Source organism: Pseudarthrobacter sp. lyk4-40-TYG-27 (genome assembly GCF_030209295.1).
GTDB lineage: Bacteria > Actinomycetota > Actinomycetes > Actinomycetales > Micrococcaceae > Arthrobacter.
In genome coordinates this window covers 632,108-689,778 of sequence record NZ_JARVSH010000001.1, presented here as the reverse complement: position 1 = coordinate 689,778, position 57,671 = coordinate 632,108, and the positions used below count along the sequence as shown (strand labels likewise).

Below are 57,671 nucleotides of genomic sequence, written 5' to 3'. Positions count from 1 at the left end.
CCCGGCCCAACCCTCGCGCCAGGTGGTTTCGGGAAGCACCGCGCAGCAGGTCAAGGACATCCTGGAGAGCGCCGTCACAGAAGGCGAGATCAAGGACGCCGGTATCGACGGCTACCGGGTGGGCGCCAAGACCGGCACGTCGGAATCCCCGTGTGACGACGGCAAATCAGGCTACTGCGGCTACACGGCCTCCATCGTTGGAATGGCGCCGATGGATGATCCGCGGTTTATTGTGGAGGTGGTGCTCCAGCGGCCGAAGGGCAGCATCTACGGCATCACCAACGGGCCGGTCTTCCGGTCCGTCATGAGCCAGACGCTGCGGACCTACAACGTACAGCCTTCAACCGGAGCGCCGGCCAGGTTGCCCCAGTACGCGAAGTAGCCGCTGCGCCACGCTGGAAACACCAGCAGCATCCAGCGCATCACAGTGCCCGGCGCGAACCATGGCGGGCACGCACTAGCACCATCGGAGATCCCCTTGTCAGAGTTCACGACGCCCGGCGGCGACGCTGCCCGGGATGAAAACCCGGCCCGCTTCCGGCCTTCTGCCGTAGCGCCCGTTCCGCTGGCCGCCGTCGGCAATGCCCTGGGAGTAACGGTTCCCGCTCCGGCCGCCGAGGTGCAGGTCAGCGGCATCTCCATCAACTCCCGCACCGTGGAGCCCGGCGACCTGTATGTGGCACTGCCCGGGGCAAGCCGGCACGGCGCGGACTTCGCCACGGACGCCATCGAAGCCGGTGCGGCCGCAGTGCTGACAGACGACGCCGGCGCCCGGCTCCTTGCCCTTGCCGCGGACACGCCCGTCCCGGTGCTGGTGGTGGACAGCCCGCGGAACGAGGTGGGGCCCCTCTCCGCGTTGATCTACCGGAGCCAGTCCGCGGCTGGCCGTCCGCTGCAGCTTTTTGGGGTTACCGGAACCAACGGGAAGACCACCACCACCTACTTCATCACCTCGCTCCTGCGGGCCCTTGGACGGCAGGCGGGCCTGATCGGCACCATCGAAATCCAGGCCGGGGGAGAACCTGTTCCCAGCCTCCTCACCACTCCTGAATCACCCGAGGTCCACGGATTGCTGGCGCTCATGCATGAGCGCGGGCTCGACGCCGCAGCCATGGAAGTGTCCTCCCACGCCATCTCCTACCAGCGGGTGGACGGGCTGCTCTTCGACGTCGCCGGATTCACGAACCTCACCCAGGACCACCTGGACCTGCACGGAACCATGGACGGCTACTTCGCCACGAAGGCGGAACTGTTCACCCCCGCGCGCGCCAGGAAGGCCGTGGTGACGGTCGACGACGAGTGGGGCCGCCGGCTTGCCGGCGATGCCCAGATGCCGGTCACCACGCTCAGCACCAGCGGCAACACGCCCGCCGACTGGCGCGTGACATCGACGTCCCCGCGCGGGCTCGGAACCGACGTCACCCTCACGGGGCCGGCAGGGGCCGTCCTGAACCTCCACACCGGGCTGCCGGGCAGCTTCAACGTTGCCAACGCGGCCCTTGCCGCACTGATGGTCCTTGCCTCCGGCGTAGACGCCGCAGACCTCCAAGCCGCACTGGACAGTGCCGACCCCTTTACCGTTGAAGTCCCGGGCCGCATGCAGCTGGTCTCCGACCGGCCCGCCGCCGTCGTCGACTTTGCCCACAACACCGACGCACTGGCGCGGGCACTGGAAGCGGTCCGCTCACCCGAGCCCGGCTCACGGCTGATCGTGGTGTTCGGCGCCACAGGGCAGCGGGACCAAGGCAAGCGTCCGGCGATGGGCGCCATTGCCGCGCGGCTCGCTGACACCGTGATCATCACCGATGACGACCCGCACGACGAAGATGCCGCGGCCATCCGCGCGGACGTGCTGGCGGGGGCCCGGGAGGCCGTGCAGAATGAAGCGCTTGGAACAGAGCTGCTGGAAGTCTTCCCGAGGGCGGAAGCCATCCGCCGAGCCGCAGAACTCGCACGCCCGCAGGACACCCTTCTTGTCGCAGGCCGCGGCCACGAGGTCTGGCAGGAGGTAAAAGGCGTCAACCTCGCCCTGGATGACCGGGTGGAACTGCGCAGCGCCTTGACAGCCAGGGGATTCAACGTTCTCCATGACGACCGGATAGAGTCCTAGACCGAGATGATTGCATTTACTGCGGCGGAAATCGCCGAAATCACCAACGGGCGCCTGGACGCCGATCCCGGAATTACGCCCCTTTCGGTGGTGACGGATTCACGCGAAGCCACGCAGGGTTCGCTTTACGTCGCGAAGCCGGGCGAACAGGCCGACGGCCACGATTTCGTGGACGCCGCCTTTGCTGCCGGGGCCATTTTGGCCCTCGTTGAACGCCCGGTCGCTGCGCCGGACGGCCGGGTCTACCCGACAGTCCTGGTTGCTGACGCCGTCCTCGCCATGGGCGCCCTCGCCGCCGAAGCAGTCCGACGGATCCGCGCCGCTCGCTCGGCAGCAGGTGACCAGCTGACGGTCGTTGGCATCACCGGTTCAGCGGGTAAGACCACCACCAAGGACCTCCTGGCAGGCATACTCTCCACCCAGGGGGCAACCGTAGCGCCACAGGGTTCCTACAACGGTGAGGTTGGCGTCCCGCTGACAGTGTTCCGGGCCGGAACCGACACCCGCTACCTGGTCATTGAAATGGGTGCCACGGGGATTGGCCACATCCGCTACCTGGCGGAGATGGTCAAACCCGACATCGGAGTTGTGCTCGCCGTAGGAACGGCCCACGCAGGCGAATTCGGGGGAGTGGAGAACATCGCCCGGGCCAAGGGCGAGATGGTTGAAGGACTCACCAGTGCGGGCACCGCGATCATCAACCTCGACGACGAACGCGTGGCTGCGATGCGCAGCCGGACCTCCGCGACGGTCCTCGGGTTCTCCGCGGAAGGCCGCCCGGATGCCGTGGTGCAGGCGCTGAATGCCGACACGAACGCTGAGGGCTGCCCGGAATTCGATCTCCAGTTGCCGGACGGCGAAGCGCCACGGCACGTCCGCAGCCGGCTCATCGGCGCCCACCACATGGGTAACCTGCTGGCGGCAGCCTCAGCTGCGTGTGCCGCAGGGGTGCCGGGGGACCGCATCGCTGAATCACTGAGCCAGCAGGCCGCCGCGAGCCGCTGGCGGATGGAACGCACCGAACGCCCGGACGGCGTCACGATCATCAACGACGCTTACAACGCCAACCCTGAATCAATGCGTGCCGCCTTGCGCACCCTGGCCGACCTTGGCCGGGGCCGCCGGACCTGGGCGGTCCTGGGCGCCATGCTGGAACTTGGCGAAGATTCCATTCGCGAGCACACCGCTGTGGGCACCCAGGTGGTACGGCTCAACATCTCCAGGTTGCTGGTGGTTGGTCGCGAAGCCCGTGCACTCTACGTTTCCGCCGTCCAGGAAGGATCCTGGGGCGACGAATGCCTGTTCGCCGAAACCGCCGAAGAGGCCTACCAGATCCTTGACGCCGAACTGCAGCCAGGGGACCTGGTGCTGTTCAAGTCGTCCAACAGCGTTGGGCTTCGCCATTTGGGCGATCGGATAGCATTACCCCCATCCCCGACACCTGCCGATGAAAGGAGCACTCTGCTGTGATTGCTCTCCTGATCGGTGCGGGCCTCGCCCTGCTGTGCGCCCTCGTCGGCACCCCCTTGTTCATCCGGCTGCTGGTCCGCCGCGGCTATGGCCAATTCATTCGGGACGACGGCCCCACCTCGCACCACACCAAACGCGGCACGCCCACCATGGGTGGCACCGTCGTCGTTGCCGCGGTCCTGCTCAGCTACGGGCTCACCCACCTCATCATGCTGATGATGAACCCCGACTCGCCCGGTCCCTCCGCCTCTGCCCTGATCCTGCTGTTCCTGATGGTGGGTATGGGCCTGGTGGGATTCCTGGACGACTTCATCAAGATCTCCCGGCAGCGGAGCCTTGGTTTGAACGCGAAGGCCAAGCTGATCCTCCAGGCGGCCGTAGGCATCATCTTCGCCATCCTGGCGCTGAACTTTCCCAACGACGCCGGGCTCACTCCGGCGTCCACCAAGATTTCCCTGGTCCGGGACCTGCCATGGCTGGACCTTGCCTTCGGCGGGACTGTCCTGGGGGCGATCCTGTTCGTCATTTGGTCCAACCTGATCGTCACGGCGGCCACCAACGGCGTCAACCTCACCGACGGCCTGGATGGCCTGGCCGCCGGCGCCTCCATCATGGTGTTCGGTGCATATACGCTTATGGGCATATGGCAGAGCAACCAGGCCTGCGGCTCGCCCCGGGAAGCCGGAAGCGGCTGCTACCTGGTCCGGGATCCTCTGGATCTGGCACTGCTTGCCGCCATCCTGAGTGCAGCACTGGTGGGATTCCTCTGGTGGAACACCTCGCCGGCCAAGATCTTCATGGGCGACACCGGCTCGCTGGCCATCGGTGGAGCGGTAGCCGGATTCGCCATCCTGTCCAGGACGGAACTGCTCCTGGGGATCGTTGGCGGCCTCTTCGTCCTGATCACCCTGTCCGTCATCATCCAGGTGGGCTACTTCAAAGCCACGGGCGGAAAGCGAGTGTTCAAAATGGCGCCGCTGCAGCACCACTTCGAACTGAAGGGGTGGGCCGAGGTCACCGTTGTGGTCCGGTTCTGGATCCTGGGCGGCCTCTTCGTCGCCGTGGGCCTGGGCATCTTCTACGCTGAATGGGTTGTACTGCTGTGACCGTTTCCCCCCGCCTGGCCAACCTCGTCTCCTGGGACTCCGACTGGGCCGGCCTGCGTGTTGCCGTCACCGGCATCGGCGTCTCCGGGTTCGCAGCGGCAGACACCCTGATCGAACTTGGCGCACGCGTCGTGGTGGTGGATGCCGCCACCAGCGATACAGCGCGGGCCCACGCCGACACCCTGAAAATCGTGGGTGCGGCCGACGTCCTGCTCGGTGCGGAAGCCGTCAACCATGTTCCGCTGATCGACGGCGAACTCCCTGAACTTATCGTCACCTCACCAGGCTGGCGCCCGGACCAGGCCCTCCTCGCCGCTGCGGCCCGTGCGCACATCCCCGTGTGGGGGGACGTCGAGCTCGCCTGGCGGGTCCGGATCAGGGAAGGCCGCAAGACTGCCGACTGGCTGGCGATTACGGGAACAAACGGCAAGACCACCACGGTCGGCCTGACGGAATCGATGCTCCGGGCTGCCGGGCTCAAGGCCATCGCCGTGGGCAATGTCGGGACACCCATCCTCGATGCCCTTCGCGATCCGGTTGACTACGACGTTTTCGCCGTCGAGCTCTCCAGCTTCCAGCTGCATTGGGCCGAATCGCTCTCCCCGGTGGCCAGCGTGTGCCTCAACGTGGCCGAGGACCACGTTGACTGGCACGGCTCCTATGACTCGTACCTGGCGGACAAGGCCAAGGTTTACGAACGCACCCAGAAGGCCTGCATCTATAACGCCGAGCAGATTGAAACCGAACGCATGGTGGAAAACGCCGACGTCGTTGAGGGCTGCCGTGCAGTGGGCTTCACCACGGTCACGCCCGCCGTCAGCATGCTCGGAGTGGTGGAAGGGCTGCTCGTGGACCGGGCGTTCATTGAAGAACGCCGCGACAGTGCAGCGGAACTTGCCTCCATGGCCGATCTCGGTCCGCTGGCACCGCGCCACATGGTGGCCAATGCCCTCGCCGCCGCGGGCCTGGTCCGTGCCTACGGGGTTGAGGCCGAGGCTGTCCGCCAAGGCATCCTCGACTATGTGCCGGGGGACCACCGCATCCAGCCGGTGGCTCGCATGAACGGCGTCCTCTGGGTCAACGACTCGAAAGCCACCAACCCGCATGCCGCGTCGGCATCCCTCTCCGCCTTCACCAAGGTGGTGTGGATAGCCGGTGGGCTCTCAAAGGGCGTCAGCTACGACGACCTTGTCAGGCAGCACGCCGCCCGGCTCAAAGCGGTGGTCCTGATCGGAACGGACACGGGCCCGCTGCGTGAGGCCCTCCAGCGACACGCGCCGGATGTCCCGGTCATCGAGCCGGACGCGGGCGACACTGAAGAGGTGGAGACTGCTTCGGCGCCCGGTGCCACACCGGCCGGTTCCCCGGCCAACGGACAACTGGTGATGACCCGGGCCGTCGCGTCAGCAGCCCGGCTCGCCGAATCAGGCGACACCGTGCTGATGGCTCCGGCAGCGGCCTCCATGGATCAGTTCTCTTCCTACGCTCACCGTGGTGGTACATTCATCGACGCTGTCCGCGAGCTGGTGGAAGGGCAGGCCCAGACCGGCGAGGAGTAACAATGGTCAGCACGCCCACCCGGCCGCCGGGCAGCAAGTCGCGCTCCGGTTCCACAGCCAAGGACGCGCGGCCGCCGGCTTCAGCCCGGATGAGACTGCAGGCACTGCACCACAAGTTCTGGTCCGCCCTAGAGGGTACCGGAACCTCCAGGAACGGCTCCACCTACTACCTGATCCTCGGAGCCACCCTTGCGCTGACCGCCATCGGCATCATGATGGTCCTCTCCGCTTCCAGCGTCGAATCGATCGCAGCCGGCAAATCCCCCTATGGGGACGCCATGAAGCAGGGCGTTTTCGCGGCGATCGGTATCTTCACCATGTTCGTCCTTTCGCGCATCAACGTCGTGTGGCTCAAGCGGCTGGCATGGCCCGCCGTCGGTGCCGCCGTGCTGCTGCTGGGGCTGGTCCAGGTAGTGGGCTCGGAGATCAACGGCAACAGGAACTGGATCGACGTCGGCGGCATCACCTTCCAGCCCTCGGAAGCGGCAAAGCTGGCCCTTGCCCTCTGGATGGCCACCGTCCTGGCCATGAAGGGCAGGCTGCTCAGCCGGTGGCAGCACGTGTTGGTTCCGGCGGTCCCCATGGCCGCGGTCGTCATCGTCCTGATCCTGGTGGGCAACGACCTCGGCACGGCCATGATCATCATGATGATCGTGGCCGCGGCCCTCTTCTTCGCGGGCGTACCGCTCTATCTGTTCGGGATCGCGGGCATCATCGCCGCCGCCGGTACCGCCTTCATGGCCGTCACCAGTTCCAACCGGATGTGCCGGATTACCTCCTGGTGGACCGGGCAGTCCTGCGCCGACGGCATCGACGCCAACTACCAGGCAACCAACGGCCTCTACGGCCTCGCCTCCGGAGGCTGGCTCGGGGTGGGCCTGGGCCAGAGCCGGCAAAAGTACAGCTGGATCCCTGAGGCCCACAACGACTTCATCTTCGCCATCATCGGCGAGGAACTCGGCTTGGTGGGGACCGTCGTCGTACTGGTCCTGTTCGCCATCCTGGGCGCCGCGATCTACCGCGTCGTGGTGGCACAGGAGGACATGTTCCACCGCGTCCTGGCCGGCACCATCATGGTCTGGCTGCTGGGGCAGGCCACCGTCAATATGTCCGTGGTCACCGGGCTGATGCCCGTCATCGGCGTGCCGCTGCCGTTCATTTCCTACGGCGGCTCGGCCCTGCTGATGTCACTGTGCGCCATCGGCGTGGTTCTTTCACTTGCCCGGGAACAAATGGCCCCAGCCATCCGGCCCAAACGGATGCTCAAGCTCAAGGCCCGGAAAGACCGCCACAAGAGCCAACCCAAGAATTCCAGAAAGCGTGCTTAACCTCAGATGACACCTGCCACACCCTCTATCGTCCTGGCCGGCGGCGGAACCGCCGGCCATATCAGCCCGCTGCTCGCCATCGCCGCGGCGCTCCGGAGCGAAGCGCCGGGGGCGGACATCCTTGCCGTCGGAACACCCTCGGGGATGGAAACGCGGCTGGTGCCGGCGGCCGGCGTCCAACTGGCCACCATCGACCGCGTGCCCTTCCCGCGGAAACCGTCAGCGGACCTGTTGCGCCTGCCCGGCAGGCTGGCCGGCGCCGTCCGCCAGGCCGGGGCCATCCTGGACCGGGCGCACGCTGATGTTCTGGTGGGAGTGGGAGGGTATGTCTGCACCCCCATGTACCTGGCCGCCCGAAAGCGCCGCATTCCCGTGGTGATCCACGAGGCCAACGCGCGCCCGGGACTGGCCAACCGGGTCGGGGCATTCCTCAACGGCAGGGTGGCCGTGGCATTCGAAGGCACCCCGCTCCGGAACGCCGTCCACGTGGGAATGCCCATGCGGAAGGAAATCTCCGGGCTGGACCGCAAAGCTGCCAGGACTGCGGCCAGGGCAGCCCTGGGGCTTGATCCCCAGCAGCCCACGTTGATTGTGACGGGCGGTTCCTCCGGGGCGCAAAGCATCAACCGGACCATCGCCGCCGCCGTGGGCCGGCTTGCCGACGCGGGCATCCAGACGCTGCACGTCACCGGCCGCGGCAAGACCGTGCTGGACGGGGCCGGCCAACCCCTCACCGCAGCCGGGTACCGGCAGGTGGAATACATTGACGGCATGGAGCTCGCCTACGCCGCGGCGGACCTCCTGCTGGCACGCTCGGGCGCCGCGACCGTCTGCGAGGTAGCCGCCGTGGGCGTTCCCGCCGTCCTGGTACCGCTGCCCATCGGCAACGGTGAACAGGCCCTCAACGCCGCCGGCCTGGTGGCCGCAGGCGGCGCCGTGCTGGTGGCCGACCGTGATTTCACGCCCGACTGGGTGGAACGCGAACTGATCCCCCTGGTCACCGACAAGGCCCGGCTCGCGGCCATGGAAGCCAAGTCCTACCGGCTCGGTATCCGAAACGCCGACCAGCGGATGGCTGGTCTTGTCCTGGAAGCGGTATCCGCATGAACCCCCACACCAACGCAGTCACGGACATCCTCGGCAAGGTGCACTTCATCGGCATCGGGGGAGTGGGCATGTCCGCCGTGGCACGGATCATGGTGGCCCGCGGCGTCCCGGTCAGCGGGTCCGATGCCAAGGACCTTCCCGTCATGTCGGACCTCGCGGCGGCCGGTGCCCGCATCGCGGTCGGGTACGACGCGGAGAACCTGGGAGACGCGGAGACGGTGGTGGCCGGATCGGCCATCAGGGACGATAATCCGGAACTGGCTGCAGCGAGGCAGGCAGGGCTGCCAGTCCTGCACCGCTCCGAGGCCCTCGCCGCCACCATGGGGGATGACGCCGTGGTGACGGTGGCGGGAACGCATGGAAAATCCACCACGACCTCCATGATCACCGTATTGCTGCGGGCCGCCGGGCTGGACCCCTCCTTCGCCGTGGGGGCCAACATTCCGGCGCTTGGCGTCAATGCCGCCCACGGGACATCGGGCATCTTCGTGGCGGAGGCCGACGAATCCGATGGCTCCTTCCTCAATTACCGGCCACGGATCGCCGTCGTCACCAACGTCGAGCCCGACCACCTCGACTACTACGGCACAGCCGAAGCCGTCTACGAGTCCTTCGACCGGTTCACCGCCCTGCTGCCCCCTGACGGGCTCCTCATTGCCTGTGCTGACGACGCCGGGGCGCTGGCCCTCGCGGAAAGGACCAGGGCCCGCGGCGCCACGCGGGTGGTCCTGTACGGCACGAACGAAGCCGCGGACGTTCGGTTGCTCGACGACGGTCCTGGCCGCGTCGCCGTGGCAAACCCCGCCGGGCAGTTTCCGCTGGCCTTGCAGGTTCCCGGCCGGCACAACGCACTCAACGCCGCGGCGGCGTTTGCCGTGGCCCTGGAGCTGGGCGTGGAGCCGGCGGCCGCCGCAGCCGGCCTTGCCAGCTTCTCGGGAGCGTCCCGCCGCTTCGAACTGAAGGGCACGGCGAGGGGGGTTCGCGTCTTCGACGACTACGCCCACCATCCCACGGAAGTCCGCGCTGCCCTTGCCGCGGCCCGCTCCGTCGCCGGAGACCACAAGGTGCACGTCCTGTTCCAGCCGCACCTGTTCTCCCGGACCCGGGAGTTCGCCGCCGAATTCGCCGATGCCCTGAACCTGGCAGACACCGCCCTGGTCCTGGACATCTACCCTGCCAGGGAGGACCCCATTCCGGGCGTCACCAGCCAGCTCATCGCCGACCACCTCACCGGGGGAGGACGGCTGGTAGCCGCCGATGACGCCGTCGCCACCCTGGCGGCAGCTGCTGGCGACGGCGACGTCGTCCTCACTGTCGGTGCCGGCGACGTCACGGCCTACGGTCCCCGGATCGTGGAGGCGCTCCATGCCTAGCTCGCGCCGGCCCACCTACGCACCTCCGAAGGGCAGCAATCGTGCCGACACCACGGCGGGCACCGCTTCCCGGAAAGACCCGGCGAACGGGGCGCCCCGTGCCACCGGTGGGGACGTCATCACCGCCTCCCGCGGCATCCAGGACCCGGCCCCGGAACAATCGGCGACAGCGCAGGAACCCGCCGGCGCGACGGTCCTGGCGTTCCCGGAGCCCAAAGCCAAACGACGCCGGAAGAGATTCCTCATTGCCCTCGGAACCGTGTTGGTGCTGGTGGCAGGCATCCTGGCCGGTGCCATCTATTCACCCGTCCTCGCCCTGCAGACGATCTCGGTCAGCGGCACCCGGCTCCTGACGCCCGCCCAGGTCCAGGCGGCCCTGGAGCCGCTCCGCGGCAAGCCGCTGCCACAGATCAGTGAAGACGACGTACGCGGCCTTCTCGGGCCCCTGGTCCAGGTCAAGTCCGTCTCGGTCGAGGCACGGCCGCCTTCCACGCTCGCCATTTCCGTGCATGAGCGGGTTCCGGTAGCCCTGGTCAAGCAGGGGGAGCAGTACCAGCTGGTGGACGTCGACGGCGTCCAGCTCGGTACCACGGCCGACCCGGCATCGGCCTCGCTGCCGGTGATTGACGGCGGTGCCGGAGCGATCGGCCAGGACCTGTTCCGTGCCACGGCGGCAGTCCTGGGTGCATTGCCCGCGGACGTGCTGGCCAAGCTGTCCAACGCCTCAGCCCAGTCCGTGGATGCCGTGGAGCTGAAGCTTGTGGACGGCCAGACGATCGTGTGGGGCAACGCGTCGGAGAAGGAACTCAAGGCCAAGGTGCTGGCCGCGCTCCTGAAGGTTCCGGCGGATCCGAAGAACCCCGTCAGGGTCTACGATGTCAGTGTGCCCCGGCACCCCGTGACGCGCTGAGCGCTTTCTTTCCCCGTATTAATCCGACACGCGGACCCGGTCATTGAATGTCGGAACCAGAGGAAATACCGTCACAGACATGAGTTACTTGACATAACTATAACCTTCAAGTCGAAGGTTAAGGTTGCAGGCTTCAAGCTCACCATCAGTTTTCGCAATACAGACACGAACAAGGGACACGTAACGTGGCAGCTCCGCAGAATTACTTGGCCGTCATCAAAGTCGTCGGCATCGGCGGCGGTGGCGTGAACGCAGTCAACCGCATGATCGAGGTCGGCCTCAGGGGTGTTGAGTTCATCGCCATCAACACCGACGCCCAGGCCCTGCTGATGAGCGACGCCGACGTCAAGCTCGACGTCGGACGCGAGCTGACCCGAGGCCTGGGTGCCGGCGCCAACCCGGAGGTGGGCAAGCAGGCTGCCGAGGACCACGCTGACGAGATCGAAGAAGTCCTCCGCGGCGCCGACATGGTCTTCGTGACCGCCGGCGAAGGCGGCGGAACGGGCACCGGCGGCGCTCCCGTCGTCGCCCGGATCGCACGCTCCCTGGGGGCCCTGACCATTGGCGTGGTCACCCGACCGTTCACCTTCGAGGGCCGGCGCCGCGCCGGCTCCGCCGAGGCCGGCATCGACGCCTTGCGCGATGAAGTGGACACCCTGATCGTGATCCCCAATGACCGCCTGCTCTCCATCAGCGACCGCAACGTTTCGGTGCTGGACGCCTTCCGCTCCGCCGACCAGGTCCTGCTGTCCGGTGTCCAGGGCATCACCGACCTCATTACCACCCCCGGCCTGATCAACCTTGACTTCGCGGACGTCAAGTCCGTGATGCAGGGTGCCGGTTCCGCGCTCATGGGCATCGGGTCGGCCCGCGGCGAAGACCGCGCCGTCAAGGCTGCCGAACTGGCCATTGCCTCCCCGTTGCTGGAAGCCTCCATCGACGGCGCCCACGGCGTGCTGCTCTCCATCCAGGGCGGCTCCGACCTGGGCCTGTTCGAGATCAACGAAGCCGCACGGTTGGTCCAGGAGGTGGCCCACCCCGAGGCCAACATCATTTTCGGTGCCGTCATTGACGACGCCCTGGGCGACGAAGCACGCGTCACCGTCATCGCCGCCGGCTTCGACGACGTCAAGGCCACCTCACCGTCCATGGACCAGTCACAGCCGCAGACCGCCCCCCAGCGGCCCGCTGCCCCCGCTGCCGCCCCCGCCTCGGCCCACTCCCAGGGCGGAAACCACCAGGGCAACGGAAGCCACCAGCAGAACGTGCAGCCCATCCACGCCGGCGTTGGTGCGGCGGGCCTGAGCAACTGGGGCCAGCAGCGTCCGTCTGCCGTCCCGGCCGACTCCGGCTTCGACGTCGACCTCCCGTCCGTAGTGGAGCCGGACCTGACCGGCAACCACCCGGACGACCTGGATGTCCCCGACTTCCTGAAGTAGGCACCGGCTTGTTCCATTGGCGCGCCGACATCCTGCCCGGGGTGTCGGCCGCATTCACCGACGCGAGTGCCGGAAACCTGGCCCTCCACGTGGGAGACGACCCCGCCCGGGTCATGGAGCGCCGGAGCCGCCTGGAGGAATCCATCGGTGCCGCTCCGCGGTCACTGCGCTTCATGAACCAGGTCCACGGCACCACCGTCGCTTTAATGGACGCGGACTCTCCCGTTCCAGAAGCAGACGCCATGGTGTCCCAGGGCATTCCCCTGGCCGTCATGGTGGCGGACTGCATCCCGGTCCTGCTCGCGGGGGAGTCGGCCAACGGGCCGGTTCTCGCCGCCGTCCACGCCGGCCGTCCAGGGACCGCCAACGGTGTGCTCCCGGCGGCCGTGGAGGCCATGGAATCCCTGGGGGCGTCCCGCGTCCGTGCCTGGCTGGGGCCCTCCATCTGCGGTGCCTGCTACGAAGTACCCGCCGCATTGCGCGAGGAGGTAGCCGCCAAGGTGCCCGCGACGTGGAGTACCACCTCCTGGGGGACCCCCGGGCTGGACCTCCCGGCCGGTGCCCGGAGCCAGCTCGAGGCCGCCGGCGTGGAAGTGGCCTACTCCGGTCCCTGCACCCTCGAGACCGACACGCTGTTCTCCTACCGCCGCAACCGGAACACCGGCCGTTTCGCCGGACTGGTGTGGTGCCATGACTGAGTATCCGCAGGACCCCCGGGACCCGGCGTCCGATCCCCGCGCCGCGGAACTCGCCATCAGGCTGGCCGCGGTACGCCACCGGATCGCGGCCGCCGCCGAGGCGAGCGGCCGCAGCGGCCGGCCGCCGTCGCTCATCGTGGTCACCAAGTTCCACCCGGCCGCGGACATCCGCCGGCTCGCGGCCCTCGGGGTCACCGATGTGGGTGAGAACAGGGACCAGGAGGCGGCCGCGAAGGCCGCCGAACTGGCCGGACTGGCCCTCAACTGGCATTTCGTGGGCCAACTGCAGAGCAAGAAGGCAAAATCGGTGGTCCGGTACGCCGCCGCCGTCCACTCAGTGGACCGCCTCCAGCTCGTGGACGCCCTCGCCAAGGCAGTGCGGAACGAGATGGATTCCGGCGGGCGGGACCCTTTGGCGTGCTTCATCCAGGTCAGCCTGGAGGACGACGGCGGCACGCACCGCGGCGGGGCGGCCCCGGCCGATGTGCCACTCCTGGCGGAGAGGATCGCGGCGTCAGCCGGCCTCCACCTTGCAGGCGTCATGGCCGTTGCGCCGCTGGGCGCGCCACCGGAGCCGGCCTTCGAGAAGCTCGCCGCGGTCTCGGCCCGCCTGGTGGCCGACCACCCGGGGGCTGCGGCCATCTCGGCCGGCATGAGCCAGGACCTGGAGGCGGCCATCAAGTTCGGGGCGACACACCTGCGGATCGGTTCCGATATTCTCGGTTCGCGTCCCGCGGTGGGGTAGCGTCGGACCTGTTGGAAGTGATGGGCGGGGGACTCCAGTGCTGTCAAGTCATTGGGCGGCCCGCTTACGGGACACGATTAGGAGTCGACCATGGCCGGCGCTCTGCGCAAGACAATGATCTATCTTGGGCTCGCCGACGGCGATGAGCATTACGAGTCCGAGCAACAGACCACACGTAAGGATGAGGACGAACCCATGGAAGTCGACCGCGAGGAACGCCGTGCCCCGGCACCGGTCCGCGAAGTCAGCCGTGAGGCGTCTTACACCCCTGAAGAGGAATACCGCGCCCCAGTGACCCCGATTAAGCGTGCGGCCTCGAGCCGTGAAGAAAACACCGGACTTCGGCAGATCACCACCATCCATCCCCGCTCCTACAACGATGCCAAGCTCATCGGTGAGAGCTTCCGGGACGGTATCCCGGTGATCATGAACGTCACGGACATGGGCGAGGCGGACGCAAAGCGCCTGGTGGACTTCTCGGCCGGACTCGTCTTCGGCCTCCGCGGCAGCATCGAACGGGTGACCAACAAGGTGTTCCTGCTCTCACCGTCCTACGTCGAAGTGATCGGTGACGACAAGAAAGTCAGCGACACCCAGGCCAGTTTCTTCAACCAGAGCTGACGGCCAAGGCCGACGACAGATGCCAGGCAGGGACACCTGTCTGGCATCTGTGCTGAAATAGACAAGACAACTGCAGCACACCGCGGCATCCGAACCGGATGGTCCGCACGAAATATGGAGATATGAAATAAGTCATGGGAATTGTTTTCGGACTTCTCTATCTCGTGTTGCTGCTGTTCTTCGTGGCCCTCATCATCCGCCTGGTCTACGACTGGGTGCAGATGTTCGCGAGGGAATGGCGGCCACGCGGTGCGGCCCTCGTGGTGGCGCACGCTGTGTATTCCATCACTGATCCGCCGCTCAAGGGGCTGCGGCGGTTGATCCCGCCCCTTCGGCTTGGCGGCATCTCCCTGGACCTGGGCTTCCTGATCCTGTTCATCGGCGTCAGCATTGCGATGAGCATCACCAGGAATCTGGCCTGATCCACCAACAAAGACTTGGCAATGCAGGATGATCCTCCCGGGAACAGCTACTGTAAAGCGAAGAAACCTCCCGTTTGACACCGCGGTGTTGAATTAGAGTAAGCAGACCAAATTTAGGTACCGTAGTTTTGACGGCCGGAAGGCCTACTGACTAACCAGACCAGTGAGGTGACCAGATGGCTTTGACGCCAGAAGACGTTGTCAACAAGCGCTTTCAGCCCACCAAGTTCCGCGAGGGCTATGACCAGGACGAGGTTGACGACTTCCTGGACGAAATCGTCGTCGAACTCCGCCGCCTGAACCAGGAAAACGACGAGCTCCGCAAGAAGCTCGCCGACGCCGGCTCCAGCGTCCCGGCAAGCACCACCGCCGCACCTGTGGTTGAGAAGGTCCCCGCCCCGGTCAAGTCCGACAAGGATGAGGCCCGCGAGAAGGCTGAAGCCGAAGCGAAGGCCGCCGAAGCCAGCAAGAAGAAGGACGTCGAGCCGGCCGCTCCGGTTGCAGCCGCCCCCGCAGCGCCCGCCGCCTCCACTCCTTCCGCCGAGTCCGCTGCCGGCCTGCTGGCCATGGCGCAGCAGATGCACGACCGCCACGTCGCCGAAGGCCAGGCCCAGAAGGACAAGATCATCGCCGAGGCGCAGATCGAAGCCAGCAGCCTCGTCAACGACGCACAGGAAAAGTCCCGCAAGATCCTGGGCGCACTGGAGCAGCAGCGTTCGGTCCTCGAGCGCAAGGTGGAGCAGCTCCGCGGCTTCGAACGCGACTACCGTTCACGCCTGAAGGCCTACATCGAAGGCCAGCTCCGCGACCTGGACGCACGTGGTTCCGTTGCGACGCCGGAAGTCAGCGAAGCAAACTAACCCTGGCAACACGTATTCTGAAAGCCGGTGGCTGAGGATTCCTCGGCCACCGGCTTTTGGCATTGACACCTAAGTTTTTCGAAGTGAAAGCACCATGACTGACGAACTCGCAGCCGACGCCGCACGGCCGGCCCCCTCCTCTCCGCGCCCCCGACGGGCTGTGCTGCTGTCCCTCTTCGGCGGGTTCGCGGTCTTTGCCTACGTCCTGGACCAGCTCACCAAACTCTGGGTGACGTCCACCATGGTGGAAGGCGAAAGGATCCCGGTCCTGCCGCCCCTGCTGCACTGGTACTTCATCCGGAACTCAGGTGCCGCGTTTTCGATCGGGGAGAACGTCACCTGGGTGTTCTCGATCATCATGGCCGGCGTCGCAATCGCCATTCTCTTCCAGGTCCGGAAGCTGGGCTCGGCCTGGTGGTCCCTGGCTCTCGGGCTGCTGCTGGGCGGCGCCCTGGGCAACCTCACCGACCGGCTCTTCCGCGAGCCCTCCTTCGGCATGGGCCATGTGGTGGACTTCATTCAGCTTCCCAACTTCGCGATCTTCAATATCGCGGACTCCGCCGTCGTGTCTGCCGTCGCCATCATCTGCATCCTGACCATTCGCGGAATCGCGCTGGACGGAACGCGCCTCGGGACTGCACACAAGGACAAGCCCGGCCATGAGTGAGCGAATCGTCGTGGCCGAGGAATTCGGCGGGACCCGGGCCGACGCCGGCCTGGCAGGCCTCCTGGGCGTGTCCCGGTCCGTGGCCGCATCCTTGCTGGCCGAGGGCCATGTCCTCACCCGGGGGAAGGCGCTCGGGAAATCGGCAAAACTTGTGGCGGGGGATGTCCTTGACGTCACCGTCCCGGAGCGGCGGGACCCGCTGGAAGTCGTGGAGGAAGTTGTGGAAGGCCTGAAGATCCTGCTGGACGACGAGGACTTTGTCGTCGTCGACAAACCCGTGGGTGTCGCGGCGCATCCCTCGCCCGGCTGGGTTGGCCCCACTGTGGTGGGCGGACTGGCCGGTGCAGGCTACCGCATCTCCACCTCCGGCGCACCGGAGCGGGCGGGGATCGTGCACCGGCTCGATGTCGGCACCTCCGGGGTAATGGTGGTGGCGAAGTCCGAGCGGGCCTACACAGCCCTCAAGCGGGCCTTCAAGGAGCGCACTGTGGACAAGGTGTACCACGCGGTGGTCCAGGGCCTCCCGGACCCGCTGACAGGCACCATCGACGCGCCCATCGGACGGCATCCCGGCCACGACTGGCGCTTTGCCGTCATCGAGGACGGCCGGCCCTCGGTAACCCATTACGAAGTCCTGGAGGCTTTCGGGAAGGCAAGCCTGGTGGAAGTGCACCTGGAGACGGGCCGGACGCACCAGATCCGGGTCCACTTCTCAGCCCTCCGCCATCCCTGCGCCGGTGACCTCACCTATGGCGCCGACCCGCGCCTCGCGGCCACCCTCGGGCTCACCCGGCAGTGGCTCCACGCCCGCCAGCTGGGATTCGACCACCCGGTGACAGGGGAACGCGTCACTGTCACCAGCGACTATCCGCAGGACCTGGCCTACGCCCTGGAACTGCTGGAGTCGGGACAGGCCTGACACGGCGGCCTGGCCGGGCCGCCAACTGCCAGCGCTTAGAATGGTGCGGTGAGTTCCAGCAAAGATTCGTTTGTCCACCTGCACACCCACACCGAATATTCCATGCTGGATGGAGCTGCCCGCCTGGGCGAACTGTTCGATGAAACCGAGCGCCTGGGGATGCCGGCCCTTGCCACCACAGACCACGGCTACTTGTTCGGGGCGTTCGATTTCTGGCGCAAGGCCACGGACAAGGGCATCAAGCCGATCATCGGCGTCGAAGCCTACGTAACCCCCGGCACGGCCCGCACGGACAAGGAACGCGTCCGCTGGGGCGACGAATCCCAGCGCAAGGACGACGTCTCCGGTGGTGGCTCGTACACCCATATGACGCTCCTGAGCTACAACAACGTGGGCATGCGGAACCTCTTCCGGGCCTCCTCCATCGCCTCCCTCGATTCGGTGTTCGGCAAGTGGCCGCGGCTTGACCGCGAACTGCTCAACACCTACTCCGAGGGGCTGATTGCCACCACCGGATGTCCCTCCGGCGAAGTGCAGACCAGGCTCCGGCTCGGCCAGTACCGCGAAGCGCTGGAGGCGGCCGCCGAGTTCCGGGACATCTTCGGCGCGGAAAACTACTTCTGCGAGCTGATGGACCACGGGCTGGACATTGAGCGTCGGGTCACCGGCGACCTCCTGAGGCTCGCCAAGGACCTCAACCTGCCGCTGGTGGCCACCAACGACCTCCACTACACCCACGAGCACGATGCAAAGGCCCATGAGGCCCTGCTGGCCATCCAGTCGGGCTCCACGCTGCTCGAACCCACGTACGACAACGGCGGTTCGCGGTTCGCCTTCTCCGGCAGCGGCTACTACCTCAAATCCCCGCAGGAGATGCGCGAGCTTTTCCGCGACCACCCGGAAGCCTGCGACAACACCCTGCTGATCGCTGAGCGCTGCGAGGTGTCCTTCAATACGGACGCCAACTTCATGCCCAGGTTCCCCTGCCCGCCCGGCGAGGACGAGACCTCGTGGCTGGTCAAGGAAGTGGACAAGGGCCTGCAGTACCGCTACCCGGGAGGCATCCCGGACGAGGTCCGCAAGCAGGCGGACTACGAGCTCGGCGTCATCACGTCCATGGGGTTTCCGGGCTACTTCCTGGTGGTTGCCGACTTCATCAACTGGGCCAAGAACAACGGCATCCGCGTTGGCCCCGGCCGTGGTTCGGGTGCCGGTTCCATGGTGGCCTACGCCATGCGCATCACCGACCTCGACCCCCTGCGCCACGGCCTGATCTTCGAACGGTTCCTGAACCCGGACCGCGTCTCCATGCCCGACTTCGACGTCGACTTCGATGACCGGCGCCGTTCCGAAGTCATCGACTACGTGACCCGCAAGTACGGTGACGAACGCGTCGCCATGATCGTCACCTACGGCACCATCAAGACCAAGCAGGCCCTCAAGGACTCCTCCCGCGTCCTGGGCTACCCGTTCAGCATGGGTGAACAGCTGACCAAGGCCCTGCCTCCGGCCGTGATGGCCAAGGACATTCCGCTCGCGGACATCCAGAACCCCGAAGCCAAGCGCTACAGCGAGGCCGGCGATTTCCGGCAGCTGATCGCCACCGACCCGGAAGCCGCCAAGGTCTTCGAAACGGCCCTGGGCATTGAAGGGCTGAAGCGCCAGTGGGGCGTGCACGCAGCCGGCGTCATCATGTCCTCGGACCCCATCATCGACGTCATCCCGATCATGCGCCGCTTCCAGGACGGCCAGGTGATCACCCAGTTCGACTACCCGACGTCCGAGGGCCTTGGCCTGATCAAGATGGACTTCCTGGGCCTGCGGAACCTGACGATCATTTCCGATGCCCTCGAGAACATCAAAATGAACCGTGGCATCGACCTCGACCTGGAAAACCTGGAGCTCGACGACGCCCCGTCCTACGAACTCCTGGCCCGCGGCGACACCCTGGGCGTGTTCCAGCTCGACGGCGGCCCCATGCGTTCCCTGCTCAAGCTCATGAAGCCTGACAACTTCGAAGACATCTCCGCCGTGCTGGCGTTGTACCGGCCGGGCCCCATGGGCGCCAATGCCCACACTGACTACGCGCTGCGCAAGAACGGGATCCAGGAAGTCATTCCCATCCACCCCGAGCTGGAGGAACCGCTCAAGGAGATCCTCGGCGGCACGTACGGCCTGATCGTGTACCAGGAGCAGGTGATGGCCGTGGCGCAAAAGCTGGCCGGCTACTCGCTGGGCCAGGCAGATATCCTCCGGCGGGCCATGGGCAAGAAGAAGAAGTCGGAACTGGACAAGCAGTTCGCCGGCTTCTCCCAGGGCATGCAGGACAACGGTTACTCCATGGAGGCCGTCAAGACCCTGTGGGACATCCTCCTGCCCTTCTCCGACTACGCCTTCAACAAGGCCCACTCCGCCGCATACGGGGTGATCTCCTACTGGACGGCCTACCTGAAGGCGCACTATGCGCCGGAGTACATGGCTGCACTGCTGACCTCCGTCGGTGACGATAAGGACAAGTCGGCAATCTACCTGAACGAATGCCGCCGCATGGGCATCACGGTGCTTCCGCCGGATGTCAATGAGTCGGCCCTGAACTTCACCCCGGTGGGCAATGACATCCGCTTCGGCATGGGCGCTATCCGCAACGTGGGTGCGAACGCCGTCGATGCCATGGTCACCGCGCGCGAGAGCGAAGGTGCCTACACGTCCTTCAAGGACTTCCTGATGAAGGTTCCGGCGGTGGTGTGCAACAAGAGGACCATCGAATCCCTGATCAAGTCCGGGGCCTTCGACTCCCTGGGCCATCACCGGCGTGCGCTGGCCATGATCCACGAAGAGGCCATCGATTCCGTCATCACCTTGAAGCGGAACGAGGCGATCGGCCAGTTCGACCTCTTTGCGGGCTTTGAGGAAGCCGAATCGGAAGCGTCGCTCAGCATCGAAATCCCGGACCTGCCCGAATGGGAGAAGAAGGACAAACTGTCCTTCGAACGGGACATGCTGGGCCTGTACGTCTCGGACCACCCGCTGCAGGGCCTCGAGGGGCTGTTGAGCCAGCACGCGGAGATGAGCATAACGACCATCATCGGCGAAGACGGGCCGCAGGACGGCGCCATCATCACCATCGCCGGCATGATCACCTCGTTGAGCCGCCGCATCGCCAAAGCCAGCGGCAATGCCTACGCCCGGGCCGAGATCGAGGACCTCGGCGGTTCCATCGAAGTGATGTTCTTCGGCCAGGTCTACGGGCCTATCGCCTCCGTGCTCGCCGAGGACCTGATCGTGGTGGTCAAGGGCCGCCTGCAAAAGCGCGACGACGGCGCCATCACCCTCAACTGCATGGAGTTGTCCGTGCCGGACCTGAGCGAAGGCCTGCACGGGCCGCTGGTCATCACCATGCCCACTTACAAGGCAACCGAGGCAGTGGTGACGGAGCTGGGGGACGTGCTGCGCACGCACCGGGGCAACTCGGAGGTGCGGCTGCACCTCCAGGGCGACACCCGCACGGAAATCATGGGGCTGCCCGTCCACCTGCGGGTGAACCCCAGCCCGTCGCTGTTCGGCGACCTGAAAGTGCTGCTGGGGCCGGCTTGCCTGGACGCCTGACGCAGGGGAGCACGACGCCGGAAGCCGGCTTCCGGCGTCGTCCGCGCCTTTGGCGTCTGGTCGCTTCAGCCCGGACCCGGGACGATGGAGTGCGCTAGATTTCGTAGTCCAGCGGGACAGGCTGTCCGTAGGCGCCCCCATGGTAGAGCAGCGGCGCACCATCGCCGCCCACCTGGCCGTCCACCACCTGGACCACCACCACGGCATTGTTTTCGAACGACAGCCGCATCTGCACCTCGCCGATGAGCCAGCCGGCCACATCCTTCAGGATGGGCACCCCGTGCGGTCCGATTTCCCAGTGGTTCCCCTCGAACCGGTTGCCGGGCCGGGCGAACCGGGCTGCCAGTTCCTGGTTTTCGAGGCCCAGCATGTGCACGCCCAGGAACTGGGTGTTGGCAACGGCGGGCCAGGACCTGGAACTGCGGGCCATGTTGAACGTGAATCGCGGCGGTTTGGCCGACAGGGAGGCCACCGATGTTGCGGTGAATCCGTAGGGCTCGTCCTGGTAGTTCACGGTGATGATGGCGACGCCCGCGGCATGCCGCCGGAACATCTCCCTGAACGTCTGCTCAAAGGGCTCGCTGTTGTCGGTCACCGGAACTCCTGCACTAAGTGGCATATCTCTTTCCCCAAGCGTATTGGCCCGCGGGCCAGGCGGGAAAACACAGAGCCCTTGAACCGCTGACGGGCTCCGCAGGAACCTTTGTTAAGGTGTCTGTCATGACGAACTTTGGCCGCCCCGCGCGGCGGCTGCCCTGGTCCCTGCTGCTGGTCCCGGCGGCGGCAGGCGTTCCGGCCGGGCTCCTCTGGTGGCTGCTTGCCCCGGGCGGCCTGAACCTGATCACCCGGAACCCCGCCCTGGCATCGGGAACGGCACCGTTGGTGTGGCTGCCACGCGACCTGACACTTGCCGGGATTATGGTGCTGGCCGGTTGCCTGCTGGCCGTGTTCCTGGCCGACGGCAAGCGTCCGGACCCCCGGACGGCTCTGCTGGCGGGCCTGGTCGGCGCGGTGGCCGGCAGCCTGGCCGCCTGGGGAACCGGTCTCCTCGCGGCCCGGCTCTGGGGGCCGGCGGTGGACACCTCGGCCAATGCCAGCATCGCCTTCTCGCTCCGGGCGTTGCCGGTGCTGCTGCTGTGGCCGGCTGCCACGGCGGTTTCGGTCTTCGTTTTGGAGTTGGTGGGGATGGCAGGCCGGAAACCCGCCAGCATCCCCGGCGGAACGGCGGGCGGGAACAGCGCCGTAAAATAGTCAGGTGACCACTTCCCCTCAGCCTCCTGCCCCCGCGACTACCGCCGTCGACTTCCGCACCATCGACCTTCGCGGCCGCACCCTGACCCTGGCGGCCCTGCGCGCCGCCGTTCCGCGCGCCAAGGGCCAGACCGTGGCGGACGCCGAGGAAAAGGTCCTGGACATTATCGCCGCCGTCCGGCAGCGCGGCTTCGCGGCGTTGTCTGACCTTGCGTCAAGGTTCGACGGCGTGGATCAGCGCCATCCGCTGGTTCCCCGGGAGGCGATCGCCGCAGCCCTGGACGGTCTTGACCCGAAGGTGCGGGCAGCACTGGAGGAATCCATCAGCCGGGCACGGAAATTCGCCGACCGGCAGCGGCCCCGCAACGTTGACGTCGAACTGGGCGACGGCGCCGTCGTCAGCCAGAACTGGGTCCCCGTAGCGCGCGTTGGGCTGTACGTTCCGGGCGGCCTGGCAGTGTATCCGTCATCGGTGATCATGAACGTGGTGCCGGCGCTGGCGGCAGGGGTGGAATCCATTGCCCTTGCTTCGCCGCCCCAGAAAGAATTCGGCGGCCTGCCGCACCCCACCATCCTCGCCGCTGCGGCGCTGCTGGGTATCACCGAGGTCTACGGCATCGGCGGCGCACAGGCCATCGCCGCGTTTGCCTATGGGGTGGACGCCGGCGACGCGGGCCCCGCACTGGAACCGGTGGACGTGGTGACCGGGCCCGGCAACATCTTCGTCGCCACCGCCAAGCGCCTGGTCAAGGGAGTGGTGGGCATCGATTCGGAGGCAGGAACCACGGAGATCGCCATCCTTGCCGACGACTCCGCCCAACCGGCGCTGGTGGCCGCCGACCTGCTCAGCCAAGCCGAGCACGACCCCAAGGCAGCATCGGTGCTGGTCACCGATTCGGAGCCGTTGGCCATGGCGGTACGGGACGAGCTCGATCGGCAGGCCGCCGCAACCAAGCACTCCGCCCGCGTCCGGGAGGCCTTGTCCGGCCCCCAGTCCGGCGTCGTCCTGGTGGACAACCTGGACCAGGGAATCGCCGCGTGCGATGCCTACGCCGCCGAACACCTGGAGATCATGACGCGGGACGCCGCCGCCGTGGCCGCGCGGATCCGGAATGCCGGCGCGATCTTTGTGGGCGACTACAGCCCCGTCAGCCTGGGGGACTACTGCGCAGGCTCGAACCACGTGCTGCCTACCAGCGGGACCGCTGCGTTCTCGTCCGGGCTCAACGTCACCACGTTCCTGCGCGCCATCCAGGTGGTCAATTACAGCCGGGAGGCCTTGGCGGAGGTCAGCGGCCACATTGTGAGCCTGTCCCGTGCCGAGGACCTGCCGGCCCACGGGGACGCCGTCAGCGCGCGGTTCCCTGCACAGGACTAGCCACTACATATAGGTTGCCGGGCACTACATGTAGTAATTACAGGCTTGTTATTACCCGGGATGCAGCCGTAAACTGGGACGGTAACACTGCGGTCCGGCGGCACTGCCGGTTTCGTTGCCGTTAGACGCCGGAAGGGAAGGGGAAACGCCATGTATTGTCCGTTCTGCCGCAACCCCGATTCCCGCGTCGTTGACAGCCGGATGGCCGATGACGGCTCGGCTATCCGACGCCGGCGCCAGTGCCCCGAATGCGGGCGCCGGTTCACCACCGTCGAAACCACCAGCCTCTCCGTCATCAAGCGCTCCGGCGTGGGCGAGCCGTTCAGCCGCAGCAAAGTGATCAACGGCGTGCGCAAAGCATGCCAGGGCCGGCCGGTCAGCGAAGACGACCTCGCCATGCTGGCCCAGGAGGTGGAAGAGCAGATCCGTTCCTCCGGCGCCGCCGAAATCGACGCGCACGAGGTAGGCCTGGTCATCCTCGGACCGCTCCAGAAGCTGGATGAGGTAGCGTACCTGCGCTTCGCCAGCGTGTACCAGGCATTCGAGTCCCTGGAGGACTTCGAATCGGCTATTGCACTGCTCCGCCACGAAGCCGTGGAAGGCGCCAAGGGCGCCTCCGGCCCGAAGAGCTCCGAGAAGAGCCCGCTCTAAGCTCCGGTGGCGGCAGCGGAGGGGAAGCCGCAGCCGCCACCGGCACCACCTTTACTTGGTGAGCTTGTGCTGCAATGCGATTTCCAGGGCCGCGCCAACGATCCCGGCCTCGTTCCGCAGGACGGCCGGAACAATCGGCGTCCTTAACTTGAGGTTGGGAAGGTACTCGTCCGCGCGCTTGGAGATTCCGCCGCCGACGATGAACAGCTCCGGGGAGAACAGGAACTCCACATGCGAGAAGTACCGCTGCAGCAGCACGCTGTACTCGTCCCATGAGAGCCCGTCCCGTTCGCGGGCCACGGCGGAGGCCTTCGATTCGGCATCGAAGCCGTCGATCTCCAAGTGCCCCAGTTCCGCGTTCGGCACCAGCTTCCCATCGAAAATGAAGGCGGAGCCGATGCCCGTGCCCAGGGTGATGACCAGGACGGTGCCGGCGACACCCTCGCCGGCACCGTACCGGGCTTCGGCCAGGCCGGCGGCATCGGCGTCGTTGATGACCTCCACGGGGCGGCCCAGCCGCTCGGTGAGGAGGGCGTCAATGTCCGTATCCAGCCAGCTCTTGTCCACGTTGGCGGCGGAGTGGACCACGCCGTGCTGGATGATGCCGGGGAAGGTCACGCCCACGGGGGAGCCGGCCTCCGGGGCCTCGGGGCGCGCAGAGAGCTCGGCGACTACCAGGGCCACTGCTTCGGCAACGGCCTCGGGCGTGGCGGGCTGCGGGGTGGGCACCCGGAAACGCTCACCCAGGAGCTTGCCCTTCTTCAGGTCGACAATGCCGCCCTTGATGCCCGTACCGCCGATGTCGATGCCGATCAGTGGTGCGTTCTTGTGCGACTTCTCGTCCTTCTTGGCCAATGGGATTCCGTTCTAGGCTGGGGCGGGCAGGGAAGGGGCGGCCGGGGGCAGCCCCACAACAGGGTGGGTCCTGCACCGGCATCGGATGCCGTGTGCGGGCAGGGGACAGACTACGGCAGGGTGAGGATTTCCGCGCCGGTCTCGGTAACCAGCAGGGTGTGCTCGAATTGGGCGGTGCGCTTGTGGTCGCGGGTCACCACGGTCCAGTCATCGCTCCACATGTCCCATTCGACGGTGCCGAGGGTGAGCATCGGTTCGATCGTGAACACCATCCCCGTTTCGATCACGGTGTTGTAGGCGGGGGCGGCGTCGTAGTGCGGGATGATCAGTCCGGTGTGGAAAGCCTCGCCGACACCGTGGCCGGTGAAGTCCCGCACCACACCGTAGCCGAAACGCTTGGCGTACGACTGGATGGCGCGGCCGATCACGTTGATTTCCCGGCCCGGTGACACCGCCTTGATGGCCCGGTTGAGCGACTCCTGGGTGCGCTCCACCAGGAGCCGTGATTCCTCGTCCACGTCACCCACCAGGAACGTGTAGTTCGTGTCGCCGTGGACCCCGTTGATGAAGGCGGTGATGTCGATGTTCAGGATGTCGCCGTCCTGGACCACGGTGCTGTCCGGGATGCCGTGGCAAATGACCTCGTTCAGCGACGAGCACAGGGACTTGGGGAATCCGCGGTAGCCGAGCGTGGAGGGGTACGCGTGGTGGTCCAGCAGGAATTCGTGGCCCACCCTGTCCAGCTCATCGGTGGTGACACCGGGCTGGATGTGCTTGCCGACCTCCACGATGGCCTGGGCCGCGATCCGCCCGGCGACGCGGATCTTCTCGATCGTTTCGGCGGACTTGACCTCCGAACCCGTGAATTTGGCCGGGGCAGGCTTGCCGACGTACTCCGGACGGGGGATGGACGCCGGGACGGAACGCTGCGGGCCTACGGTACCCGGGGTGAGGGTTCCGGTGGGTGCAGTAGAGGCAAGGGAAGGCATAGATTGATCATATAAGGCACCGCAGAACGCCTAACAACCGACAAGCGGCGGAGGGCACACGTAAGTGTTTGTGTTACGTGGATCACCCCGCGGCTTTCCTGTCGCCGGAACGAGGAGCAACGATGACTGAGTACTGGTTCAACGTCAACACCCACGAAGTGGAAGAAGACCGGCTCTCCGACTGGAGCCAGCTCATTGGGCCCTACAAGACCCGGGAAGAAGCCGAACACGCCATCGAGAAGGTCAAGGCGCGCAACGAGGCCTGGGAAAAGGGCGACGACGACTGACCGGTTGGGTGGGCAGGCCGGCCGGGTGCCGGCCCGCCTGTTCCGCCCGCGTCGGCGGGGTGACGTTGAAAGCTAGAAGGAGTGTTCCGGGCCGGGGAACTGGCCGGAGCGGACGTCGTCGCCGTAGGCGGTGGCGGCGTCGAGCAGGGTGGTGCGCAGGTCCGCGTACTGTTTGACGAACTTGGCCATCCGGCCGCCCCGCAGGCCGGCCATGTCCTGCCAGACAAGGACCTGGCCCGTGGTCGCGTTCCCGGCGCCAATGCCGATGGTGGGGACGTCCACGGCAGCGTCCACCGCGGCCGCGGTGTCGGCCGGGACCATTTCCATGAGCACGCAGAATGCGCCTGCGTCGGAGAGGGCGCGGGCATCGTCGATCAGGCGTTGGGCGTCGTCGCCCCGGCCCTGCACGCGGTATCCGCCCAGTGCGTGTTCGCTTTGCGGGGTGAAACCGATGTGGGCCATGACCGGGATGCCCGCCTGCACCATTGCTCGCACCGTTGGGGCGTAGTACGCGCTGCCCTCGATTTTCACAGCATGCGCCAGGCCTTCCTTCAAAAAGCGGACACCGGTGGCGACGGCCTGTTCGGCACTGACTTCGTAGCTGCCGAAGGGCAGGTCCGCGACCACCATGGCGCGCTTCGCGGTCCTGGCCACGGCGCGGCACAGCGGCAGCAGTTCGTCCACGGTGACCGGAAGGCTGGTTTCGTTGCCGTAGACGTTGTTCGAGGCCGAATCACCGACCAGCAGCACTTCAATGCCGGCAGCGTCAAAGATCTCCGCCGTATATTGCTCGTAGGCGGTGAGCATGGCGAACCTGGTGCCGTCCCGCTTGGCCTGCTGCAGGTGGTGGATCCGGACCTTGGCCGGTTTTCGTCCGGCGGCAGGAGCCTCGTGCTGGCCGGGTCCGCTGCCGTACGGGGCGGGTACTTCGGCGGACGCGCTGGAGTCGGAGCTGTTGCTGGTGGCCATGGGATGAGCGTAGTGCGGGACCTGCCGTGCTTTCTACCGCAGCCGGTTCCGGGCAAAGGTGATTAGCGTCATAGCGGCCGTGCCGGAACGCCGTTGACGTCCGGCACGGAAGCCGCCAGGGCACCTCCCGGACCGCTCCGGAGGTTAATGCTGTGTTACGCACGGCTCAGGCTCAAGCATCGGCGCCGAATGATTAGTACAGTGTTGATGAACTGCTGCCGGCTTTCCCCTTTGCGCGGGCCCCGGAGCATGAACGTTGACCGGAGAAGAGGCCATCATGGACCGCCAGCAAGAATTTGTCCTGCGCACGATCGAAGAGCGCGACGTACGTTTCGTGCGCCTGTGGTTCACCGACGTCGTGGGATCGCTGAAGTCCGTAGCCCTGGCGCCCGCCGAGGTCGAGGGCGCCTTCGAGGAAGGCCTTGGCTTCGACGGCTCCGCCATCGAAGGGCTGGCCCGGGTCTTCGAATCCGACATGCTGGCCCAGCCCGATCCGTCCACCTTCCAGATCCTGCCCTGGCGTGGCGAGACGGAACAGACCTCGCGCATGTTCTGCGACATCCTCACTCCCGACGGCGAACCCTCGGCAGCGGACCCCCGCAACGTCCTTAAGCGCACGCTGGCCAAGGCCGCGGACATGGGCTTCACGTGCTACACCCACCCCGAAATCGAGTTCTACCTCCTGAAGTCCCAGGAACCGGGCCCGAACGGTGCACCGGTGCCGGTTGACGAGGGCGGCTACTTCGACCATGTCCCGGGTGGCGTGGCCCAGGACTTCCGCCGCACCGCCGTAACCATGCTGGAATCGGTGGGCATCTCGGTGGAATTCAGCCACCACGAGGCCGGACCCGGACAGAACGAGATCGACCTCCGCTACGCCGACGCCCTGCAGACGGCGGACAACATCATGACCTTCCGTACCGTGATCAAGGAAGTGGCCCTGCAGCAGGGCACGTACGCCACCTTCATGCCCAAGCCGTTCACCGACCACCCGGGCTCCGGCATGCACACGCACTTCTCCCTGTTCGAAGGCGATACCAACGCGTTCTTCGAAGCCGGCGCCGAGTTCCAGCTGTCCAAGACGGCCCGGCAGTTTATTGCCGGCATCCTCAAGCACGCCCCGGAATTCACCGCCGTCACCAACCAGTTCGTCAACTCCTACAAGCGCCTTTGGGGCGGGGGCGAGGCTCCGAGCTACCTGAGCTGGGGTCACAACAACCGGTCCGCGCTGGTCCGCGTGCCGCTGTACAAGCCGGGCAAGGGCCAGTCCGCACGGATCGAATACCGTGGAATCGACTCAGCGGCCAACCCCTACCTGGCCTACGCCGTCCTGCTTGGTGCAGGCCTGAAGGGCATCGAGGAAGGCTACGACCTGCCTGCGGCGGCCGAGGACGACGTCTGGTCGCTGAGCTCGGCCGAACGGCGCGCCATGGGCCACGATCCGCTCCCGGCCAGCCTGCACGATGCCATCCGTTCCATGGAAGATTCCGAACTGATGCCGCAGATCCTGGGCGAACAGGTCTACGAGCACTTCCTGCGCAACAAGCGAGCCGAATGGCAGGACTACCGCCTGCAGGTGACGCCCTACGAGCTGCAGCGCAACCTCGGCATTCTCTAGGTGCCCGGCGTGAGCCTGGCACGCCGCCTCATCGCGGCCGGATTCAGCGACCTGGAGAAGGGCGAACGGTTCCTGGCCGCGCGCGAACTCGAGGGGCTGGACCAGGACAGGCTCTTCGCCGGACTGCAGCTTGCTGCCAGCCCGGACACTGCACTGCAGTCCTTGGTCCGGCTGATCGAAAGGCACCCGCAGCTCCGGGACCTGGCGGGCGCCGAACTGGAGGCCAGCGAACCGCTGTACCGCGTCCTGGGAGCCTCCGAAGCGCTGGGGGAGTTCCTCATCCGGCACCCCGAACACCTGGCCGCATTCCGGGTCCGGGCCGGCCCCGAACCGCTGCCCGCCGATCCTGACAGGCTGCGGGCAACACTCCTGCAGTCAGTGGGTGCCGACCCGCGCGCCGCCCGCCCCGTCGCCGCAGTGACCGGCGCCGACGCCTATGCCGCCCTGCGCACGGCGTACCGGCGCGGCCTGGTGGACCTGGCCGTCAAGGACCTCTGCGCCGCCGATCCGCTGGACTTCCTGCCGTCCGTGGGCCGTGAACTGGCGGACCTCGCGGCCGCTGCCATCGAAGCCGCCCTCGCGGTGTCACGCGCCGAAGCGGCCGGCCAGTTCGGCGCCGCCGACGTCGCGGACGTGGGCCTCGCCGTCATCGGCATGGGCAAATGCGGAGCCCGCGAGCTTAACTACATCTCCGACGTCGACGTCATCTACGTGGTGGACGCCGGAAGCCTGGAAGACGCGCACGCCAACACTATCGGCACCGCCCTGGCCAGCGGCATTTCGCGGGCCATCTCGTCGGTGGCACGGGAGCCCGGGCTGTGGGAGGTGGACGCGAACCTCCGTCCGGAAGGGAAATCCGGTCCGCTGGTCCGCACCCTCGCCTCGCACGAAACGTACTACGCCAGGTGGGCTGAAAGCTGGGAATTCCAGGCGCTGCTGAAAGCACGGGCCATGGCCGGCGACGCCGCGTTGGGCCGGCGGTACGAGGAAGCCGTGGCACCGCTGATCTGGAACTCGGCGGGGCGCGAAGGCTTCGTTGAATCCGTCCAGGCCATGCGGCGAAGGGTGACCGAGCACATCCCGCCCGCGGAGGAACAGCGGCAGATCAAGCTGGGCCGCGGCGGGCTTCGTGACGTCGAATTCACCGTCCAGCTCCTTCAGCTGGTGCACGGCAAGGCTGATGAGTCATTACGACGACGGGACACCACCTCCGCGATCGCCGCGTTGTCCGCCGGGGGGTACATCGGCCGGTCTGACGCCGCCGCGTTCGACAATGCCTACAGGTACCTGCGCCTGCTGGAACACCGGATCCAGTTGTTCCAGCTGCGCCGTACCCACCTCATGCCAGTGGCGGAGCCGGCCCTGCGCTCCCTGGCCAAGGCCGTGCTGGGACCATTCTCCAATGAGCGGCCCGGACCCGACGCACTGCTGTCCGCGTGGCAGCGGACCAAACGCTCGGTCCGGGAACTGCACGAACGCATTTTCTACCGGCCGCTGCTGAACACGGCAGCCAAGCTCAGCACCGAGGACGCAAAGCTGACGCCGGAAGCCGCCCAGGGGCGCCTTGCCGCCCTCGGCTACCGCGACCCGCAGGGGGCGATGCGCCACATCGAGGCGCTGACGGCCGGAGTCAGCCGCCGCGCGGCGCTCCAGCGGCAGCTGCTGCCCATCCTGCTGGACTGGCTCGCCGAGGGGGTCGACCCCGACGCCGGCCTCCTCGCGTTCCGGCGCGTCAGCGAGGCGCTCGGCACCACGCACTGGTACCTGGGCATGCTCCGGGACTCCAACGCCGCCGCTGAACGACTGTGCCATATGCTCTCCAACTCCCGGCTGATCGCCGACCTGCTGGAAGTATCGCCGGAGTCCGTGGCATGGCTGGGGCAGGACAAGGACCTGGTGCCGGTGGGCTTCGAAGCCCAGTGGCATGAAATCACCGCCAAAATGTCCCGGCACGCGGACCCGGAGAGCGCTATGCGCCTGATCCGCCTGATCCGGCGCCGGGAGATCCTGCGCATTGCCATCGCCGACTCGGCGGGCCTCCTTGACCAGGACCAGGTGGGCCGGGCGCTGGCGGATACGGACCGTGCGGCGGTCCTGGGCGCACTCAGGGTGGCAGAGGGGATCGTTTCCGCCGGCGGGCCACTGAAGACCACCGTCCTGGTGGTCGCCATGGGACGCCAGGGCGGCCGGGAGATCGGCTACGGCTCCGATGCCGATGTCATGTACGTGCACCGGGCCCTCCCGGGCTTCACGGAGGCCGAGGCACAGGAACAGGCCACCCGCCTCGTCGCAAAGGTCTCCAGCCTGCTCACCCAGCCATTGAAACCGGCCATCATGGCCGAACGCGTGCTCCAGATGGATGCCGACCTCCGGCCGGAGGGCAAGAACGGGGCCATGGTGCGCTCCTTGGACTCCTTCGCCGAGTACTACCGCAGGTGGTCCCTGGTGTGGGAGGCGCAAGCACTGCTGCGGGCACGTCCGATGGCCGGCGACGATGCACTCGCCGCCGATTTCCTGGACCTGATCGATCCCATCCGGTATCCGGCGTCGCTGTCCGACCAGGACGTGCGTGAGATCCGGCGCATCAAGGCCAGGGTTGAATCGGAGCGGCTGCCGCGCGGCGCCGACCCCGCACGGCACCTGAAGCTGGGCCGCGGCGGCCTAAGCGACGTTGAGTGGCTGGTGCAGCTGCTGCAGCTCCAGCACGCCGGGAAGCATCCGGAACTGCGAACCACGTCCACACTGGAAGCCCTGTCCGCAGCGGCCGGCCTGGGGCTGCTGGACGATTCCGACGCGGTTCTCCTGGCAGATGCCTGGCGACTGGCAAGCCGGATCCGGTCCGCCAACGTCATCTGGAGCGGCAAGGCCTCTGACCTCCTGCCATCCTCCCGCCGGGACCTGGAAGCCGTAGCGCGCTGGTGCGGCTACGAGCCGGGCCGGGCCGCAGCGCTGGAAGAGGACTACCTGAGGGTGAGCCGGCGGGCCCGGGCGGTCTTTGAACGCGTCTTCTATGGGCAATGAGGATCCGGGCTGGGTCTGGCTCATCCCGCTCCGCGACCTCGACCCGGACGCCCGCGCCATCCAGCTCGGTGCCGTTGCCGGCCTGGGGCTGCTGCCAGGCCAAGAGCGCTTCGTCGGCGACCCCCTGCGCATGGCACTGGCAGGGCTGGAAGAAGAATCCCGGCGCCCGTACGTCGTGGAGTCCTCCGGGTCCGCCGTTGGGGTGTTGACGCTACAGATGGGCGCCGCTCGGCTGGCCGGTTGGCGCGACGACGATTCAGCCTGGCTGCTTCGCGGTTTCCTCATTGACCGCAGGTTCCAGGGAAAAGGGCTGGGGACGCTCGCCGCCGTTGCCGCCGTGGACGCCGCCCGGCGGCTCACCGACCGGCACCACAGCGGTGAGGCCGGCGTCGTCCTGTCCGTCAACGAGGCAAACCTGGCAGGACTGTCCGCCTACCGGCGGGCCGGTTTCGCCGATGCCGGACAGTACCTGGGTGGCTCCGCGGGGCCGCAACGGACCATGTTCCACCGTTTCGGCTGCGCGGCGCGGCCGTAACTCGCCGGACCGGCATTGCGCTCAGCAAGCGTTTGCCCGATCATGTGGATTGGCGGTGTTCTTCAACCTTGTTGGGGGGAAGGCTGTACTGAGTCTTCGTCTCGGGGGGCATTCGTCAGGGGGTCCGGCTCCCGGTCTCAGCACGTCTGGAGCCGGGCCCCCACCTTTCCGCCCACCGTTCCCGCGGGCTTGCGCCAGGGGACGGAAAAAGGCGGCAACCGGATGGTTCCGGTGGCCGCCTTTTTCGTTAGGTCAGCAGGCCTGGCAGGCAGGCTGCCGGCTAGACGCCGTAGTAGAGCTCGAACTCGTAGGGGTTCGGGCGCAGCGACAGCGGGCGGATCTCGTTCTCGTACTTGTACTCGATCCAGGTGTCGATCAGGTCCTGGGTGAAGACGCCGCCGGCCTGCAGGAACTCGTTGTCCTCGCGCAGCGCCTCCAGGGCTTCCTCCAGCGTGCCCGGAGCCTTCGGGATGTCCTTGGCTTCCTCGGCCGGGAGCTCGTAGAGGTCCTTGTCGATCGGAGCCGGCGGCTCAATGCGGTTGCGGATGCCGTCGATGCCGGCCATCAGCTGGGCCGCGAACGCCAGGTACGGGTTGGAGGAGGGGTCCGGAGCGCGGAATTCGATGCGCTTGGCCTTGGGGTTGGAGCCCGTGATCGGGATACGGATACCAGCGGAGCGGTTGCCCTGCGAGTAGACCATGTTGACCGGTGCTTCGAAGCCCTTGACCAGGCGGCGGTAGGAGTTCACCGTGGGGTTGGTGAAGGCCAGGACGGCGGAGGCGTGCTTGAGCAGGCCGCCGATGTACCAGCGGGCGGTGTCGGACAGGCCGGCGTAGCCCTTCTCGTCGTAGAACAGCGGCTCGCCGCCGTTCCACAGCGACTGGTGGCAGTGCATGCCCGAGCCGTTGTCACCGAAGACGGGCTTGGGCATGAAGGTGACGGACTTGCCCCAGGCGTCCGCGGTGTTCTTGATGACGTACTTGAACTTCTGCAGGTCATCGGCCGCGTGGGTCAGGGTGGTGAACTTGTAGTTGATCTCGGCCTGGCCGGCGGAGCCGACTTCGTGGTGGCTGCGCTCGACCTCGAGGCCGGCTTCGTCCAGGGCAACGCACATGGCATCGCGCAGGTCGGCCTGCTTGTCGGTGGGGGAGACCGGGAAGTAACCACCCTTGACCGGGGTCTTGTAGCCCAGGTTGCCGCCCTCTTCCTCGCGGCCGGTGTTCCAGTGGGCTTCCTCGGAGTCGATCTTGTAGAAGCTGCCCTGCGGGGAGGACTGGTACTGGACGTTGTCGAACACGAAGAACTCGGCTTCGGGAGCGAAGAACGCGGTGTCGGCGATGCCGGTGGAGGCCAGGTAGGCTTCTGCCTTCTCGGCCACGCCGCGGGGGTCGCGGTGGTACGGGTCGCCGGTGCGCGGGTTCACGATCGAGAAGTTCAGCGCGAGGGTCTTCTCCATGCGGAAGGTGTCCAGGAACGCGGTGGTCACGTCCGGGATCAGCTGCATGTCAGATTCGGCAATGCCCTGGAATCCGCGGATGGAGGAACCGTCGAAGAGCTGGCCGTTGACGAAGAAATCGGCGTCAACACTCTTGGCGGGGACGTTGAAGTGCTGCTGGACGCCCGGAAGATCGGTGAAGCGGATATCGACGAACTTTACATCTTCGTCCTTGATGAACTTGAGGACTTCGTCCGCAGTCTTGAACATCTATGCTCCTAACGCATATGTAAATATCTGGCATGCAAGCCATGTGGTCCAGCGCAATCCAAAGGCAGGGAGAACGCAAGGTTTTCCCTGCTGGTACACCTGCCGTGGGGATTTGCTTGAAACTTCTCACAGCCTATGGATCAGGCATTTCCCGTCCGTGTCCGCATTGTTTCGGGCAGGTTACAGAATGCCCTGCTATGGAAACGCTATCGCCCGTCCACAGTGTGGTCCAACCCCATCCACACTGTGGGCGCCCCTGCCGGCCGCAGGGCCGGTAGGCTTGGACGGTGGTAGATCGCAAAGACATTGGCTCCTGGCTCAGCGGACCGGACACCTCCGGCGTCTCGAAATATCCGGGCGAGCGGCTGGGCCTGCCGGAGTCCGGTCCCGGCTCCATCGCACGGGCAGGGCGGCGGATCGTCGCGATCATGATCGACTGGGGCATTGCGCTGCTGATCAGCAATTTCGCCTTCGGTGGCGACTCCTGGGCGACGCTCGGGGTCTTCGCGATCGAGCAGATCCTGCTGGTGGGAACCCTCGGCTACAGCATCGGCCACCGGGTGATGGGCATCGCCGTGGTGAGGCCCGGCGGCGGTACCCCGGGACCGCTCGCGGCCCTGGTGAGGACGGTGCTGCTCTGCCTGGTCATCCCCGCCGTCATATTCGACCCCGACCAGCGCGGCCTTCATGACAAGGCCATGAATACGCTGCTGGTCCGCCGGTAGCCGCTGCCCTTGCTAGGTGCGGCTGGATGTGAGGCGGGCCGGGGTGCCCTCCGGCGCGGGGGCGCCAAGGTAGCCGCGGCGTCCGGCCCAGCGCTCGAACAGGATGGTCGCGAACGGGAAGATCGCGGAGAAGCCCGCCAGCGCCGCCACCCGGAAAGGCCACCGCTGCACACGCCATAGCGTGAGCGCTGCCAGGCCGTAGCCGATGAACAGCGCGCCATGGACCGGGCCCGCCACCTGGACGCCAACTTCGGTGGTTCCGGCGATCCATTTGAAGTACATCCCGGCCAGCAGTGCTGCCCAGCTGCAGGCTTCGGCGATGGCGAGGATCCGGAAAGCCCGGATCACGGTGGTCCTCAGCGGCATGGTGGTGTTCCTGTCGTTGGTAGGTGCACGGTCCGTCATACGGTGGCCGCCGCGTGGGCGGCAAGAAAAACGCCCCGGCAGCCGGCTGTGCCGGTTCCGGGGCGTTCGGCCAGCTAGCGTCCGCGGTTGGGACGGGCCTTGTACGGGTCGATGCCCTTGGGGATCGGCAGCCGGGTGCCCATGGAGGCAATGCGCTTGGACACGGTGCTGACCTCCAGCTTGGTCAGTTCGTTCTTCATCTTGCCCATCTTCTTGGCCACCTGGCTCAGCGGGACCTGGCCTTCGCCGTGCCCGGTCTGGATCGTATGGACCGGAACGTTGGGCAGGATCCGTGCGAGGCGCTTGCGCTCGGCATCCAACAGGGGCTTCACGCGGTGGGTGGGGCCTTCACTGACAAGGACGACGCCGGGACGGCCTACCGCACGGAACACGGCATCCTGCGTCCGGGGGTTGACAGCCACAGGCTGTTCCTCGGTGATCCAGCCACGCCGCAACGTGCCCAGCGCGGCACCGGAGGCGCCGGGCTGGTTTTCGATTTGCGCGAACGCTGCGCGTTCGGCACGGCGGGAGAGAATGAAGGTGGCCGCCAGCAGGCCCAGCGGAATACCGATGATCAGGCCGGTGATCCAGTTATCCAGCCAGAAGCCCACCAGGAAGCTCACGGCTACAACGCCCAGGAACACCAGGAGCATCAGCCACGGAACCATGGGGTCGTGGCGGCGGGTCATGGTGAAGACCTCGCCGATCTGCTTGAGCCTGCTGGGCTTCTTGGCCTTCGCTTCCTTCGGCTTGCGCGAGAACAGGCCGCGCTTCACCGCGCTTGGGCCCGCCGGGGTGGAGTTGCTGGAGTCAGGGGATTTAGCCATAGTGCCTCAATTCTACGTGACTTAAACGCCAAGGCCGGACGCCGGAATCGTCCGGTGTCCGGCCTGGGGCCAGCCAGTGCGGGGGCGCGTCAGGAATGCGCTCCGAGGAGGGTGCTGGCTTCTTGGCGGGTGGTGCCGGAGTCTTGGATGCCGTCGGCGATGTGGGCGAGTTCGGCGGGGATGTCGCGGCCTTTTTTGCGCATGGCGGTGGCCCAGAGGCGGCCGGCGCGGTAGGAGGAGCGGACCAGGGGGCCGGACATGACGCCGAGGAAGCCGATGTCCTGGGCTTCGTGCTGGAGGTCGACGAATTCCTGGGGTTTGACCCAGCGGTCCACGGGGAGGTGGCGTTCGGAGGGGCGGAGGTATTGGGTGATGGTGATCAGGTCGCAGCCGGCCTCGTGCAGGTCGCGGAGGGCTTCGGAGATTTCCTCGCGGGTTTCTCCCATGCCCAGGATGAGGTTGGATTTGGTGACCATGCCCAGGTTGCGGCCCTGGGTGATGACGTCCAGGGAGCGGTCGTAGCGGAACGCGGGGCGGATGCGTTTGAAGATCCGGGGCACGGTTTCGACGTTGTGGGCGAAGACTTCGGGGGCGGAGTCGCAGATCGCTTTGATGTGGTCGGGGTTGCCGGAGAAGTCGGGGATGAGCAGTTCCACGCCGGTGCCGGGGTTCAGTTCGTGGATCTTGCGGACGGTTTCGGCGTAGAGCCAGACGCCTTCGTCTTGGAGGTCGTCGCGGGCCACACCGGTGACGGTGGCGTAGCGCAGTTGCATGGACTGGACGGAGCGGGCCACCTTGGTGGGTTCGAACATGTCCACAGGGGAGGGTTTGCCGGTGTCGATCTGGCAGAAGTCGCAGCGGCGGGTGCATTCGGACCCGCCGATCAGGAAGGTCGCTTCCTTGTCTTCCCAGCATTCGAAGATGTTCGGGCAGCCGGCCTCTTCACAGACGGTGTGCAGGCCTTCCTTTTTGACCAAGTTCTTCAGCCCGACGAACTCCGGGCCCATCTGGACCTTGGCCTTGATCCATTCCGGCTTCCGCTCCACCGGAACGGCAGCATTGCGCTGCTCGATCCGCAGCATCTTCCGGCCTTCAGGTGCCAATGTCACAGTAGAGCTCCTTCAGGGCTCGAAACCAATGCTTCTTCGTGCTTGTGGAATTCCTCCACGAACCGGTCCACAATATGGGCCGGACGGATGTCCTGTCCTGTTTCCAAGGACATGGTGGTCACGCCTGCATCGGTGATGCCGCAGGCAATGATCTGGCCGTAGGGGGCGAGATCGTTGCTGCAGTTGATGGCGATGCCGTGCATGGTGACGCCGTTCAAGACCCGGATGCCGATGGCGGCGATCTTGCGGTCGGGACCGTTGGCGTCCGCCTTGATCCAGACGCCCGCGCGACCCTTGATGCGTTCCGCCTTGATGCCGTAGTCCGCCATGACCGTGATCATGATGTCTTCGAGGCGTTCCACGTAGTCGCGGATGCCGGCACGGTTCTTCAGCTTCAGGATGGGGTAGGCCACCAGTTGCCCGGGGCCGTGCCAGGTGAGTTTGCCGCCGCGGTCCACCGCGACGACCGGCGTGCCGTCAAACGGCCGTTCGTGGTCCTCGGTGAGCTTGCCGGCTGTATAAACGGCTGCGTGCTCCAGGAGCAGGACTGTGCTGGGGGCAACTCCGGCGACAACCTTGTCATGGAGCTCGCGCTGGGCTTCCCAGCCTTCCATGTAGTCAACGAAGTCGGGGGCAAGACCCAGCTGTGAAAACTCAAGAGTCATGGAATCCAGCTTAGACCCCGAAGCCGTCCCGGCCCGGTTTAGTGTCCAAGCTCACCGGCGGGCACCCAATGTGACTGCAGCGGCCACGGCCTGTGGATAACTTCTGCAGCCCGCCCCGGATTCCGATAGACATGGAGCATGGATGGTGCACAAGCTCCCGAAGTCCCGGGCTACGACGTCGGCCGGCTGCTTGGCCGCGGCGGCAGCGCGGATGTCTGGCTGGCCACGGAACAGCGCACGGGCAGGGACTTTGCGCTGAAGTGCTTCCGTGCCCCGGACGGCAGAGCCCGGGACGAGGCCATGCGGGAGGAGGAAGTGCGAAGGGAAATCCTCATCCTCAGTGTCTTGGACCACCCGCACCTCATCAGGGCCCACGATGCCGTGCGCGTCGCCGGGCCTGCGCCGGGGACGGCCCTGACCATGGACTTCGCCGCTGGCGGTTCGCTGGCGCAGTTGGTGGCATCCCGGGGCAGGCTCAGCGTGGGAGAAAGCGTCACCGTCCTGACTCCCGTTGCGCAGGCCCTGGGATACCTGCACGCCCAAGGCTTCACGCACTCGGACGTGGCGCCCGGGAATATCCTGTTCACCGGGCAGGGGAAACCGATGTTGTCCGACGTCGGTGTGGCCCGGATGCTCGGCGATCCTGGCCGGGCAGAGACGGCTGGAACCGGCGGCTTCGTTGACCCGTCGCCGGTTGATGCCGCCGGCGCAGGGCTTCAGCCAGGGCGCGATGTGTTCTCGCTGGCTGCGATTGGCTGGTTTTGCCTGACCGGTGCAGTGCCCGGCCGCACGCTGGACCGCCCGCCGCTGTCCTTGCTGGTTCCCGGTGTCCCGAAGGAGCTTGCCGCAGCCCTCGAACAAGGGTTGAACGAGGACCGCCGGCTGCGGCCTACTGCCATGGCGCTGGGTACTGCCGTCTTCCGCAGCGCGGAGGCGCTGCCTCTTGACCTCTCGGGTGCCGTCCATCCCACGGTCCTTCCGGAGCTGCTCACCCGCCGCAGTATCCCGGCCGAAGCGAAGGGTTCCGCGCTGGGCACGAGACTCCGGAAAGTGCGGCGGCGGCTCTCGACCTTGCGGTGGCCGGGCCCGGCAGCGGGGGCCCGGATCCGGCCCTTTCCTTCGCCCCAGGCCGAAGCAACGTCACATGGGAAGCATGCGGGCGCCCCTGCCGGGGTCCGGGCACTGCATATCCCGCGGCTGCCGGCCCGGCTCGCCTTGCCGGCAGTGGGCGTGGCGGCGGCTGGGATGTGGTGGCTGGCCGCTTCCGCCGGCGCCGGACCGTGGCTCGGCGACTCCGCTCCGGGCATGCCGTCCGCTGCCGGCGTTCCGCAAGGACCGGCCGCGCCAGGCCATGACGCCGGGCGTAGCCCCGTCGACGTGCTGGCCGAGGCCCGGCAGCAAGCTGCGGCTGCCGATCCTGCGGTGGCTGTTCGGGGGCTGGCCGCGCTGCGGGATCATGCCTTCAATACCGGGAGTGTGGATCTGCTGTCCGCCGTCAACGCGCCCGGATCGCCCGCCGCGGCCGCTGACCAGGACATTGCCGGGCCATTGGGTGCTTCCCGCCAGCGCCTCGACGGTTTCGCCACGATGGTCTCGGAGGTCACGCCCGAATCCGGGTCGACGCAGGACCACGCCGTCGTGCGCTTGACCTCCGCCTCCTCGGGTTACCAGGCCGTGGGCCCGGAGAACGAGGTGCTGGCGACAGGGCCGGCCAGCCCGGCGCAGCGGCTCAGGCTGGTCCTGGTGTCCGTGGACGGCCGGTGGAAGATCAGCAACATCCTTCCGGGCGGCTGATGACGCGCCCGCGGGCAGGGCTGCCGCACCAGTGCCCCTGGTCAGCCGGCGTTGTCCTTCCCGACCACCCAGCGGGCTGCGGCGTCAAGGTTCCCGTGCTGCCACTGGAAGCCGGCAGCCGACAAAACTGCAGGCTCAATCCGCTGGCTGAACAACAGAAGCTCTTCAGCGAGCCCGGGCATCACGGTCCGCAGCACGGGCGCCGGAACCCGCAGCACGGCAGGCCGGTGCAGTGCGCGCGCCAGCGCCGCAACGATCGCATTGACGTCCGCCTGCCCGGGGGCCGCGACATTTACCGGCCCCGCCACCTGGGATTCGAGGAGGAACAGGAAGGCGGCCGAGACATCCGGAAGCGTCACCCACGGCCAGAACTGGCGGCCGTTTCCGAACGGGCCGCCCACGCCCAGCCGCAACAGCGGGAGCAGCTTGCCCAGTGCTCCGCCGGAACGGCTGAACACCACCCCGGTGCGGGGCGTCACGACGCGAACACCCTCGGGCGCCAGGTTGGCTTCGCGTTCCCACTCGATGCAGATCTGTGCCAACGTGCCTGAACCGGCAGGTGCGTCCTCGCGCAGGACCGTGTTGCCGGCGTCGCCGTAATAGCCTGACGCTGATTGGCTGATGAAGGTGGCAGGCGGGGTTTCAAGCTGCGCCATGGCCTGCACCAGGGTCCTGGTGGGTGCCAGCCGCGAACTGAACAGTTCCTCGACCCTGCGCCGCGTCCAGGGCTTGTCGCCGATGCCGGCGCCGGCCAGGTTGACGACGGCGTCGGCGCCGGCAAGGGCGCCGGGGTCCAGGACGCCGGCCGCCGGATCCCACCTGATCTCTGATGCTCCCGCAGGTTGTCGGCGGACCAGTGTCACCACCGAGTGGCCGGCGTCGCGGAAGGCTGCGGACATGGAGGTGCCGATGAGCCCGGAGGCGCCGGCCATGACGATGTGCATGGTCCATCTCACCACGCCAGCGCGGCTCCGGCACCTCCCGCGGGGGCAGGCGGTGGTTGACTATGATCGAACGATGACTTCCTCGAGCTACTTCCGTTTCCCGCATCTGCACGGCGACCTGGTCACATTCGTGGCCGAGGACGACGTCTGGATCGCGCCCCTGGACGGCGGCCGGGCCTGGCGCGTCTCGTCCCTCCAATTACCCGCCCGCAACCCGCGGTTCACCCCGGACGGCAAGCGGCTGGTGTGGACGGTGGTGCAGGGCACGGCGCCGGAGGTTGTCTCGGCACAGGTCGACGGCGGCGGATACCGGCAGCTCACCTACTTCGGGCACAGCAGCACCAGGGTCAAGGGGTTCACCGCCGGCGGTTCCGTGGTGGTCACCAGCGCATTCCGGCAGGCCGAAAGCCGGCACACCTACGCCTACAGTGTCCCGATGGACGGCGGGTGGGCGCAGGAACTGCCGTACGGCCCGGTTGAATCGGTTGCGTTCGGCCCCGAGGTGGGCGACGAACGTCCGGTGGTGCTGGGGACCGTGCTGTCCCGCGAACCGGCATGGTGGAAGCGGTACCGCGGCGGTACCGCCGGAAAGCTGTGGATCGACAACGACGGCAACGGCGAATTCGAACGGCTGCTGCCCGACCTGGACGGCAATCTCGCCGACCCCCTGTGGGTGGATGGCCGGATCGCCTTCCTCTCCGACCATGAGGGCTACGGCAACCTCTACTCGGTGCTGCCCAACGGACAGGACCTGCGCCGGCACACCGACCACCAGGACTTCTACGTCCGGCACGCCGCCACCGACGGCAAACGGGTCATCTTCGAATCCGCCGGTGAACTTTGGGTCTTGAGTGACCTCGAATCGGAGGCGGTCAAGCTGGAGATCTCCCTGGGCTCTGCCTCGCAGACCAGGCGTCCGGCCCTCCTCGACCCGGCAAAACACCTCGGCGCCGTGGCACCCGATACCACCGGAGCCGCCAGCGCCGTCGAATCGCACGGAACCATCCACTGGGTGCGCCACAAGGACGGGCCCTCCCGCATCATCGAGGCAACCCCTGGTGTCCGCGGGCGCCTGCCCCGGCCCCTGGGCGACGGCCGCATCGCCTACATCGCCGACCACGACGGCGTCGAGGCGCTGCACATCAAGGACATCGCCGCACCTGTTCCGCACAGTGCCCAGCAGGCGACGGCACCGGGCCAGGAACCTACGGCGGACCACTCCGCCGACGCCGGACAAACGGGCACGGAGGGCCCCGAAACGCCCAACCTGCCGCAACCGGTCCCGGCCTCCGGCGCCGCAGTCCTTGCGGGCGGAAACCAACATGTTCCCGCCGACGACGACCAGCAGGCAGACGTCGCCCCGCAGGACTCGACGGCCGCCGCGGAAAACAGGGAGGACACCGCGCCCACCGGCATCACCGTCCCCACGCCGTCGCGGGCCAGTTCGCTCGAAGCCAGCCCGGACGGTCGGTGGATAGCACTGGGCACCTCGTTCGGCGACGTCCACGTGGCCGACACCCGAACCGGTAACCTCACGCGCGTTGCCAGCATCGGCGAAGGCAGCATCTCCGAGCTGGCCTGGTCCGCCGACTCGCGCTGGCTGGCGTGGTCGGAACCGGTCACGTCCTTCGGCTCACGCAGCCGCCTGCGCCTGGCCACCGTGGACCGCCTCGACGCCGATCCCGTGGAGGTCACTGACGGCCGTTTCCGCGACGCCTCGCCGTCGTTCACCCCTGACGGCAAGTTCCTGGCGTTCCTGTCCAACCGCAGCTTCGATCCGGTCTACGACGGGCACTCGTTCGACCTTTCCTTCCCCAGCCCCATCAAGCCCTACCTGGTGGCACTCGCAGCTGACACGCCGTCGCCCTTTGGCCCGTCGGTGGATCCCGCCGGCGGGGAGACCGCACCCGAAACCGTAAAGAACGGCGCGGACGCAAGCGAAGGGCAGCAAGACAGCGCGGCAGCTGTCCACGTCGACCCGGAAGGCCTGGCGCACCGCGTCATCGGGGTTCCCGTACCCCAGGGCAACTACAGCTCACTGAAGGCCGTGGACGGCGGACTCCTGTGGCTCGACTCCGTCCTGGCCGGCGTGACCGGCGACGGCAAGGCCAGCCAGGAGGACAAGGACGCCCGCCCCAGCCTGGTCCGCTACGACGTCGCCCGCCGCAAGCAAGCCACGCTGGTGGACGCCGTGGACAGCTACCGCCTGTCCGGGGACCGCAGCAAGGTGGTCCTGGTCTCGGACAAGCAGGTCACTGCCGTTCCATCCGATGCCAAGGCGGATGAGGAATCCGGCAAAGCCGTCAAAGTGGACCTGGGCAGGATCAGGGTCCTGCTGGACCCGCTGAGCGTCTGGGGACAGGCGTTTGATGAAGCCTGGCGCCTGCAGCGCGACTTCTTCTGGACCGAAGACATGGCCGGCCAGGACTGGGAATCCATCCGCGCCCGGTACCGTCCCCTGGTGGACCGCCTCGGCTCGCACGATGACCTGATGGACCTGCTGTGGGAGCTGCACGGCGAACTCGGCACATCCCACGCCTACGTGCGCCCGGCCGCAGTGACCGAGCGGGGCAGCCGCGGGCAGGGCCGCCTCGGCGCCGACCTCACCCACACACCGCAGGGCTGGGAGATCACCCGCATCCTGGCCGGTGAGTCCTCCGATCCGCTCGCCACGTCGCCGCTGACCCGGCCGGGTGTCAGCGCCAAGGCAGGGGACATCCTCCTTGCCATCGATGGTGTCTCCTTGTCACAGGCCGTCACCCCGGCCATGCAGCTGGTGGGTGCGGCCGGACGCGCAGTGGAGCTGACCCTGCTCAACGGCCCGGGACACGGCGGCGCTGCAGGGACCCAGCGGCGGGTCGCCGTCGTGCCTGTCAAGGACGAGGAACGGCTGCGGTACCAGGAATGGGTCGCCGGCAACCGGCGCACCGTCCGCGAGGCCTCGGACGGAACATTCGGCTACCTCCACATTCCGGACATGATGGCCAACGGCTGGGCCCAGCTGCACCGGGACCTGGACACCGAAACCGCGCTGGACGGACTCATTGTCGATGTGCGTCGGAACCGTGGCGGACACACGTCCCAGCTGGTCGCTGAGCTGATCGGCCGCAAGGTCACCGGCTGGAGCATGCCGCGCGGGGAGAAGCCCCGGACGTATCCGCACCACGCTCCGCGCGGGCCGGTGATCATTCTCGCCGACGAATTCGCGGGCTCGGACGGTGACATCATCACCCAGGTCTCCAAACTGCGGGGGATCGGGCCGGTCATCGGAACGCGGACCTGGGGCGGCGTGGTGGGCATCGACAACCGCTTCTCTCTGGCCGACGGCACGGGAGTCACCCAGCCCAGGTACGCTACCTGGTTCGGCGGCGGTGTTGGCTGGAGCGTTGAAAACTACGGCGTGGACCCGGACATCGAAGTGACCTATCCGCCGCACGCCTACGCCGCCGGCCGCGATCCCCAGCTTGAGTACGGCATCGGCGCGCTCAAGGAGATGATCCAGGAACTGCCCACCGACCGTCCCCCGGCCCGCTCCGGATACCGCCGCCTGAAGCCTGCGCCGCTGCCCGCCCGCCGGCAGGCCGGCCAGGCGGAGACGTCTGCCTAGGTTTTTCCGGGTAAACCAAAAGGCCCTGCTCCGCCGGACATCCGGCGGGACAGGGCCTTTTTGGTGCTCTATGCCGGCAATGCTTAGGCCTGAAGCGTGGCATCCAGCGTGATCTCGATCCCGGCGAGGGCCTGGGAGACCGGGCAGCCCTTCTTCGCGGCCTCGGCGATCCGCTGGAAGTCCTCCTCCGAAATGCCGGGGATGCGGGCATTCAGGGTCAGGTGGCTGCCCGTGATGCCGGTCCCCGGCTGGAAGCCGACCTCGGACTTGGTGTTGACTTCCTCAGGCGTGAAGCCGGCCTGGCTCAGTTCGTGGCTGAACGCCATGGAGAAGCATGCCGAGTGGGCGGCGGCGATCAGCTCTTCCGGGCTGGTCTTTCCGCCGGCGGCCTCGGTGCGCGCCTTCCAGGTGACATCGAAGGTGCCAAGGCCGGAGCTGTCCAGGGTGGTGTTGCCCGAACCCTCCGTCAGGCTTCCGGTCCATACAGTGTGCGCATTGCGTGTTGTCGCCATGTCTCTCCTCAACGTCGGTTCGAATCCGGGCCGGCCACCCGCGGCCGGGCCCGCCGTTTCCCATCCTAGGGACCACGTCCGTCCGGTGCACGGGTTGTCCGCTCTCAGAGGATTATGACCGGACTGACGTTTACGGCCGGCCGGTGCGGGGCTACTGCCAGATGGTGGCGATGGCCACGTTCACCAGTGCCAGGCCGCCCACGCCGTGGGCCAGGCCGGTGGAGACAGGCTGCCCGTTCTTGACCTTGCGTGTCCCGGTGACGGCCAGGACTGCCACGACGACGGCAATGACGAATTTGATGCCCAGCTTGGCGTAGTTCGGATCCTTGTCCGGGAGGAACGGCAGGATGCCCATCATGGCAATGCCGGTGAGGAGCTGCAGGAACGCGCCATCGCGCTGGCGCGGGTGGACGGTGGGGGTCCGCATCGTGGCAATCCAGTAGCCTACGATCATGGCGGCTCCCACGACGTGCAGGAAGACCAGGATGTTGAAGAGAATAGTCATGGCACCAGCTTAGCCAGTCAGTTCTACGGCCCGTAGCAAAGCCACGCCACGGCGGCCCCGGGAGCGGCTGCGTTGGTTAAACGGCGACGGCGGCGCCGGCCGCGTGCGGTTTCCCACCTGCGCCGGCACCGCCGTCGTTGTCTCTGCTGCGGAGGCTAGAGCCCCAGATCAGCTTCGAAAGCGCCCTCTTCCAGGCGTGCCTTCAAGGTCTGGAGGAAGCGGCCGGCGTCCGCACCGTCCACCAGGCGGTGGTCGTACGTCAAGGACAGGTACATCATGGAGCGGATGGCGATCGAGTCGTCACCGTTTTCGTCAGCGACCACAACGGGCCGCTTGACGATGGCGCCGGTGCCCAGGATGCCCACCTGCGGCTGGTTGATGATCGGGGTGTCGAACAGGGCACCAACGGAACCGATGTTGGTGATGCTGAACGTGCCGCCGGAGAGTTCGTCCGGACCGATCTTGCCGTCGCGGGTGCGGGATGCGACGTCGGCGATCTTGCCGGCGAGGCCGGCAAGGTTCAGGTTGCCGGCGTCGGCGATGACTGGAACCAGCAGGCCCTTGTCGGTGTCGACGGCGATCGCCAGGTGCTCGGCGTTGTGGTAGGTGATTTCCTGCTTGTCTTCGTCGTAGGCAGCGTTGAGCTTCGGGTGCTGCTTGAGGGCCTCGGCCACAGCCTTGGCGATGAAGGGCAGGAAGGTCAGCTTGGTGCCGTTCTGGGCCTGGAAGGAGTTCTTGGCCCGGGCGCGCAGCTTGGCGACCTTGGTCATGTCTACCTCGTGGACCTGCGTCAGCTGCGTGGAGACCTCGAGGGATTCGCGCATGCGGCGGGCGATGACCTGGCGGATGCGGGGAGCCTTCTGGGTGGTGCCGCGCAGGGAGGAGGCAGCAGCGCCGGAAGCGGCCGGAGCGGACGCGGCAGGCGCTGCAGCCGGAGCTGCGGCGGGAGCGGCTTTTGCCTCTGCCGCGGCGATGACATCCTGCTTGCGGATGCGGCCGCCGACGCCGGTGCCGGACAGCGAGGAGATGTCAACGCCGTGCTGGTTGGCGAGCTTGCGGACCAGGGGAGTGACGTAGCCGGACTCGGAACCGCCGGCCGGGGCTGCCTCCTGGGCTGCGGGTGCAGCGGGTGCTGCAGCCGGGACGGGAGCCGCCGCAGGTGCCGGGGCGGGAGCCGCGGCAGGGGCAGGAGCTTCCTGCTTGGGGGCTTCCTGCTTCGGTGCCTCCTGCTTGGGGGCCTCGGGAGCAGGTGCGGCAGCCGGAGCCGGAGCCGCAGCAGCGGGAGCGCCGGAGCCAATAACGGCGAGCACGGAGCCGACCTCGGCGGTTTCGTCCTCGTTGACCCGGATTTCCTGCAGGGTGCCTGCCACCGGAGACGGAATTTCGGTGTCCACCTTGTCAGTGGAAACCTCGAGCAGCGGCTCGTCCACCTCAACGGAGTCGCCTACGGCCTTCAGCCAGCGGGTGACGGTGCCTTCGGTGACGCTTTCGCCGAGCGCGGGCAGGGTGACGTCGTGGCTTTCGCCGCCGGCCGCCGGTGCCTGCTGGGCAGGAGCTTCCTGGGCCGGTGCTTCCTGGGCGGGAGCAGCCTCGGCCGGTGCGGGTGCTTCCTGGGCCGGTGCTTCCTGCGCAGGGGCTTCTTCGGCGGGTGCGGAACCGCCGCCGGAGCCGTCGCCGATGCGCACCAGGGGTGCGCCTACCTCGGCGGTCTCATCTTCAGCGACCAGGATTTCTTCAATCACGCCAGCTACGGGAGAGGGGATTTCAGTGTCTACTTTGTCGGTGGAGACTTCGAGCAGCGGCTCGTCCACCTCTACCCGGTCACCTACCTGCTTGAGCCAGCGGGTGACGGTTCCTTCGGTGACACTCTCACCGAGGGCGGGCAAGTTAACGGATTCAGACATGTCGTCCCCGTTCTCCTTATTGATCTTTAGTGCGAATGATTGCTGCCATGGTGGAAGCCTAGTGCACCCGGCCTGCGCGGCCGGGTGCACCAGGCCTGGTAATACTGTGGAAAATCAGCCGTGCAGCGGCTTGCCGGCCAGCGCCAGGTGGGCTTCGCCGAGGGCCTCGTTCTGGGTGGGGTGGGCGTGCACCAGCTGGGCGACGTCCTCCGGGTAGGCTTCCCAGTTCACGATCAGCTGGGCCTCGCCCACCTGCTCGCCCATGCGGGCTCCGATCATGTGGACGCCAACCACGGGGCCGTCCTTCTGGCGGACCAGCTTGACCAGTCCGGAGGTGCCCAGGATGGAGCTCTTGCCGTTGCCGGCCAGGTTGTACTCCTGGGTCTGGACCTGGTCGTCGCCGAACTTTTCCTTGGCAGCCTTCTCGGTGTAGCCAACCGTGGCGATTTCGGGTTCGGAGTAGGTGACCTTGGGGATGTTGATGTCCTCGACAACCACCGGCTTCAGGCCGGCGATTTCCTCGGCAACGAAGATGCCCTGCTGGTAACCACGGTGCGCCAGCTGCACGCCGGGAACGATGTCGCCCACCGCGTAGATGTTGCCGACGCCGGTGTGCAGGCGCTCGTTGGTGATGACGAAGCCGCGGTCAATGGTGATCCCCGCGTCCTCGTAGCCCAGGTTGGCGGTGACGGGGCCGCGGCCAACGGCAACCAGCAGCAGGTCGGCTTCGAAGGTCTTGCCGTCCACGAGGGTGACCTTGACGCCGTCGTCATTCTGCTCGACACCCTGGAAGAACACGCCGGTGGAGAACTTGATGCCGCGCTTCTTGAAGGCACGCTCGAAGTTCTTGACGATCGTCGCGTCCTCGTTGGGAACGAGGGAGGGGAGGCCTTCGACGATGGTGACGTCCACGCCGAACGACTTCCAGACCGAGGCGAACTCGACGCCGATGACGCCGCCGCCGAGGATGATGGCGCTCTTGGGGATGTAATCCATGGTGAGGGCCTGGTCCGACGTGATGACCTTGCCGCCGATTTCCAGGCCGGGCAGGGTGCGGGAGTAGGAGCCGGTTGCCAGGACGATGTTCTTGCCCTTGTAGGCGGTGCCGTTCACGACGACGGTGTCGGTGCCCTGCAGCTTGCCTTCACCCTCGATGACGGTGATGCCCTTGGACTTGATGAGTCCCTGCAGGCCCTTGTACTTGCCGGCGATGATGCCGTCCTTGTAGGCGTTGACAGCGTTGATGTCGATGCTGTCGAGGGTGACGTTCACGCCGTACTTGGCGGAGTCACGGGCGTGGTCGGCCAGCTCAGCAGAGTGCAGCAGGGCCTTGGTGGGGATGCAGCCGTTGTGGAGGCAGGTGCCGCCCAGCTTGCCCTTCTCCACGAGGCCGACGGTAAGGCCCAGCTGTACCGCCCGCAGCGCCGCGGCGTATCCGCCGCTGCCGCCACCGAGTACCAGGATGTCGAATTCTTGCGCAGTTGCCTGATCGGCCACTAAAACGCTCCCTCGCGTGAACGATGACGCGATCAGCGCGCATCATCTGGTCTTGGAACTTGCACTGCCGTGATTATGTCAGCAGGGCAACTCTCTTGCATTTGTGACTACCGTGGTTCACCTTAGCGAACCACCTATCCATGCTCCACCTTGGCGGCGCGTTTGTGGAGCGCTTGTGGCCAGTGTCACGCGGCTTTGTGGCGGAGGGATCACCCCCGCCGCAAAGCCGCGCGGCACGGCCCGTCAAGCCTTGATCAGGCCGCGGCGAGGATGTCCTCGACGTACGCGACCAGGGTCCGGACGGTGCAGCCGGTGCCCTGCTTGTGTGTGTAGCCGTACGGGCTGCCGTTGTTGAATGACGGCCCGGCAATGTCGATGTGCGCCCACGGGATCTGCGCGCCCGCCTTATCCTTACCCACGAACTCGCGCAGGAAAACGGCAGCGGTCATCATGCCGCCGTGCCGCTCTCCGATGTTGGCAAGGTCCGCCACCTGGGAGTCCAGGCTGGGGCGCAGTTCTTCCGGCAGGGGCATCGGCCAGACCAGCTCGCCGGCGCGGTCCGCGGCAACCTTGAGCGCGCCGGTGACGCTGTCCGAGCCCATGATGCCCGCGGTGCGGTTGCCCAGTGCGATAAGCTGCGCGCCGGTAAGGGTGGCGACGTCAATGATGGCGTCCGGGTATTCGCCGCTCGCTGCGACGATGCCGTCCGCCATGACCAGCCGGCCTTCGGCATCCGTATTAAGTACTTCCACGGTCTTGCCGCCGTACATGGTCAGGACATCGGCGGGGCGGGAGGCGGCACCGCCGGGCATGTTTTCGGCGATGCACAGCCAGGCCGTGGCCTTGACGGGCAGGCCCAGCCCGGCGATGGCCAGGACAGTGTTAAGAACGACGGCGGCGCCCGCCATATCGCTCTTCATGTCACCCATGTTCAGGGCCGGCTTAAGGGAAATTCCGCCGGTGTCGAACGTGATGCCCTTTCCGACGAGGGCGATCTTCGACGTCGCCTTGGCGGGGGAGTATTCGACCTTCACCAGGCGCGGCTGCCGCGAGGAGCCCTTGCCAACGCCCATGATGCCGCCGAAGCCTTCCTTCTCCAGGCGCTTCTCGTCCCAAACGGTCACCTTCACCGGAAGGCCCTTGGCGAGATCCTTGGCGGCCTCTGCGAAGGATTCCGGGTACAGGTGGCTGGGCGGGGTGTTGACGAGGGACCGGGTCGCATTCACGGCCTTGGCCACCAGGCCTGCGCGCTTCAGCGCGGAGTCCACCCCGGCGGTGCCGGCCAGTTCGGTGAAGATCACGGCGTTCCGGACCGGGTCCTTCAGCCCGTCAGTCGAGGACCGGAACTCGGTGAAGGAGTAGGCGCCCAGCGCCGCACCCTCGGCGACAGCAGCGACGTCCTGCACGGTCGCCGTCGGAAACGCCAGGGTGACTGTGGCCAGGCCCGCAAGCTGGCGGACCGCCGAGCCTGCGGCGCGGCGAAGAGCCTCGCCTGCCAGCGGTTCGCCGGCCGCGACCTTGCCAACCCCGGCCAGGGCCAGGATACCGGCTCCGGTTTCGGGCAGCCCCGGCAGGCGTACAAGCTGGTCTGCCGCGCCGGTAACGCCCAGCGCCTTGAGGGATTCCGTGAGGGCTTCCGCGGACTTTGCCGTCAAGGGGTTGTCCAGGAGAACGGGCCCGTCGGTTCCCTGCCCCACCCCGATGACCACTGCCTCGCTGGCGCTCTTCTTCAAGTCCCGCGAGACGGTACTAAGGTTGATTTCAGTATTCTTGACCACAGGGATGAGTCCTCAATTCTCGAAACGTTCGGGCAGGAATGCATGTTGGGCGCTCTGCCATGGTGGCCCGGCTCCGGCCGTCGTGGACCGCTCCGGGGGCGTGCCAGCCCGCCTGGCAGGCCAGTTCCGATCGTAGCCCTTCCGCGCCACGGCGGGAGAATTTCCTGAGATGTGCGCCACACGGGGTGCCGGAATGCCCGGCCCGTCCGCCGCGTTATGCAAGATGTCCACCCGAACCCTGAAAGGAACACGCCGTGCTTGAACGGATTTCCGGCTCCCTGCTGGACCCCGACGCGCTCTACGCCAGCAACATCGAGCTGTTCCACAGCCCCGATCTGCGGGGGTTGAACCTGGTCATGGGTTTCACCGGTTTCGCCGACGCCGGCCACGTGGTGAAGCAGATCAACGCCGAACTGCTGGACACCCTCGATGCCCAGCCGGTGGCGGTCTTCGACGCCGACCAGCTGATCGACTACCGGTCCCGCCGCCCGCACCTGAGCTTCGTGGAAGACCACATCCAGGACTACCAGGAGCCCCGCCTGGCCCTGTACCGCCTCGTCGACGGCCTCGGCAAACCGTTCCTCCTCCTGGCTGGATTCGAACCCGACCTGCAGTGGGAGCGGTTCGCCCGCGCCGTGGTCAACATCGTGGAGAAACTCGATGTCAACCTGGTCACGTGGATCCACTCGATCCCCATGCCGGTCCCGCACACCCGTCCCGTGGGCGTCACCGTGCACGGAAACCGGCCTGAGCTGATTGAAGGCATTTCGGTGTGGAAGCCCACCGTGGAAGTTCCAGCCGCCGTCGGCCACATCCTGGAATTGCGCCTCGTCGAAGCCGGACGCAATGTCGCCGGCTACGTCATCCACGTGCCGCACTACCTTGCGGAGGCAGAGTACCCCACGGCCGCCGTCGCCGGCCTCGAATACCTCGGTGCTGCGACGTCGCTCATGCTGCCCACCGACCGGCTTCGTGAATCGGGCCGTGACGTCAGCCGCCAGATCGCCGAGCAGATCGAGGCGTCCGAGGAAGTCCAGCAGGTGGTGGCCCGCCTCGAAACGCGCTACGACGAGAAGGCCGACGGCATGGTGCGGCGCTCGCTCCTGGCCAACGAAAATGACGAGCTTCCCGACGCCGACGACCTCGGCGCCGCCGTGGAGGCATACCTGGCCAGGGAGAATCCGAAGCCGTAGCGGCGCGTCACGGCTTCGGGGGAGCCTGCCGGGGCCGGGCATAATGAACAAGTGACTGCTCCCCGCGCCTGGCTGATTTGGACCGTTGGAATTTTCGGGTACCTGGTGGCCGTGGCGCAACGCACCTCCTTCGGGGTAGTGGGCCTTGAGGCCACCGAGCGCTTCCATGCCACGGCCTCGGCCATATCCTTTTTCACGGTCCTGCAACTGCTGGTCTACGCCGGGTTGCAGATCCCGGTCGGATTGCTGGTGGACAGGTTCGGCTCCCGGGCAATGATCGCCGGCGGTGCCGTGCTGATGGGGCTGGGCCAGTTGCAGCTTGCCTTTGCCGAGAGCATCCCGGGCGGGGTCCTGGGCCGCGTGCTGGTGGGAGCCGGCGATGCCATGACCTTCATCTCGGTGATCCGGCTCATCCCGCTGTGGTTTGCTCCGGTCCGCGTCCCCCTGGTGACCCAGCTGACCGGCATGTCCGGCCAGCTGGGGCAGCTATTCAGCGTCCTTCCCTTCGCGCTCGTCCTGCACCTGTCGGGCTGGACTCCCGCCTTCCTGATGCTGGCCGGGATGTCGGCCCTCGCCGTCGTGCTGGTCCTCCTGCTGCTGCAGGACGTTCCGCCGGGCACCGAACGCCCGGACGCCCGGCAGGGGCTGAAAGCAACCGGCGTCTCGCTGGCGCGCGCCTGGCGCCAGCCCGGAACCAGGCTGGGAATGTGGAGCCACTTCACCATCCAGTTCAGCGGCACCGTGTTCGCGATGACCTGGGGCTACCCGTTCCTGATCTCCGGCCAGGGCCTGGACGCCGGTACCGTTGCAGCTCTGATGGCGCTGTATGTTGCCGCTGCCATGGCCGTGGGCCCTTTCATTGGCCGCTTCGTTTCCCGCCACCCGCTGCGCCGCTCCACCATGGTCCTGCTCATTGCCGGTTTCACGGCCGCCGCCTGGGCCGCGGTGCTGTTGTTGCCCGGCAGGTCTCCGCTGTGGCTGCTGGCCATGCTGGTGGTCGTCCTCGCCATCGGCGGCCCGGGGTCGATGATCGGTTTTGACTTCGCGCGGACTTTCAACCCCGCGCACCGGATCGGGACGGCCACCGGCATCGTCAATGTTGGCGGTTTCATTGCCGCCCTGGTGTCCATCTTCCTGATCGGCCTGGTGTTGGACCTGCTCTATGCCACCGGATTCTCGCAGGGTGTCCTGTATGGCCTGGACCCGTTCCGGCTGGCCCTCAGCGTCCAGTTCCTGCTGCTCGCGATTGGATCGGCAGCGATCGTTGCCTCCAGGCGAAAGGTGCGCCGGCAGATGGCTGCGCAGGGAATCGTCGTGCCGCCCCTGCGCAGTGCCTTGGCGCGGCAGCGCCGGGAGAGCCTGGCCCGCCGCCGGCAGCCTGCACCTACCGACGACTAAGGGCGCAGGCCACTGGTCCTCCACCGCTCGGGTTTCCCACATAGCCGAACGGCCCGGTGCGCGTTGCGCGGCAGGGGGCCAATGCTGGAGCCATGACAGCTCCGGAACGATTGACAGTCCACGGCCCCGAAGACAGCCTCGGCTTCATCCCGCATTCGCTGGGATACTGGCCGGCATCGAGTCTCGTGGCCATGACCTTGCGCGGCACCACGCTGGGAGCCACGCTGCGGCTTGACCTTCCCGACCTGGAGACACAGGTGGACCCGTCGGGGTTCGCCCGCGCCGTCCGCCGCTACCTGCAGTCTGACGTTGAGGCCGACGGCTCGCTGCTGGCGATTTTTACCACCGACGCCGGGGCGGCGCCGCCTACCGCCTACGACCAACTGGTCCGCGACGTGCAGGCTGTCCTGGACCAGGCGGGCATGCCTGTCCGTCACGCGTGGTTCGTGGGCGACGCGTATTGGCGGGACGCCCTGTGCCGGGACTCGTCGTGTTGCCCACCGCCCGGCCGCCCGGTCCAGCAGATCAGGGACAGCACGCTTAATGCCGAGATGGTGTACCGGGGCAGCAGCATCGAGGCAGCGCCGGGATCGGGCACTGCGCACGTGCCGGCGCTGCCGGGCAAATATGTGGCCTCCGTCCTGGCGCGGGAGGACGGCTGGATGGAAGAACTGGCCGGGCGGACCCGGAGCAGGGCCCAGTTCAGCTCCGTGCTGGACTTCTGGGAGAGGATCCTGGGCCAGCCGGCCGCGACGCCGTGGCAACCGGACGCCGAGCGCGATGCGTTCCTTCGCGCCACCATCTTCGTGCCGACTTGGCGCGATGCCGTTCTGGTCATGGCAGCAGCGGGCAGGAGTGCCGCGGAGGCAGGAGCTGAGCTTTTCGGGGCCCTTGACGATGTGGGTGCGTCTGAGGTTGCCGGCGACTCCGCCGTGTTCGCGCCGTTAGCCTCGCCGGCCGCATGCCTGGACACGGCGCCGCGGTTGCGGACGCCGGGGTTCGGGGCTGCAACAGCGCCTGCGCGGCTGGGCCGGGACCGCCGGCCACGTTTACTGAACCCCGCCGGACCTCCGGTTGCCGGTTACGGCGAGATCCTGATGGGAGTGGCGCCTGAGGTGCCCTGCTGGGCGGCCCTGGACATGTTGGACCGCGTCCTTGAACACTTGGCAGCGCCGGGCGGACGGGCCGGGGCTGCAGCCTTGGCCGGCAGGGGATGGATAGCCTGGTGCCGCGGCCGCGGATCGTACGCGGCCGCCTACCTGGGCGAGGCGCTCCGGCTTGAGCCCGGGTACAGGCTGGCGGAATTGTTGCTGGACATTGTCGCGCGGGGTGCGCTCTGCGGCTGGGCGGCGCGGAAGGACGCTGCCTGGCAGAAATTCGGGCCGGATCCCTTTGGGCCGGAGCGCGGAGGTGTGGTCTGACGCCCGGCCGTGGTGGCCCCGGGCCACGCCTCTCAGGGGCGCCGGAAGCGCTGGGGTGGTAATGGATGCCGGCAGGAGAGGCCGGATTCGGCCAAATCATGAGACAATGGATGCCGAGACCCGGTTGGGTCCGTGTATCGAGTGCTTGTAACCGTGCCCGCAAGGGAACATTACAGCCGCTCCGGGAGTTGTCTTAAGTGACTCTGCCGGCCGTGGTGGCGCTTGGTTTCCACCACGGACTTGACAGGGTCATAGTGGTGTTGCCCGTATGGTGATTCCACAGACCACCGCTAGAAAGGTTTTCTGTGACCCCGTCTTCCACGAAGAAGGATTCCGCCGCCCAGGATGTCTTGTCCCCTGAGGAGAAGCAGGCCGCGACCAACGCCAAGCGGGCAGCTACGCGGGCAGCCAACAAGGCTTCGTCCGGTGAGGCTGCAGCGGACGGCAAGCGCGAGCCGAAGAAGCGCGGGCCCAAACCGGGCGCCAAAGCTGCAGCAGAGGCTGCCGGCAAGTCCACCGGTGACGTTGACCCGGACGACGTCGAGGAGGTCGAGGAGGACATCGACGACATCGTCCTCGAAGGCCCCGACGCGGTCGAGGATGCCGACGCCGATCCCGTCAAGGGTGCCGCCGGCAGCGGCAAGGGCTTCGTCTACTCCGACGCCGACGACGACGACGCCCCGGTCCAGCAGGTCATGTCCGCCGGCGCCACCGCCGACCCCGTCAAGGACTACCTGAAGCAGATCGGCAAGGTGGCACTGCTCAACGCCGAGCAGGAAGTCGACCTGGCTCTCCGGATCGAAGCCGGACTGTTCGCCGAAGAAAAGATCGCTGCCGACGGGGACACCATGGACCCCAAGTACAAGCGCGAACTCGAATTCATCATCCACGACGGCAAGCGCGCCAAGAACCACCTCCTGGAGGCCAACCTCCGCCTCGTGGTTTCCCTGGCCAAGCGCTACACAGGCCGCGGCATGCTCTTCCTGGACCTCATCCAGGAAGGCAACCTGGGCCTGATCCGCGCCGTGGAGAAGTTCGACTACACCAAGGGCTTCAAGTTCTCCACGTACGCCACCTGGTGGATCCGGCAGGCGATCACCCGCGCCATGGCCGACCAGGCCCGTACCATCCGTATTCCGGTGCACATGGTTGAGGTCATCAACAAGCTGGCCCGTGTCCAGCGCCAGATGCTGCAGGACCTCGGCCGCGAACCCACGCCCGAGGAACTGGCGCTGGAACTGGACATGACCCCGGAAAAGGTTGTCGAGGTCCAGAAATACGGCCGCGAACCAATCTCGCTGCACACTCCCCTGGGTGAGGATGGCGATTCCGAGTTCGGTGACCTGATCGAGGACTCCGAGGCGGTGGTCCCTGCCGACGCAGTGAGCTTCACCCTGCTGCAGGAACAGCTGCACTCGGTACTGGATACCCTCTCCGAGCGCGAAGCAGGCGTCGTTGCCATGCGGTTCGGCCTCACCGACGGGCAGCCGAAGACTTTAGACGAAATCGGCAAGGTCTACGGCGTCACCCGCGAGCGGATCCGGCAGATCGAATCGAAGACGATGTCCAAGCTCCGCCACCCGTCACGGTCGCAGGTGCTGCGCGACTACCTGGACTAGATCTCCAGCGCAAAAAGCCAGGCCGCCCCGACCCCACCCTGCGGTGGGCCCGGGGCGGCCTGGCTTCTTAACCCCCGTGAGGTTCCCCCTAAGGACGGTTAAACGCCGGTGGGACCCATCCATTCGGACAGGTCCCACCGGGTTCGTTGTTACCGATGCCTCATCTAGTCGATCTCGACGGGAGCCTTCTCGTGAAGCTTTCCCGTCTCGTCGTGCCAGTCGGAGCTCAACGGCTTAAGCGTCGCCTCCACTGCACGGGCGTGGTGGCCACAGAACAGCAGCTCACCGCCGGAGGACTCGAGTACAACCCGGACATATGCCTGAGCTCCGCAACGGTCGCACCGGTCCAGTGCGTTGAGCGTGCGGTCTGCCACTGCTGTTGTCATGTCGGCCTCCTTAGTAGATCAGTACATCTATATAACCAGCATTCGTATCCAATCCATCGCAAGGATGGGGCAAGTTCGCTGTGCGCGTATCCGCAAGGTTGGGTCAAGAATGTCCCACCGACTGCCGGGACCCTGCCCGTGGCGCGCCGCACAGCGGCCGGCGGGTGTGGCAGCAGGCTCCTGTCGCTGCCGCCGACTACCCTAGAGGGAGCGGTTCCAGTGCCGCTCCCACGTCCCTGAAGGAGTTCATCACCAGTGGCACCAAGCTCTGAGTACACCGCCCGGCACCTTTCCGTCCTGGAAGGGCTCGAAGCTGTCCGCAAGCGCCCGGGCATGTACATCGGCTCAACCGACTCGCGCGGCCTTATGCACTGCCTCTGGGAAATCATCGACAACTCGGTGGACGAGGCCCTGGCAGGCTTCGGCCACGACATCCGCATCATCCTTCACGCGGACAATTCCGTCGAAATCCACGACGACGGCCGCGGCATTCCCATCGACAAGGAGCCCAAGACGGGGCTCACCGGCGTCGAGGTGGTATTCACCAAGCTGCACGCAGGCGGCAAGTTCGGCGGTGGCTCCTACACCGCGTCCGGCGGCCTCCACGGCGTTGGCGCCTCAGTGGTCAACGCCCTCTCCTCACGCCTCGACGTTGAGGTGGACCGCGGCGGGAAGACCTACCGGATGTCGTTCCGCCGCGGCGAACCCGGCCGGTTCAAGGACACCGGGTCCAAGCCCGATCCGGCAGCGCCCTTCACGCCGTTCGTCAACGACTCTGTCCTGGACGTCACGGGCAAGGCCAAGCGCGGAGTAACGGGGACCCGCATCCGCTACTGGGCGGACCGGCAGATCTTCACGCCGGACGCGAAGTTCTCCTACGAGGACCTCGCAGCCCGTGCCCGGCAGACCTCGTTCCTGGTTCCCGGGCTCAAGCTCACCGTGCGCGACGAACGCAAGCTCCCGGGAACCCCCGGTGAGGCAGGCCCGCACGAAGAAATCTTCCACCACGACGGCGGCATCTCGGAGTTCGTCGAATTCCTGGCCGCCGATCCGGCCGTCACCGATGTGTGGCGGCTGCACGGTTCCGGCAAGTTCAAGGAAACCGTCCCTGTCCTGGACGAACGGGGCCACAGCCAGCTGGCGGAGGTCGAACGGGACTGCGAAGTGGACGTGGCCCTGCGCT

The 57,671-nt window shown here is 66.8% G+C and carries 49 protein-coding genes (2 of these 49 running past the window's edge); 33 read left to right on the top strand and 16 right to left on the bottom strand.

Translation table 11 applies throughout. The features are described from left to right. From QRM96_RS03185 to dnaE, 18 genes are all read left to right on the top strand, one after another. A protein-coding gene (locus tag QRM96_RS03185) for a peptidoglycan D,D-transpeptidase FtsI family protein (protein ID WP_018763548.1) crosses the window boundary here: on the top strand, positions 1 to 382 show its 3' portion. Its footprint begins 1,424 nt before the window's first position; the window shows 382 of its 1,806 coding nt (coding positions 1,425-1,806); its start codon lies off the left edge, out of view; it ends in the stop codon at positions 380 to 382. A 96-nt stretch (positions 383 to 478) separates the two neighbouring features. After that, positions 479 to 2,110: a UDP-N-acetylmuramoyl-L-alanyl-D-glutamate--2,6-diaminopimelate ligase gene (locus QRM96_RS03180; RefSeq protein ID WP_285318318.1), complete on the top strand. Its 1,632-nt coding sequence runs from the start codon at positions 479 to 481 to the stop codon at positions 2,108 to 2,110. Positions 2,111 to 2,116: 6 nt separating this feature from the next. Continuing rightward, on the top strand, positions 2,117 to 3,580 hold the full coding sequence (locus QRM96_RS03175; protein WP_285318317.1) for a UDP-N-acetylmuramoyl-tripeptide--D-alanyl-D-alanine ligase: 1,464 nt from the start codon (positions 2,117 to 2,119) through the stop codon (positions 3,578 to 3,580). Then, positions 3,577 to 4,686: a phospho-N-acetylmuramoyl-pentapeptide-transferase gene (gene mraY / locus QRM96_RS03170; protein WP_018763551.1), complete on the top strand. Its 1,110-nt coding sequence runs from the start codon at positions 3,577 to 3,579 to the stop codon at positions 4,684 to 4,686. Before QRM96_RS03175 ends, mraY begins: the two co-directional genes overlap by 4 nt. Then, on the top strand, positions 4,668 to 6,245 hold the full coding sequence (gene murD, locus QRM96_RS03165; RefSeq protein ID WP_285318315.1) for a UDP-N-acetylmuramoyl-L-alanine--D-glutamate ligase: 1,578 nt from the start codon (positions 4,668 to 4,670) through the stop codon (positions 6,243 to 6,245). Before mraY ends, murD begins: the two co-directional genes overlap by 19 nt. Before the next feature lie 2 nt (positions 6,246 to 6,247). After that, positions 6,248 to 7,573 carry a putative lipid II flippase FtsW gene (gene ftsW / locus QRM96_RS03160; protein ID WP_109864324.1) on the top strand — a complete coding sequence of 442 codons (1,326 nt, stop codon included), beginning with the start codon at positions 6,248 to 6,250 and terminating at the stop codon, positions 7,571 to 7,573. Between the two features lie 6 nt (positions 7,574 to 7,579). Then, entirely contained in the window at positions 7,580 to 8,680 is a 1,101-nt protein-coding gene (gene murG / locus QRM96_RS03155) for an undecaprenyldiphospho-muramoylpentapeptide beta-N-acetylglucosaminyltransferase (protein ID WP_285318313.1), read from the top strand. Next, positions 8,677 to 10,053, top strand: a complete 1,377-nt coding sequence (gene murC / locus QRM96_RS03150) for a UDP-N-acetylmuramate--L-alanine ligase (RefSeq protein WP_285318311.1) — start codon at positions 8,677 to 8,679, stop codon at positions 10,051 to 10,053. Before murG ends, murC begins: the two co-directional genes overlap by 4 nt. Then, positions 10,046 to 10,963, top strand: a complete 918-nt coding sequence (locus QRM96_RS03145; RefSeq protein ID WP_018763556.1) for a cell division protein FtsQ/DivIB — start codon at positions 10,046 to 10,048, stop codon at positions 10,961 to 10,963. Before murC ends, QRM96_RS03145 begins: the two co-directional genes overlap by 8 nt. A gap of 185 nt (positions 10,964 to 11,148) precedes the next feature. Continuing rightward, on the top strand, positions 11,149 to 12,402 hold the full coding sequence (gene ftsZ, locus QRM96_RS03140) for a cell division protein FtsZ (protein WP_018763557.1): 1,254 nt from the start codon (positions 11,149 to 11,151) through the stop codon (positions 12,400 to 12,402). Positions 12,403 to 12,410: 8 nt separating this feature from the next. Then, positions 12,411 to 13,100 (top strand): purine nucleoside phosphorylase YfiH/LACC1 family protein, encoded by a 690-nt coding sequence (locus QRM96_RS03135; RefSeq protein WP_285318309.1) that lies wholly within the window; start codon positions 12,411 to 12,413, stop codon positions 13,098 to 13,100. Further along, positions 13,093 to 13,845, top strand: coding sequence for a YggS family pyridoxal phosphate-dependent enzyme (locus QRM96_RS03130; RefSeq protein ID WP_285318308.1), 753 nt, complete (start codon positions 13,093 to 13,095; stop codon positions 13,843 to 13,845). Before QRM96_RS03135 ends, QRM96_RS03130 begins: the two co-directional genes overlap by 8 nt. A gap of 90 nt (positions 13,846 to 13,935) precedes the next feature. Next, on the top strand, positions 13,936 to 14,466 hold the full coding sequence (locus QRM96_RS03125) for a cell division protein SepF (RefSeq protein ID WP_018763560.1): 531 nt from the start codon (positions 13,936 to 13,938) through the stop codon (positions 14,464 to 14,466). A 134-nt stretch (positions 14,467 to 14,600) separates the two neighbouring features. Then, positions 14,601 to 14,888 carry a YggT family protein gene (locus tag QRM96_RS03120; protein ID WP_018763561.1) on the top strand — a complete coding sequence of 96 codons (288 nt, stop codon included), beginning with the start codon at positions 14,601 to 14,603 and terminating at the stop codon, positions 14,886 to 14,888. 176 nt (positions 14,889 to 15,064) lie between these two features. Further along, the gene (locus QRM96_RS03115) at positions 15,065 to 15,748 is read left to right on the top strand and encodes a DivIVA domain-containing protein (RefSeq protein WP_018763562.1); all 684 of its coding nucleotides are present in this window, start codon (positions 15,065 to 15,067) and stop codon (positions 15,746 to 15,748) included. A 94-nt stretch (positions 15,749 to 15,842) separates the two neighbouring features. Beyond that, positions 15,843 to 16,415 (top strand): signal peptidase II, encoded by a 573-nt coding sequence (gene lspA / locus QRM96_RS03110; protein WP_018763563.1) that lies wholly within the window; start codon positions 15,843 to 15,845, stop codon positions 16,413 to 16,415. Next, positions 16,408 to 17,334, top strand: coding sequence for an RluA family pseudouridine synthase (locus QRM96_RS03105; RefSeq protein ID WP_018763564.1), 927 nt, complete (start codon positions 16,408 to 16,410; stop codon positions 17,332 to 17,334). The genes lspA and QRM96_RS03105 overlap by 8 nt, the downstream gene beginning before the upstream one ends. A gap of 48 nt (positions 17,335 to 17,382) precedes the next feature. Continuing rightward, positions 17,383 to 20,940 (top strand): DNA polymerase III subunit alpha, encoded by a 3,558-nt coding sequence (dnaE, locus tag QRM96_RS03100; protein WP_109864316.1) that lies wholly within the window; start codon positions 17,383 to 17,385, stop codon positions 20,938 to 20,940. 94 nt (positions 20,941 to 21,034) lie between these two features. On the opposite strand, the gene QRM96_RS03095 is transcribed toward dnaE, so the two are convergent. Next, the gene (locus QRM96_RS03095; protein ID WP_018763566.1) at positions 21,035 to 21,535 is read right to left on the bottom strand and encodes a flavin reductase family protein; all 501 of its coding nucleotides are present in this window, start codon (positions 21,533 to 21,535) and stop codon (positions 21,035 to 21,037) included. Between the two features lie 125 nt (positions 21,536 to 21,660). Here QRM96_RS03095 and QRM96_RS03090 point away from each other — a divergent pair, with 125 nt between their 5' ends. The 3 genes from QRM96_RS03090 (at position 21,661) to nrdR (ending at position 24,220) form a co-directional block, all read left to right on the top strand. After that, positions 21,661 to 22,191 carry a hypothetical protein gene (locus QRM96_RS03090; RefSeq protein WP_285318305.1) on the top strand — a complete coding sequence of 177 codons (531 nt, stop codon included), beginning with the start codon at positions 21,661 to 21,663 and terminating at the stop codon, positions 22,189 to 22,191. A gap of 4 nt (positions 22,192 to 22,195) precedes the next feature. After that, positions 22,196 to 23,569 carry a histidinol dehydrogenase gene (gene hisD, locus QRM96_RS03085; protein WP_109864314.1) on the top strand — a complete coding sequence of 458 codons (1,374 nt, stop codon included), beginning with the start codon at positions 22,196 to 22,198 and terminating at the stop codon, positions 23,567 to 23,569. A 150-nt stretch (positions 23,570 to 23,719) separates the two neighbouring features. Continuing rightward, on the top strand, positions 23,720 to 24,220 hold the full coding sequence (nrdR, locus tag QRM96_RS03080; protein ID WP_018763569.1) for a transcriptional regulator NrdR: 501 nt from the start codon (positions 23,720 to 23,722) through the stop codon (positions 24,218 to 24,220). A 51-nt stretch (positions 24,221 to 24,271) separates the two neighbouring features. On the opposite strand, the gene ppgK is transcribed toward nrdR, so the two are convergent. Beyond that, positions 24,272 to 25,075 carry a polyphosphate--glucose phosphotransferase gene (ppgK, locus tag QRM96_RS03075; protein ID WP_018763570.1) on the bottom strand — a complete coding sequence of 268 codons (804 nt, stop codon included), beginning with the start codon at positions 25,073 to 25,075 and terminating at the stop codon, positions 24,272 to 24,274. Between the two features lie 110 nt (positions 25,076 to 25,185). After that, entirely contained in the window at positions 25,186 to 26,064 is an 879-nt protein-coding gene (gene map / locus QRM96_RS03070; RefSeq protein ID WP_285318304.1) for a type I methionyl aminopeptidase, read from the bottom strand. 122 nt (positions 26,065 to 26,186) lie between these two features. Here map and QRM96_RS03065 point away from each other — a divergent pair, with 122 nt between their 5' ends. Then, positions 26,187 to 26,351, top strand: coding sequence for an SPOR domain-containing protein (locus QRM96_RS03065; protein ID WP_018763572.1), 165 nt, complete (start codon positions 26,187 to 26,189; stop codon positions 26,349 to 26,351). 72 nt (positions 26,352 to 26,423) lie between these two features. On the opposite strand, the gene panB is transcribed toward QRM96_RS03065, so the two are convergent. Further along, the gene (panB, locus tag QRM96_RS03060) at positions 26,424 to 27,320 is read right to left on the bottom strand and encodes a 3-methyl-2-oxobutanoate hydroxymethyltransferase (protein WP_018763573.1); all 897 of its coding nucleotides are present in this window, start codon (positions 27,318 to 27,320) and stop codon (positions 26,424 to 26,426) included. 277 nt (positions 27,321 to 27,597) lie between these two features. Between panB and glnA (QRM96_RS03055) the strand changes: the two genes are divergently transcribed. From glnA (QRM96_RS03055) to QRM96_RS03045, 3 genes are read left to right on the top strand one after another with little or no spacing between them, the layout of a single operon-like run. Next, the gene (gene glnA / locus QRM96_RS03055; RefSeq protein WP_109864349.1) at positions 27,598 to 28,938 is read left to right on the top strand and encodes a type I glutamate--ammonia ligase; all 1,341 of its coding nucleotides are present in this window, start codon (positions 27,598 to 27,600) and stop codon (positions 28,936 to 28,938) included. A 9-nt stretch (positions 28,939 to 28,947) separates the two neighbouring features. Then, entirely contained in the window at positions 28,948 to 31,959 is a 3,012-nt protein-coding gene (locus QRM96_RS03050; protein ID WP_285318303.1) for a bifunctional [glutamine synthetase] adenylyltransferase/[glutamine synthetase]-adenylyl-L-tyrosine phosphorylase, read from the top strand. Continuing rightward, complete coding sequence (locus QRM96_RS03045; RefSeq protein ID WP_285318301.1) at positions 31,949 to 32,494, top strand: GNAT family N-acetyltransferase; 546 nt, start codon at positions 31,949 to 31,951, stop codon at positions 32,492 to 32,494. The genes QRM96_RS03050 and QRM96_RS03045 overlap by 11 nt, the downstream gene beginning before the upstream one ends. A 280-nt stretch (positions 32,495 to 32,774) precedes the next feature. Here QRM96_RS03045 and glnA (QRM96_RS03040) read toward each other — a convergent pair whose 3' ends face one another. Beyond that, complete coding sequence (glnA, locus tag QRM96_RS03040; RefSeq protein WP_018763577.1) at positions 32,775 to 34,199, bottom strand: type I glutamate--ammonia ligase; 1,425 nt, start codon at positions 34,197 to 34,199, stop codon at positions 32,775 to 32,777. A gap of 287 nt (positions 34,200 to 34,486) precedes the next feature. On the opposite strand from glnA (QRM96_RS03040), the gene QRM96_RS03035 reads away from it, so the two are divergent. After that, complete coding sequence (locus QRM96_RS03035) at positions 34,487 to 34,924, top strand: RDD family protein (RefSeq protein ID WP_018763578.1); 438 nt, start codon at positions 34,487 to 34,489, stop codon at positions 34,922 to 34,924. 12 nt (positions 34,925 to 34,936) lie between these two features. Here the strand turns inward: QRM96_RS03035 and QRM96_RS03030 are convergent, their stop codons facing one another. The 4 genes from QRM96_RS03030 to lipB all read right to left on the bottom strand — a co-directional run bounded on the left by QRM96_RS03030 (position 34,937) and on the right by lipB (position 37,930). After that, the gene (locus QRM96_RS03030) at positions 34,937 to 35,290 is read right to left on the bottom strand and encodes a DUF3817 domain-containing protein (protein WP_109864312.1); all 354 of its coding nucleotides are present in this window, start codon (positions 35,288 to 35,290) and stop codon (positions 34,937 to 34,939) included. Positions 35,291 to 35,403: 113 nt separating this feature from the next. Continuing rightward, complete coding sequence (locus tag QRM96_RS03025; RefSeq protein WP_018763580.1) at positions 35,404 to 36,156, bottom strand: DUF4191 domain-containing protein; 753 nt, start codon at positions 36,154 to 36,156, stop codon at positions 35,404 to 35,406. Between the two features lie 89 nt (positions 36,157 to 36,245). Continuing rightward, complete coding sequence (lipA, locus tag QRM96_RS03020; RefSeq protein WP_285318299.1) at positions 36,246 to 37,265, bottom strand: lipoyl synthase; 1,020 nt, start codon at positions 37,263 to 37,265, stop codon at positions 36,246 to 36,248. Continuing rightward, on the bottom strand, positions 37,262 to 37,930 hold the full coding sequence (gene lipB, locus QRM96_RS03015) for a lipoyl(octanoyl) transferase LipB (RefSeq protein WP_018761073.1): 669 nt from the start codon (positions 37,928 to 37,930) through the stop codon (positions 37,262 to 37,264). Before lipB ends, lipA begins: the two co-directional genes overlap by 4 nt. Before the next feature lie 138 nt (positions 37,931 to 38,068). Between lipB and QRM96_RS03010 the strand changes: the two genes are divergently transcribed. Further along, positions 38,069 to 39,724 (top strand): serine/threonine-protein kinase, encoded by a 1,656-nt coding sequence (locus QRM96_RS03010; RefSeq protein WP_285318297.1) that lies wholly within the window; start codon positions 38,069 to 38,071, stop codon positions 39,722 to 39,724. Between the two features lie 41 nt (positions 39,725 to 39,765). On the opposite strand, the gene QRM96_RS03005 is transcribed toward QRM96_RS03010, so the two are convergent. After that, positions 39,766 to 40,668 carry a TIGR01777 family oxidoreductase gene (locus QRM96_RS03005; protein ID WP_018761075.1) on the bottom strand — a complete coding sequence of 301 codons (903 nt, stop codon included), beginning with the start codon at positions 40,666 to 40,668 and terminating at the stop codon, positions 39,766 to 39,768. 73 nt (positions 40,669 to 40,741) lie between these two features. Here QRM96_RS03005 and QRM96_RS03000 point away from each other — a divergent pair, with 73 nt between their 5' ends. Beyond that, positions 40,742 to 44,275, top strand: coding sequence for a S41 family peptidase (locus tag QRM96_RS03000; RefSeq protein WP_285318295.1), 3,534 nt, complete (start codon positions 40,742 to 40,744; stop codon positions 44,273 to 44,275). Positions 44,276 to 44,358: 83 nt separating this feature from the next. On the opposite strand, the gene QRM96_RS02995 is transcribed toward QRM96_RS03000, so the two are convergent. The 5 genes from QRM96_RS02995 to QRM96_RS02975 all read right to left on the bottom strand — a co-directional run bounded on the left by QRM96_RS02995 (position 44,359) and on the right by QRM96_RS02975 (position 50,471). Beyond that, entirely contained in the window at positions 44,359 to 44,787 is a 429-nt protein-coding gene (locus QRM96_RS02995) for an OsmC family protein (RefSeq protein WP_018761077.1), read from the bottom strand. A gap of 151 nt (positions 44,788 to 44,938) precedes the next feature. Then, on the bottom strand, positions 44,939 to 45,292 hold the full coding sequence (locus QRM96_RS02990) for a hypothetical protein (protein WP_109864054.1): 354 nt from the start codon (positions 45,290 to 45,292) through the stop codon (positions 44,939 to 44,941). 155 nt (positions 45,293 to 45,447) lie between these two features. Continuing rightward, positions 45,448 to 47,196, bottom strand: coding sequence for a 2-oxoglutarate dehydrogenase, E2 component, dihydrolipoamide succinyltransferase (gene sucB, locus QRM96_RS02985; RefSeq protein WP_285318292.1), 1,749 nt, complete (start codon positions 47,194 to 47,196; stop codon positions 45,448 to 45,450). A gap of 114 nt (positions 47,197 to 47,310) precedes the next feature. Continuing rightward, on the bottom strand, positions 47,311 to 48,693 hold the full coding sequence (gene lpdA / locus QRM96_RS02980) for a dihydrolipoyl dehydrogenase (protein WP_109864052.1): 1,383 nt from the start codon (positions 48,691 to 48,693) through the stop codon (positions 47,311 to 47,313). 254 nt (positions 48,694 to 48,947) lie between these two features. Beyond that, the gene (locus tag QRM96_RS02975; protein ID WP_133832237.1) at positions 48,948 to 50,471 is read right to left on the bottom strand and encodes a leucyl aminopeptidase; all 1,524 of its coding nucleotides are present in this window, start codon (positions 50,469 to 50,471) and stop codon (positions 48,948 to 48,950) included. 254 nt (positions 50,472 to 50,725) lie between these two features. Between QRM96_RS02975 and QRM96_RS02970 the strand changes: the two genes are divergently transcribed. The 4 genes from QRM96_RS02970 (at position 50,726) to QRM96_RS02955 (ending at position 56,102) form a co-directional block, all read left to right on the top strand. Beyond that, positions 50,726 to 51,664, top strand: coding sequence for a proteasome assembly chaperone family protein (locus QRM96_RS02970; RefSeq protein ID WP_018761082.1), 939 nt, complete (start codon positions 50,726 to 50,728; stop codon positions 51,662 to 51,664). Positions 51,665 to 51,715: 51 nt separating this feature from the next. Beyond that, on the top strand, positions 51,716 to 53,062 hold the full coding sequence (locus tag QRM96_RS02965; RefSeq protein WP_018761083.1) for an MFS transporter: 1,347 nt from the start codon (positions 51,716 to 51,718) through the stop codon (positions 53,060 to 53,062). Positions 53,063 to 53,154: 92 nt separating this feature from the next. Continuing rightward, positions 53,155 to 54,483, top strand: a complete 1,329-nt coding sequence (locus QRM96_RS02960; RefSeq protein WP_285318289.1) for a DUF4192 family protein — start codon at positions 53,155 to 53,157, stop codon at positions 54,481 to 54,483. A gap of 305 nt (positions 54,484 to 54,788) precedes the next feature. Next, positions 54,789 to 56,102, top strand: coding sequence for an RNA polymerase sigma factor (locus QRM96_RS02955; RefSeq protein ID WP_018761085.1), 1,314 nt, complete (start codon positions 54,789 to 54,791; stop codon positions 56,100 to 56,102). A 164-nt stretch (positions 56,103 to 56,266) separates the two neighbouring features. On the opposite strand, the gene QRM96_RS02950 is transcribed toward QRM96_RS02955, so the two are convergent. Continuing rightward, positions 56,267 to 56,488 carry a DUF7455 domain-containing protein gene (locus QRM96_RS02950; RefSeq protein WP_018761086.1) on the bottom strand — a complete coding sequence of 74 codons (222 nt, stop codon included), beginning with the start codon at positions 56,486 to 56,488 and terminating at the stop codon, positions 56,267 to 56,269. Positions 56,489 to 56,743: 255 nt separating this feature from the next. Here QRM96_RS02950 and QRM96_RS02945 point away from each other — a divergent pair, with 255 nt between their 5' ends. Next, positions 56,744 to 57,671, top strand: the 5' portion of a protein-coding gene (locus QRM96_RS02945; protein ID WP_109864050.1) for a DNA gyrase/topoisomerase IV subunit B. It continues 1,181 nt past the right edge of the window; 928 of the gene's 2,109 nt are visible here — the first part of the coding sequence; the start codon lies at positions 56,744 to 56,746; its stop codon lies off the right edge, out of view.

Bases quoted from the DNA above. Each gene is read 5' to 3' on its own strand.
- QRM96_RS03125 (WP_018763560.1), top strand. From the start codon at position 13,936: ATGGCCGGCGCTCTGCGCAAGACAATGATCTATCTTGGGCTCGCCGAC.
- QRM96_RS03120 (WP_018763561.1), top strand. From the start codon at position 14,601: ATGGGAATTGTTTTCGGACTTCTCTATCTCGTGTTGCTGCTGTTCTTC.
- QRM96_RS02960 (WP_285318289.1), top strand. From the start codon at position 53,155: ATGACAGCTCCGGAACGATTGACAGTCCACGGCCCCGAAGACAGCCTC.
- lspA (WP_018763563.1), top strand. From the start codon at position 15,843: ATGACTGACGAACTCGCAGCCGACGCCGCACGGCCGGCCCCCTCCTCT.
- murG (WP_285318313.1), top strand. From the start codon at position 7,580: ATGACACCTGCCACACCCTCTATCGTCCTGGCCGGCGGCGGAACCGCC.
- nrdR (WP_018763569.1), top strand. From the start codon at position 23,720: ATGTATTGTCCGTTCTGCCGCAACCCCGATTCCCGCGTCGTTGACAGC.
- QRM96_RS03010 (WP_285318297.1), top strand. From the start codon at position 38,069: ATGGATGGTGCACAAGCTCCCGAAGTCCCGGGCTACGACGTCGGCCGG.
- QRM96_RS03005 (WP_018761075.1), bottom strand. From the start codon at position 40,668: ATGCACATCGTCATGGCCGGCGCCTCCGGGCTCATCGGCACCTCCATG.
- QRM96_RS03045 (WP_285318301.1), top strand. From the start codon at position 31,949: ATGGGCAATGAGGATCCGGGCTGGGTCTGGCTCATCCCGCTCCGCGAC.
- map (WP_285318304.1), bottom strand. From the start codon at position 26,064: ATGCCTTCCCTTGCCTCTACTGCACCCACCGGAACCCTCACCCCGGGT.
- QRM96_RS03175 (WP_285318317.1), top strand. From the start codon at position 2,117: ATGATTGCATTTACTGCGGCGGAAATCGCCGAAATCACCAACGGGCGC.
- sucB (WP_285318292.1), bottom strand. From the start codon at position 47,196: ATGTCTGAATCCGTTAACTTGCCCGCCCTCGGTGAGAGTGTCACCGAA.
- murC (WP_285318311.1), top strand. From the start codon at position 8,677: ATGAACCCCCACACCAACGCAGTCACGGACATCCTCGGCAAGGTGCAC.
- ftsW (WP_109864324.1), top strand. From the start codon at position 6,248: ATGGTCAGCACGCCCACCCGGCCGCCGGGCAGCAAGTCGCGCTCCGGT.
- QRM96_RS02995 (WP_018761077.1), bottom strand. From the start codon at position 44,787: ATGGCGACAACACGCAATGCGCACACTGTATGGACCGGAAGCCTGACG.
- QRM96_RS03145 (WP_018763556.1), top strand. From the start codon at position 10,046: ATGCCTAGCTCGCGCCGGCCCACCTACGCACCTCCGAAGGGCAGCAAT.
- lipB (WP_018761073.1), bottom strand. From the start codon at position 37,930: ATGACTCTTGAGTTTTCACAGCTGGGTCTTGCCCCCGACTTCGTTGAC.
- QRM96_RS03025 (WP_018763580.1), bottom strand. From the start codon at position 36,156: ATGGCTAAATCCCCTGACTCCAGCAACTCCACCCCGGCGGGCCCAAGC.
- glnA (WP_109864349.1), top strand. From the start codon at position 27,598: ATGGACCGCCAGCAAGAATTTGTCCTGCGCACGATCGAAGAGCGCGAC.
- QRM96_RS03105 (WP_018763564.1), top strand. From the start codon at position 16,408: ATGAGTGAGCGAATCGTCGTGGCCGAGGAATTCGGCGGGACCCGGGCC.
- glnA (WP_018763577.1), bottom strand. From the start codon at position 34,199: ATGTTCAAGACTGCGGACGAAGTCCTCAAGTTCATCAAGGACGAAGAT.
- QRM96_RS02990 (WP_109864054.1), bottom strand. From the start codon at position 45,292: ATGACTATTCTCTTCAACATCCTGGTCTTCCTGCACGTCGTGGGAGCC.
- QRM96_RS03030 (WP_109864312.1), bottom strand. From the start codon at position 35,290: ATGCCGCTGAGGACCACCGTGATCCGGGCTTTCCGGATCCTCGCCATC.
- QRM96_RS03115 (WP_018763562.1), top strand. From the start codon at position 15,065: ATGGCTTTGACGCCAGAAGACGTTGTCAACAAGCGCTTTCAGCCCACC.
- QRM96_RS03065 (WP_018763572.1), top strand. From the start codon at position 26,187: ATGACTGAGTACTGGTTCAACGTCAACACCCACGAAGTGGAAGAAGAC.
- panB (WP_018763573.1), bottom strand. From the start codon at position 27,320: ATGGCCACCAGCAACAGCTCCGACTCCAGCGCGTCCGCCGAAGTACCC.
- QRM96_RS03130 (WP_285318308.1), top strand. From the start codon at position 13,093: ATGACTGAGTATCCGCAGGACCCCCGGGACCCGGCGTCCGATCCCCGC.
- murD (WP_285318315.1), top strand. From the start codon at position 4,668: ATGGGTTGTACTGCTGTGACCGTTTCCCCCCGCCTGGCCAACCTCGTC.
- QRM96_RS03090 (WP_285318305.1), top strand. From the start codon at position 21,661: ATGACGAACTTTGGCCGCCCCGCGCGGCGGCTGCCCTGGTCCCTGCTG.
- QRM96_RS03000 (WP_285318295.1), top strand. From the start codon at position 40,742: ATGACTTCCTCGAGCTACTTCCGTTTCCCGCATCTGCACGGCGACCTG.
- QRM96_RS02950 (WP_018761086.1), bottom strand. From the start codon at position 56,488: ATGACAACAGCAGTGGCAGACCGCACGCTCAACGCACTGGACCGGTGC.